The sequence below is a fragment of the Herbaspirillum rubrisubalbicans genome, from assembly GCF_003719195.1.
Lineage (GTDB): Bacteria > Pseudomonadota > Gammaproteobacteria > Burkholderiales > Burkholderiaceae_D > Herbaspirillum > Herbaspirillum rubrisubalbicans.
Genome location: NZ_CP024996.1, coordinates 3,390,108 through 3,447,778, shown reverse-complemented (window position 1 = coordinate 3,447,778; position 57,671 = coordinate 3,390,108). Strand labels below are relative to the sequence as shown.

Genomic DNA, 57,671 nt, shown 5'->3' with positions numbered 1-57,671 from the left:
GTGTTTGATGTCGGGGTGGATTACGCGCTCGATGCCAAGCTGCACCTGTTGGCCAGCGTCATCCATGATCGCGCCGACCTGGCCCGCAGCGGCAGCGGCGCCACCCGTGGCCATACCACCCAGTTCAATCTGGGCGTGGATTACTTCCTCAGCAAGCGCACCGATGTGTATGCCATGGCCAGCCGCCAGGCCGCCAGCGCGGTGATCAATCCGGGCGTCATCAGCGCGGCCTATTCGTCGGCACCAGCCGATGACAGCAGCCAGAACGTTTTGCGTATCGGCGTGCGTCACAAGTTCTGAGTCCATCAGTCGAGCCTAATCGATGCGCGCTTGTCTCCTGGCCTGCACGGCTGGGGGGGGAGGGTGGAGTGATATCGGCGGTGGCGCGTGGCACGAGGTAGACGGTTTTTGAAAACTGGACAGTTTCGTCTAGTTTATGGACATTTGGGATTCTTCTCCGGCTCCCTGTCCAGTTTCGGCAATGCGCATTGACGACGCTTGGCGGCGCTCTTCAGTAAACACGCAGGGCGCAAATGGCAGTGGACAGCGGCCTGGGCGAAGGGGGAGCGGCGTGCGCCATGGCGCACTATCCAGTTTCGGCAAGCGGGCACTTGCGGTGCTTGCGGCAGCCCCATTTTTGCCGCTTCAAATTTGCCAAAACGGGCTACGCCCCTGCTCGGCGGCCACGCAATAATCGGTCGCACAACCATTCTCAATCGCCTCGTTCGCCGATCATGAAACCACTCCTTCGTTCTTGCCTGCTTTCTGCACTGGCCGCTGCCGGCCTGTCCTCCGTCTTGCTGGTGGCCCCCCCAGTTGCCGCCCACGGCGCGGCGGCTCATATGTTGCCGCTGAAGAAGACCATGGAAGATTTCGGTGCCACGGTGCGCTGGGATGACTATGCGGGGTTGTGGACCATCACCCGCAACAGCGTGACCGTGCGCGTCAAGCCGCAGGCCAAGACCGCCCTGGTCAATGGCCAGAGCGTGGCCTTGCCGGTGCCGCTGGTGATGAAGGGCGGTCAGCCTTATGTCTCCGACGAATTCATCAATACCGTATTTGCCCCCAGCCTGGACAAGACCTTCCAGATCGAGGCCGTGCCGCATCCGTTGAACCCCTTGAGTGCCGACGAAATCAATGAGACGGTTGCCGTGCTCAAGGCCAGCGGACATTTCCAGCCCAATTACCGTTTCACCGAAATCACCCTGGCCGAGCCGCCCAAGGAACAGGTCTGGAAATTCGCCCTGGGTGATCGCAAGCAGGTCTTTGAGCGTCGTGCCGACTTCACCGTGCTCGATGGCAGCAAGGTCATCGAAGGGACGGTCGATCTCAAGCGACGCACCGTGGAGCGTTGGGAACCCAAGGCCGGCGTGCATGGCATGGTGCTGGTGGATGATTTCGCCACGGTGCAGAACGCCATGGAAGCCAGCCCGGAATATGCCCAGGCCCTCGCCAAGCGCGTCATCACCGACATCAAGAAGGTGGTGGCCACGCCCTTGACGGTGGGTTACTTCGGCGGCAAGGATGCCTTGCAGGAAGACGGTCGCCTGCTCAAGGTGGTCAGCTACCTGGACGTGGGTGATGGTAACTACTGGGCGCATCCCATCGAGAACCTGGTGGCGGTGGTTGACCTGGTGCAGAAGAAGGTCATCAAGATCGAAGACCATGGCGTCATCCCGGTGCCGATGAAGCCCACCGGCTACGATGGCAGCGGCCGCGCCCTGGTGCCGCCGCCCAAGCCGCTGGACATCAGCGAGCCCGAGGGCAAGAACTACACCATTACCGGCAACACCCTGCGCTGGCGCAACTGGGAGATGCATTTCAAGCTGGATTCGCGCGTGGGACTGATGTTCTCTACCGTGACCTATAACGACCATGGCAAGAAACGCCAGATCATGTACGAAGGTTCGCTGGGCGGCATGATCGTGCCCTATGGCGACCCTGACGTGGGTTGGTACTTCAAGGCTTACCTGGACTCCGGCGAATACGGCATGGGCACCCTGACTTCGCCCATCGAACGCGGCAAGGACGCGCCCGACAACGTCGTGCTGCTCGATGCCACCCTGGCTGACACCAGCGGCAAGCCGCGCACCATCCCGCGCGCCATTGGCGTGTTCGAACGCTATGCCGGCCCCGAATTCAAGCACCAGGAATATGGTCAGCCCAATCTCTCGGTGGAGCGGCGCGAACTGGTGATCCGCTGGATCAGCACGGTGGGCAACTATGACTACATCTTCGACTGGGTCTTTGCCGAAAACGGCACCATCGGCATCAATGCCGGCGCCACCGGCATCGAGGCGGTCAAGGGCGTGAAGTCTTCCACCATGCGCGACGCCAGCGCTGCCGAGGATACCCGCTACGGCACTCTGATCGACCACAACATCGTCGGCACCACGCACCAGCACATCTACAACTTCCGCCTCGACCTGGACATCGATGGCGAAAACAATTCGCTCATCGAAGTCGATCCGGTGGTCTTGCCCAACACCCGTGGCGGCCCGCGCAACAGCACCATGCAGACCGTGCAGCGCACCCCCGACACTGAGCAGCAGGCGGCGCAGAAGTTCGATGCCTCCACCATCCGTCTGTTGAGCAATCCCAACAAGTTCAACAAGGTCGGCAATCCGGTGTCTTACCAGCTCATTCCCTATGCAGGCGGCACGCATCCGATTGCCAAGGGCGCCAATTTCTCGCAGGACGAATGGCTCAACAAGCGCCTGAGCTTCATGGACCGCCAGTTGTGGGTGACCCGCTACGATCCGCAACAGCGCTTCCCCGAAGGCAAGTATCCGAACCGCTCGCATGAAGATACCGGCCTGGGGGCCTTCATCAAGGACAACCAGTCCATCGTCAACCACGACGACGTGGTCTGGCTGACCACCGGCACCACCCACGTGGCGCGCGCCGAAGAGTGGCCCATCATGCCCACCGAATGGGTCCATGTACTGTTGAAGCCCTGGAACTTCTTCGATGAGACCCCGACCCTGGGCTTGAACAAGAAAAAATAAGGCTGTTTCCATCGGCCAAACCTCGACCGCCTGCGACGTTCGCACGGCGGTCTTTTTCACCAGGAGACTCCATGCATATCGAGCACATCGCATCCAACATCATCGGCGGTCAGTTGCACCCAGGCAGCCGCCTGCTGGATTCCCATAACCCTGCCAACGGCCAGGTGATGGGCCGTTTTCCCCAATCCGATGCGAGCGAAGTGGCCGCCGCCGTGGCGGCAGCGCGCCGGGCGCAAGCCGCCTGGGCCGCACAAAGCCTGCAGCAGCGGCGTGAACACCTGCATCGGGTGGCCGATGCCATCGCCGCCAATGCCGAACGCCTGGCTACCCTGGTGACGCTGGAACAGGGCCGTCCGCTGGGGGGCGTGGGACCGGACCAGGTGCCCGGCTCGCGCTTCGAGCTGTGGGGCTGTGAAGCCTGGACGCGCGCCACCGCCAGCCTGGAACTGGCCAGCGAAGTGGTGTTCGAGGATGAGACCCGGCGCGATGAACTGCACCGCAAGCCCTATGGCGTGATTGCCGCCATCGCGCCTTGGAACTGGCCGCTGATGATCTCCATCTGGCAGGTGATCCCGGCCATCTATGCCGGCAATACCGTGGTGCTGAAACCCTCGGAATACACCAGCGTCTGCGGCCTGGAACTGGCCCGCGTGATCGCCCAGGCCTTGCCGCCGGGCGTGCTCAATACCGTCAGCGGCGATGGCAGCGTGGGCGCCATGCTGGTGGAACATAGCGACGTCAACAAGATCATGTTCACCGGCTCCGGGGCCACCGGGGCGCGCATCGTCGCTGCCGCCGCACGCAATCTCACACCGACCACCATGGAACTGGGCGGCAACGATGCGGCCATCGTGCTGGACGATGCCGATCCCAAGGCGATTGCGCCGGGTCTGTTCTGGGGCGCTTTCCTCAACATGGGCCAGACCTGCGCCTGTGCCAAGCGGCTCTATGTGCCCGATGCGCTGCACGACCAGATCGTTGCCGAACTCAAGGCCATCATCGCCGCTACGCCCATGGGCGACGGCCTGCAGCCGGGCATCGCCATGGGGCCGGTGCAGAATTCCATGCAATTGAAGAAGGTGGCCGCGCTGGTGGACAGTGCGCGGCAAGAGGGTGCCACCATCGTCTGTGGCGGCGTCTTGCCGGAAGGGCCGGGCAATTTCTATCCGCTCACGCTGGTGACCGACATCCGCGATGGCGCACGCCTGGTGGACGAGGAACAGTTCGGCCCGGTGTTGCCCATCATCCGCTATAGCACGCTGGACGAAGCCATCGCCAATGCCAACCGGCTCGATGTTGGGCTGGGAGCGTCGGTGTGGAGCCGTGACGCCCAGCGTGCAGCGCAGGTGGCCACACGCTTGCAGGCCGGCACGGTGTGGGTCAACCAGCACGGCATGGTGCATCCCATGGTGCCCTTCGGTGGCAACAAGCGCTCGGGCTGGGGGCTGGAGTTTGGCAATGAAGGCTTGAAGGGCGTGACCCAGCCGCAGGTGATCAGCCTGAAGAAGTAAATCGCACGGACCTGTACGAAAAAAGAGGATATCCGCGGATATCCTCTTTTGCATGGGACTGGTCAAACGCGTGCTATTGGCTGGCTTTCGCCTCCAGCTTGGCCTGCCCCCCTTTGCCATAGGCCAGCGGCCGCTCGGCGCGTCCATCCTGCAATTCCAGCGTGGTCAGCGCATCGCGCGCGCTGGCCTTGATGCGCCAATGGCGTCCCTCATCTTCGCTCACCAGCAGGGCGCCGGAGAGTGAACTGGCCACTACCTCATTGCCTTGGCTGCGCAGCGCCGTGATGGAGCCGCTGGTGGGCGAATCGATCGCTTGCCAGTGCTGCCCACCATCGTCGCTGCGCAGCAGCTTGCCGCCCAATCCACCCACCACGATGACACCGGAGGCCGTGACCACGCCGCTCCACAGCGAGGCCTTGCTGCCGGTAGACAGCGCGCTCCACTGCTGGCCACCATCCGTGGAACGGTACAGCACGCCTTGCTCGGCGGCCACGTAGAGCGCCCCATTCTGGCCCGGGAACAGATGCAACAGGTTCAGGTCGCCCCGCTTCTGGCGTTGTCCTTGATAGGTCTTGTTTTCAGAACAGTGGACGAAAGAGAATTTAGAAGGGGCGACCTTGCAACTGTTAGCCACTTTTAGCAAACCACGGTCCCTGTCCGTGCGTGGGGTGATCAAAAATGAAGCACGATACGTAATTTCCCCCATTCTTTAGGGGTTTTCAGGGGGGGGCTTGTAGGGCGTGAGGACGTTCGCGGCTCGCTGCAAGTCATCTAGGAGAGGAGGGGAGGTGCAGGAAATTTCTCCCGCGGCGAAGAGGAGATCGTTGACCAAAACGATATAAATCGACCAATTGGTCGAATTTATGGGGGCTTAAGCTCGTATTTGATGAAAACGCCGGGCGGTTCCCGCCAAACGGGATGGCCAGCGCAATGAAAGAAGGCGGGGAAACAGCAGGTGAACGTCGCAGCAACCGCACGCTTTTGCCAAAACCGGATAAGCCTGTGCCCTGTAATCGTTCAGGCGAGCAAGCCGCTGGTGCATTTGCAGATGGTAACGGATGATACCAATGCGTCCAGCACCCTGGTGTCAAGGTTCGGCGACCGCCTTGAGCACCGTCTCCGAAGGTAGCACGCCGAACATCTTCTTGTATTCGGAGGCGAAGCGGCTGGGATGATTGAAGCCGCACAGGGCCGCCAGGTTGCCGATGGTGGCCTGGCGGTCGTGGCTCCGATCCTGGTCGGTGCGGCGCTTGATCTCGCGGTGTGCGGCATTCAGGCGCAGGGCCTTGAGGTATTGCAGCGGCGAGATATCCAGCCGCTCTTCGAAACAGTATTGCAGGGTGCGGCGGCTCACGTGGGTGGCACGGCAGACGTCGAGGATGCCGATTTCCTCGCCCGCATGAAGGCGCATGTAATCGATGGCGTTCTGCACGATGCGTTCGCGCCGCTGGCGTGACGGCAGGGTCGATTCCAGTTCATGGCTGCCGTGGTTCAACGACAACGCCAGGGCGACGTTGCTGATGGCGGTAGAGGCCAGCGCGCGTGGGCTGATCGGACGCGCCGCCTTGCCGCTGGGAGCGTCGAGCAGTTCGAAGACCACCGAGAAGTAATGCCGCAACATGCCGGCCGTGGCCGCGTCCAGTTGCAGTACCGACAGGTCCAGCCACTTGCGCACGCTGGCTTCGTCCTGCTCATGCAGTTGCGACAGGAACAGATCGCGCTGCACCGACATGCCCACCAGTTCGATGGGGCCGGTGGTGCGGATGTGATGGGCGCGACTGCCGTCAAGCACCACCAACTGGTCTTGTGTGAGTGGCCGGCCATTGAGCAGGTGGCCGCACTGCTCGGTATTGCACAAACCGATCACCAATTGATCGGGCGGCGGCACGATGCGTTCGTGCAGGGCGGTATTGGTGCTTTCCCGGATGAAACAGAATTCCTCGGTCTGCACCATGGCCAGTGCGCCGACGAAACGGCCACTGCCCAATTGCTGGTACTCCTGCTCCCATCCGGTGAGCATACTGGCTTGTTCATCCACGTCCGAGAACTGCACGGCGTGGACCGAAAAATCGTCGCAAGACATGGCGCGGGCTCCTTATGTTCTGGGTAAATCCATGCAAATTCCGCGCCAGTCGATGGCGACCGGTGCAGCAGGCTGACCCTGAAAAAACACGTGGAAACGACAAGCAGACGCGCATCGACACCGCGGACCAGGTCCACGGAGGCGAGGGGCAGGCAGGTATGGTTTTCCGTCTCCGTTGTCTCGGAGCGCCTTCGTGAGCGTCTCTCGGACTATCGTTTTTTCCGCCAATCTACTGAAATGCACGATAAACCACAAGGGCTATTCGTCACATAGGGATTCGGGAGCATTGCGGTGGGAGGCCTATCTGTGCTAGGCCGTGGCGTCGGGTAGGGCAGTGATCGCCCAGTGGTGATCGTGTTGCGGAAAATCTATTCACCCAGCCAGGACGAAAGTCTTTTCGGGAGCCATTGCTATGCATGATTATTCATATAAATCATTTTCAGGCACTTGCCACAGTGATGCGTGCACAGCCACTCATTGCTGAAGAATAGTTCACATCATCAAGCAAATAGATGTTCTGTAAAGCAATTCCCCGCGTGCGCCAGCCAGCACCTAGGTGCGATTGTCGGCGTCCGCAAGCTTGGGTTGAATGGCATCGGGAAGAAATTTTACGAGTTTTGACACAAATAAATTCGAGGTGAGGCCAATGTTCTTCAGCAGGCGATGCCAGCGCCAGGAGGACGTCACGATGGCCCAAGAACAAGCCCGATCCGTGTCATTGCCAACGACTCACACTGCTCAGGGAAAAGTTCATGACCATCACCATTGCCCCCAATCGAATGACTGCGCTGGCCTCTGCGCCTTCGGCCAGGACCACATCGTCAAGCAGCACACGCAAGGCCGATGCAGCCAGCGTGACCAGCACCACCCGCGTGACCAGCACGTCAGCCGTGGCAGTGGATGGCATCACGTCCACCGATGCCTTTGACGGCGGCAAGTACTCCCTGGCCGAGGGCAGGGCCAGCAGTCTGGCACCTTCGCACCATGCACGTAGCCAGCGACGCGACCAGGCACAGCGCTCGCACCCGCAGCGCACCGAGGCCGGGAGCGGGCCGGCCCCGCAGCCGCCGCTGGTGATGGCCAGTCGCTCCGCCGACCTCGCCGATGCCGCCCAGCTATCCCAGGCGGTCGTGAGCCAGCACACCGCAGCACAAGACTTGCTTGCCGCCACCGTGAGCGAGCAAGCTGCGCGCGTGGATGTCCTTGCACCCATGGATCAGGGCGTGCTGCAGTTACTCTCCAGCGCGCCATCGGCTGCCGCGTCGGCATCCTCGGCGACAGTCACGCCTGGTCCGCAGCCGATATTGCCGGCACTGCCGAGCCTCACGCCTGCGGTTGCTGCCGCGCCGCCGCAGCCTGTGCCCTGTCCACCGTCGACACCCTCAGCGCCTGCGACATCCTGCCCATCCCCCACTCCGTACCAGGCGCCCTGCTGGACCACCGACCTGGTGCCGCTGGCCGAGGCCTTTCCACCTGACGTGCAAATCACCTTGTCGGATTGCGTACCGGTGCCGGTGTCTTCGCTGGTGCCATCCAAGGACGTGCCGGGCTTCGCTTCGGTGCCGGTACCGAAGCCGGCGCCTGCCGTGACGCCCGTTGTCCCACCCAAGCCTGCTCCCACTGCTGCTCCTGTGCCTGCCGTTGCTCCCGCCGTCTCCCCTGCGGTGACGCCGACCAGTTCGCCTGTGAGTGCCCCTCCTGTGGCGGCACCGTCGCTCTACGTCGCGCCGCCCGCTGCAGTCTATGTGCCGGCACCGGAGGAGCCAGCCATCCCGGACAGCCATTTCCGCAGCCTGCGCGACGACGACAACGCTTTTCATCTCAACGGCGGCCGCACGATCAACTTCGCCCCCAACCAGATCAAGGCGCTCAACAGCCAGCCGGGCTGCCTGATCGGCACCGATGGCAATGACCTGCTCGATCCCAACCTCGGCACCTCCAACTACAACGTCAACGTCCAGGCCGGGCCCTTCAGACAATTGGCCGGTGGCGGCGGTGACGATGTGATCAATGGCAGCAAGGGGGACGACATCCTCTGGGGTGGCGACGGCAAGGATCTCCTGTGGGGAAAGGAAGGGGATGACCAGCTTTATGGTGAGAACGGCGACGACCAGTTGGTAGGCGCAGAAGGTAACGATCTCCTCTCGGGTGGCGCCGGCGCCGACCGCATTTTTGCCGGTCTGGGCAATGACCGCATCTGGGGTGGCGATGGCGATGACGACCTGTACGGTAATGACCTGAAAGCCGGCGTGACCAAGGGGCTGGAACCGGGCCAGACCGATGATGACCAGATCGTCGGTGGCGCCGGCAATGACAGTATCTCCGGCGGACTGGGCAACGACCAGCTATGGGGTGGCATCGGCAACGACAGCCTCTATGGCGAGGAGGGCGACGACAAGCTCGATGGCGAGGCGGGTAATGACCGTCTCTACGGCGGCGCCGGTAACGATGTGCTGCAGGGCGGCGATGGCGATGACGTCCTCTATGGCGACTACATGCGCGCCTATGCCGCCGCGACCAACGATATCGGGGGTGACGACCTGATCTATGGCGGGGCCGGCAACGACTCGCTCTATGGCAGCGTGGGCAATGATTTGCTCGACGGTGGCAGCGGCAACGACTACCTGGAAGGCGGCAAGGGCGATGACACCTATCTGGTCGACTGTAGCGGCGACACCGTGGTCGAAAACGCCAATGAAGGCCACGACACGGTTGTTGCTTCTTGCAGTCTTACCCTTGCTACCCACGTCGAAGACCTGCACTTGGCCGAAGGCGGCAACTTCAACGGCAGCGGCAATACCCTTAACAACCTGATCACCGGCAACAGCCAGGACAACCTGCTCGACGGCGGCCAGGGTGCCGACACCTTGATCGGTGGCAAGGGCAACGATACCTATGTGGTCGATGACATCGGCGACAAGGTGGTAGAACAGGCCGGCGAAGGCATCGATAGCGTCCAGTCCAAGATCAGCTATACCCTGGGTGACAACCTGGAAAATCTGAGCCTGATGGATAGCACCAGCGCCCAAGCCCAGACCATCAACGGCAAGGCGGCACTGGTGTACGGGTTCCCGCACAACTATGACCTGGACTATTCGCAGGGTGACGAGGTGCCCGGTTACAAGGGCACCTGTGGCGAGACCAGCGTGGCCAACATCTGCATCATGTCGGGCCTGCAGGAGACCGAGGCCGATGTGGTCAAGCGCGCCATCGCCAATGGCTGGTGTCGTACGCAGGCCGCCACCGATGAGACGCGCGGGGGCTGCAATCAGTACGATCAGATGAACCTGCTCAAGAGCTTCGGTCTGCCCTCCGACTGCAGCTATGGCTACGATCAGGCCAAGCTGGCCGGCTTGCTCAAGGATGGCCGTGGGGTCCTCATCGCCGTCAACGCAGGCAAGCTGTGGGACGATCCAGATTATGTCCAGGGCGGTGTCCTCAACCACGTGGTTACCGTCACCGGAGTGGCGTGCGATGCCAGCGGCGGTGACGTGCTCGGCTTCTATATCGCCGACTCAGGACGCGGCCAGACTGCAGATGCCAACCGCTACCTGTCGGCTGACGACATGCGCAAGGTAGCCGACGCCTACGGCGCCAACATGGTCTACACCCTGGACCCGATCAAGATCCGCAACGAGAACATCGATGCCACCGGCAATGCGCTGGACAATGTCCTCACGGGAAACCGCGGCAACAACATCCTCACCGGCGGCCGCGGTGACGACACCTTGATCGGTGGCGCCGGCAACGATACCTACGTCTTCACCCGCGGCGATGGGCGCGACCAGATCATCGACAACGACACCACCCGCGGCAACCAGGACGTGCTGCAGTTCAAGGACGCCAAGCAGACCAATCTCTGGTTCAGCCAGGCCGGCCAGGATCTGCAGATCGACGTGCTGGGCAGCAGCGACCGCGTGACCGTCAAGGACTGGTACGTGGGCGGCAAGAGTGGCACCGACCATCATGTCGAGCGCATCAAGACCGCTGACGGTGCCACCCTCTACGACAGCGATGTGGAGCAACTGGTGCAGGCCATGGCCAGCTTCGCGCCGCCTGCGGCCTTACAGACCGAGTGGACCAGCGGCCAGACCAGCGCCGGCAAGGTCTTGCTGACCGTGACCCACTAAGGTCACGTAGCAGCGGGCGGACGCTGGCTTGCGGCATCCGCCCCATCGGCCTACGAGCGCCGCCTCTCATACCTCGGGCGCCTCCGACCATCGACGCATCACACCCTACAGAAAACCATGAACCAGACCGACAATGATCCCGATCAGACCGGGACCGACAGTGGCCTGCTATGCCTGATCATGTTGGCCAGGCTGCATGGCATCGCCGCCGATGCCCAGCAATTGCAGCATCGCTTCGGCCGCCAGCCCTTCGACGTACAGACCATCCTGCTGGGCGCACGAACGCTGGGCATGAAGGCCCGTTGCATCCGCCAGCGGCCCGGGCGGCTGGAACACACACCCTTGCCGGCCATCGGCATCGATCATGCCGGGCGCTTTTTCGTGCTGGCCAAGCTCGATGTGGCAACCGGCCAGGACAATGCCCCTGTGCGCATCCTGATCCAGCAGCCGGGGCAGCCGCCGCAGGTGATGTCGCGGGATGAATTTACCGCCTTCTGGTGTGGCCAGGTGATCCTGGTGACCAGCCAGGCCACCTACTCAGGAGAGTCGGCGCGCTTTGACTTCAGCTGGTTCATCCCGGCCGTGGTCAAGTACCGCAAGGTGCTGGGCGAGGTCTTGCTGATCTCGCTGGTGCTGCAGATCATCGGACTGGTGACGCCCTTGTTCTTCCAGGTGGTGATGGACAAGGTATTGGTCAATCACGCCATGATGACCTTGAACGTGATCGCCGTCGGCCTGATTGCGGCGACGCTGTTCGAAGCGCTGCTGGCCGGCATTCGTACCGCCATCTTCGCCAAGGCCAGCAGCAAGATCGACGTCGAACTGGGCGCGCGCCTGTTTTCCCATCTGTTGAGCCTGCCGCTGGCCTACTTCCAGGTGCGCCGTGCGGGCGATTCGATTGCCCGCGTGCGCGAGCTGGAAAACATCCGCAGCTTCCTCACCAGCAATGCCATGACGCTGGTGCTGGATTTGGTGTTTTCCTTCATCTTCCTGGCGGTGATGCTTTGGTACAGCGTTCCCTTGAGCCTGATCGTGCTGGCTTCCATCCCGGTCTATCTGCTGCTGTCGCTGATCTTCACACCCATGCTGCGCTCGCGCCTCAACGACAAGTTCAACAAGAGCGCCGAGAACCAGTCCTTCCTGGTCGAGACCCTGACCGGCATGGATACCGTCAAGGCCATGGCAGTGGAGCCGCACTGGCAGAAGAAGTGGGACCAGCAACTGGCCGGCTATGTGGCGGCGGGCCTGACCACCACCAACATCAGCCTGTTGGCCAGCGGCAGCGTGGGCCTGGTCAGCAAGCTGGTGGGGGTGGGCATCATGTGGATGGGAGCCATGCAGGTGGTGGACAACCAGCTCTCGGTGGGCGAGCTGGTGGCCTTCAACATGCTGGCCGGGCAGGTGGCCGCACCGATCCTGCGGCTGGCGCAATTGTGGAACGATTTCCAGCAGGTCGGCATTTCCATGAGTCGACTGGCCGATGTGCTCGATGCCCGCAGCGAGGTGGCTGGTCAACGCACGCGCTTGCCGCGGGTGAGCGGGGCGATTGCCTTTGAGCGGGTGAATTTCCGCTATCGTCCCGAAGCACCCGAGGTCATTCGCGCACTGTCGCTGCAGATCCAGCCGGGCGAGGTGATCGGCATCGTCGGTCGCTCCGGTTCCGGCAAGAGCACCCTGGCCAAGCTGGTGCAGCGGCTCTACGTGTGCGAGAGCGGGCGCATCAGCGTCGACGGGCAGGATATCGCCATCATCGATACCGCCTCGCTGCGCCAGCAGATCGGTGTGGTGCTGCAGGAAAATACGCTGTTCTCGCGCTCCATTCGCGACAACATCGCCCTGGTCGATCCAGCCGCACCCATCGAAGAAGTCATTGCCGCAGCCAAGCTGGCCGGCGCCCATGATTTCATCTGCGAGCTGCCCGAGGGATACGACACCCTGGTGGGCGAGCAGGGCTGCGGGCTCTCCGGTGGCCAGCGCCAGCGCATCGCCATCGCCCGCGCACTCATCACCAATCCGGGCATTCTGATCTTCGACGAAGCCACCAGCGCCCTGGACTATGAATCCGAAAAAATCATCCAGGACAACATGCGCCAGATCTGCGCCGGTCGCACCGTGCTCATCATCGCCCATCGCTTGACGGCGGTGCGCCAAGCCGACCGCATCCTGGTCATGGAGCGTGGCAACGTGGTCGAAAGTGGTCGCCATGAAGAACTGCTGCGCCTGCGCGGTGGTATCTACGCGCATCTGCACGCGCTGCAGGCGGGCCAGCCGGCAGCCGCTCAAGGGGGGAAATCATGAGCTTGCATCATCGTTCCCAGGCCTGGATGGCCTTGTTGCTACGTTACCGGCGTCGCTTCCTGCAGGCCTGGCGCGATCGCCACCTGCAACCCGAGGGTTTCTTCAACCAGCAGGAAGCCGAGTTCCTGCCGGCTGCGCTGTCGCTGCAGGAAGCGCCTGATTCGCCCAGCCTGCGCTGGACGGCGCGGCTGCTGGTAGCGATGGTGCTGCTGGCGCTGGCCTGGTCGCTGATCGGTCAGATCGACATCGTCGTCAGCGCCAATGGCAAGGTCATTCCCTCGGCGCGCACCAAGACCATCGCCTCGGTGGAAGTGGCCAGCGTGCGGGCCATCCTGGTGCGCGAGGGGCAATTTGTGCAGGCCGGCCAGGTCTTGCTGGAACTCGATGCCAGCAGCAGCGATGCCGAGCGCGACAAGGCCGCCGATGCCGTGGCCCAGGCGCGATTGCAGGCCGCGCGCGCCGCGGCCATGATGCAGGCGGTGCAGCAGTTGCGCGCACCGGAACTGCAAGACGTAGCCGATGTGAGCCTGGCGCAATGGGAATCGGTGCGGCGTCAGTTGCAGGGGCAGTACCAGGACTTTCGCGCCCGACTGGATCGCTTCGATGATGAGATCGTGCGCTACACCAAGGCGCTGCGCCTGGCCAGCCAGCGCGCCACCGACTACCAGGAACTGATGGCCGACCATACCGTGTCGCGTCATGCCTGGCTGGAAAAGGAGCAAGCCAGGGTGGACTTGCAAGGCCAACTGACGGATGCCCGCAACCAGCGCGCTGCCTTGCTGGCGCAGACCCAGAAGGAAGCCCACGACAGCCGCCTCGAAGCCGAGAAGATCATCGAAGCTGCGCAGCAGGACCAGCGCCGTGCCCAAGAGCGCAGCAAGCTGCTGCACCTGAGGGCGCCAGTTTCCGGCACGGTACAGCAGCTCAATGTCCACACCATCGGTGGCGTGGTGCCGGCGGCCCAGCCGCTCATGCAGATCGTGCCGGAGGATGGCGAGATCGAAGTCGAGGCCTGGCTGGACAACAAGGACGTGGGTTTCGTCGAGGTCGGCCAGGAAGTGGAAGTGAAGGTGGATGCCTTCGACTACACCAAGTACGGTACCGTGGCGGGCCGGGTGGTGCAGGTCTCGCGTGACGCCATCCAGGATGAAAAGAAAGGCCTGGTCTATTCCACCCGCATCCTGCTCTCGCGCCACACCCTGGGCGTGGATGGCCGGCTGCTGCCGCTGACGGCCGGGTTGGCGGTCAATGTCGGCATCAGAACCGGTAGCCGGCGTGTGATCGAATATGCCTTGTCGCCCCTGCTGCGCCATCAGAAGGAGGCCCTGCATGAACGTTGATGCCGTCTCCCGCAAGCTGCTGGCCGCCATCGCACTGAGCACGCCGGGATTGCTCGCAGTGCTGGTGGCGACCACGTCAGCCCCGGCCCAGGGCGCCGAGCCGCAACGCTTCGACCCCTTGCTGGCGCGCCCGCCCGAACTGGACAAGGGCAAGCTCTTACCGGGGGACGACCAGATGCTGGTCTGCCAGAGCACGTCCTTCCGGCCGGACAAGGTATTGAACCTGGCCGATGCAGTGGATCTGGCGCTGTGCTACCAGCCGCAGGTCCAGGCCAGTTGGGCCGCCATCAAACTGCAGGCGGCCCAGCTCGGTGAAGCGCGGGCCGCCTATCTGCCCAGCCTCTCGGCCGGCGCCAGTCAATATCGCGACAACAGCAGTTCGACCCAGGGCAGCAGCAAGCGCTCCATCGGTACGCTCTATGCCACGCTGACCTGGCGCCTGCTCGACTTCGGCGGTCGCACAGCCAACCAGCGTGCCGCCGATGTCTTGCTGCAAGCGGCCTTGGCCAGCCAGGATGCAGCCTTGCAGAAGGCCATGGCCAACGCGGTCGGGCTGTACTACGACGCGCACAGCGCGCGCGCCGCGCAGCAGGCGCGCGAGCGCAGTCTGGCACTGGCGCGCCAGGTGCTGGAGACGGCTATCAAGCGTGAGCAGCGCGGCGTCGGCGCCTTGCCGGAGACCTTGCAGGCGCGCACCTTCGTGGCCCGCGCCGAACTGGAACTGGCGCGTGCCATCGGCCAGCACAAGCGCGCGCTGGTGGCGCTGGCCGTTGGCCTGGGTCTGTTGGGCGAGTCCGAGGATGTTCCTGCGCTCACTCTGTCCTCCGAGGTCGAGGAAGATCCGCTGGGGCTGGAGCAGAACCTGCCGGCCTGGCTGCAATCGGCCAGGCAATATCATCCCGCCATCCTGGCCGCGCGAGCCCAGGTGGAAGCGGCCCGCGAAAAAGTGAAGGTGGCCCGCTCCGAAGGCTTGCCCACCCTGGACATGAGCGCCAGCCGTTTCGTCAATGGCCGTCCCAACCAGGGCGGCGGCAATCGGGGCGATCGCGAGACGGTGGTGGGCCTGAATCTGAACATTCCGGTGTTCGAAGGCTTTGCCCGCAACTACAAGGTCGATGGCGCGCACGCCCAGGTCGAACAGCGCGAGGCCGAGCTGCGGGATGTCCAGGCCCAGGTGCTGGGCGACCTGGCCATCACCTATGCCGAGGCCACCACGGCCTTGCGCAGTCTGGCCTCTTCGCGCAGCTTGCTGGAAGTGGCGCAGCGCGCGGTGGACTCGGTGCGGCGCAAATACGATGTGGGCGCAGCCGATATCGTCGAGATGCTCAATGCGCAATCGGCCTTGAACGATGCCGAGCTGGAACGTATCCGTTCGCTCTCGGACTGGCGCTCGGCGCGGCTGCGCTTGCTGGCCAATGCGGGGGAGATGGGGCGTGCCAGTTTGGCTGCTGCTGCGCGCCGTTGACGGGGCGCCGAAGGTCTGAATCCATCAGTCCATCGCCCTGAGACTGAGATGCGCCGCGCATCGTACTGCCGCGACGAATGACATGGCGCGGGAGGGCCCCAGGGCGACTTCTTGGTTTTCTCTTCATATAAAAAACATCTCGATATTTGTCGAGAAATTGATTCAATATCAAAAAGAAAATGCGCCATACTTTTGAATGATTGCAATATTCTTTTGATTGAAATACTTCATTTCAATCTTTTTACAAGAATTCCCCCTCTCGCCTTCCACTGCGCCATGCCGCGCAATCCATTGGCGTAAACCTTCATTTTCTCTGATGCGTCGCACAATCCAGGCATTGCCGGCCTGGGTTCCCCGGGCCATCAAACTGCCCTTTGGTGTTGGTTTCGCATTATTTCCATTCCCCTTAAATTTCCCGACGGTGGCGAGGACGTGTTTCGCGTGAGGCGATATTTTTCGCCCGAAGAATGCGGATCTGTTTTCGAGGGAGATATCCATGAATATCGGAACGTAACCGCGTAACCGAATTGATCCCTTAACAATTCAATCGTGAATGGAGTTCATTGTGCAACCATCCAGCAGCCATTTCTCCAATGGCCGTACCCAAAGCAGCAGAGCCACTTCCCCCAGCCGACCAGTCGTTACCGCGGGAGCTACTGGCCTGGCGCAAAGTTTTTCACGCGAATCCCTGGCACCGGCGGGTGCCTTTACCGAAAGCCGCTCGCCGGTGGTCGACCATACGCAGGTTCTTGCCGGCAAGACCTTGCGCATCTTCAATAGCGCCAACCAGGCAATGACCGCGAGCCAACTGGCCGCGCTCGACAAGAATGGTGACGGCAAGCTCAGCGGCGCCGAGTTGAATGGCTTGAATGCTTGGACCGATGCTAACGAGGACGGGCGCGGTGACATCGGCGAATTGACCACGCTGTCCGCGGCGCTGGCAAGGGCCGGTCTGTCCGGCATCCATTCCAGCGAATTCGCCTATTACGTCGCCGGCAATGCGGTCTATGGCGGTGCCGCTCCGGCCAGCAACTACCGTACCCTGCGGGATACGGACAATGTGTATCGGATCGCCAGCGGCCAGACCATCTCCTTCCAGCCCAATCAGATCAAGATCAACAATGGCAATCGCAGCTATCTGATCGGCACGGACGGTAACGACAGGTTCGATGCCAGCTATTACGCTGCTTTTCATGGCCGCTACTTCGACACCAATTTGCTGGTCAATTTCCTGGCGGGCGGCGGCGATGATCTGATGGGCGGCAGTAGCCGTAGCGATAACCTGTGGGGTGGTACCGGCAATGACACCCTGCTTGGCTACGAGGGCGACGACCGCTTATATGGCGAAGAAGGCAATGACCAGTTGCAAGGCGGCGCCGGGAGGGATTTGCTCGACGGTGGTCAAGGTGATGATCTGCTCATCGGCGGCGATGGCGATGATCAACTCTACGGTGAGAGCGGCAATGATCGCCTCTTCGGTGGGGCCGGCGATGACGTGCTCTACGGCGGCGCTGGAGACGATATCCTGGTCGGCGGTGTGGCTTCCGATCAGAGTGCGCTTGCCGCTGGCGCGGCCGACAACAATTTCTTGTATGGCGGTGCCGGTAACGACGTGCTCATCGGCGGCGTAGGCAACGATTATCTCGACGGTGGCAGTGGCGCCGATACCATGCAGGGCGGAAAAGGTGATGACATCTATGTGGTCAACAGTGCCGGCGATTCCATCCTGGAATTGAGCGGCGAAGGCTATGACCGGGTCAACGCAGCCGGCAGCTACGTTCTCAATGCCAACATCGAAGAACTGCGCCTGCTGGAGGGCGGCAATAGCAACGCTACCGGCAATAGTTTGAACAACCGCTTGATCGGCAATAGCGGTGACAATATTCTCGACGGCGTGACCGGGGCAGACGTGATGCTGGGCGGTCAGGGCAACGATACCTACTACGTGGACAATGCCGGTGACGTGGTCGTCGAGCTTGCCGGAGAAGGTGTGGACGTGGTCAATTCCCGTGTCAGTTGCACCCTCGCTGCCAATGTCGAGAATCTGACCCTGCTGGACTACTCCAAGGCCCAGAAGGGTTCGGTGGACGGTGTTGCCACCCTGGTCTACGGTTATCCCAAGGCCTATGAACTCGACTATCGCCAGGGCGATGCAGTGGCGCGCTACCAGGGTACCTGCGGCTTGACCAGTATCGCCAACCTGATTACCCAGTCGGATCGCTCGCTGACGGAGGCACAGGTAGTTCAGCGCGCCATCGATAACCGCTGGTGCATCACCGACAACTCGGTCGACGATGGTTCGCGCGGTGGTACCACCATCGTCGACCAGCGTGCCTTGCTCAACAGCTATGGCGTGCGTAACGGCGCCTTCGCTGGCTATGACGAGCAGATCTTGAGCAATCTGATCAAGGCCGGCCAGGGTGTGCTGCTGGCCGTCAACGCCGGCAAGCTGTGGAACGACAACCGCTATGTAGGCAGCGGTAGCGTCAATCATATGGTGACCTTGACGGGGGTTGCGTGCGACGCCTCCAGCGGCGCCATCAATGGCTTCTACATTGCCGATTCCGGCCGCGGGCTGGTCAGTGACATGACCCGCTATCTCTCGCTGGCAGACTTCAAGAACATGGCCAACGTCACCAACGCCTACAGCCTCTACACCGTCGATGCGATCAAGCTGCGCGAAGAGAACATCAATGCCACCGGCAATGCCTTGACCAACACCCTGGTGGGCAATCGCGGCAACAACATCATCAACGGCGGCTTGGGCAACGATACCCTGGTGGGACTGGCGGGTAATGATGTGTATCAGTTCGCACGAGGAGATGGCCAGGATCTGGTGGTCGACAATGACGCCACCGCCGGTAACCTCGATGTGCTGCAATTGAGCGGCATCAACCAGACCAACCTGTGGTTCAAGCATGTGGGTGACGACCTGCAGATCAATGTCATGGGGAGTACTGATCAGATCTCGATCAAGGACTGGTATCAGGGAGGCAGCAGCGGCAAGGACAACCGTATCGAGCGTATCAGGACCGCCGAGGGCTTCACGATGTACGACACCGATGTCGAGCGCCTGGTGCAAGCCATGGCGGCCTTTGCGCCGCCAGCGGCAACCCAGACCAGCTGGAGCTCGGGCCAGACCAGCAATGGAAAAGTGCTGATGACTGTCACGCACTGATTCCTTCACCTTAAGCGTTGAAGATGACCGGCTCGCAACCGGGCCGGTCATCACCGAGGGCGGTGGCTCGTCAGCAGAGATGGAGTCGCTTCGTATTGTTGGTCGTATCTTGTCGTAGAAGGAAAGCGTGAAGAGCGAGACTGTGAATGATGCAGCCGAGGATGTGGGCAGCGCTGCTGTTGATACCGGACTGCAGTGTCTGATGATGATGGCCAAGCTGCATGGCATAGCCGCCGATGCGCTGCAATTGCAGCATCAGTTCGGTCGCCAGCCGTTCCATCTGGATACCGTCTTGTTGGCGGCGAAGTCGCTGGGTATGAAGGCCCGCTGCGTGCGCACGGAAATGATGCGACTGGATCGTATTGCGCTGCCAGCCATGGGCATCGACCGCAGCGGTCGATTTTTTCTGATCGGCAAACTGGATCAGACGCAGACCCCCTGGCGAATACTGATTCAACAACCTGGTCAATCGTTACGGGTGATGACCAGCCCGGAGTTCGAGCAGTTCTGGTCAGGTCAGATGGTCTTGCTGACCAGCAAGGCCAGCTTTGCCGCCGAGATGGCGAAGTTCGATTTCACTTGGTTCATCCCTTCCATCGTCAAGTATCGCAAGATGATCGTCGAGGTGCTGCTGCTGTCCCTGGTACTGCAGATCATTGGGCTGGTGACGCCGATGTTTTTCCAGGTGGTGATGGACAAGGTGCTGGTCAACAACGCCATGACCACGCTCAATGTGATTGCCATCGGTCTTCTGGCGGCCACCGTGTTCGAGGCCGTGTTGACGGCAATTCGAACGGCAGTCTTTGCCAGGACCAGCAGCAAGATTGATGTCGAGCTGGGGGCCCGGCTGTTCAAGCATCTCTTGAGCCTGCCCATCAGTTATTTCCAGGCCAGGCGCGCAGGCGACTCCATCGCCCGTATCCGGGAACTGGAGAATATCCGTACTTTCCTCACCAGCAATGCCATGACGCTGGTATTGGATCTGGTCTTTTCCTTCATCTTCATTGCAGTGATGTTTTGGTATAGCGTGCCGCTGAGCCTGATCGTGCTGGCTTCCATCCCCATCTACTTGCTGCTGTCACTGATCTTCACGCCGATTCTGCGCGCGCGTCTGAACGAGAAATTCAACAAGGGAGCGGAAAACCAGGCTTTCCTGGTGGAGACATTGACGGGCATGGATACCGTCAAGGCCATGGCCGTTGAGCCCCGTTGGCAGCAGAAGTGGGACCAGCAACTGGCGGCCTACGTGGCAGCGGGGCTAACGACCACCAACATCGGACTGGTGGCCAGCGGCAGCGTCGGTTTGATCAGTAAGTTGGTGACGGTTGGCATCATGTGGCTCGGCGCCAAGCTGGTGGTGGAAAACCAGCTATCGGTGGGCGAGCTGGTGGCCTTTAATATGCTGGCCGGCCAGGTTTCTTCACCTATCCTGCGTCTGGCGCAGCTCTGGAATGATTTTCAGCAGGTCGGCATTTCCATGAGCCGCCTGGGGGATGTGCTGGATGCGCGCTCCGAGGTGGCTGGCCAGAAGACACGCATACCCAAGCTGGCCGGCGCGATCAGCTTTCATCAGGTTTGCTTCCGTTATCGCCCCGATGCGCAAGACGTCATTCGCGATGTTTCCTTGCAGGTGAAACCGGGCGAGGTGATCGGCATCGTTGGTCGCTCCGGTTCAGGAAAAAGCACGCTGACCAAGCTGGTGCAGCGGCTCTATGTGTGTGACAGAGGCAGAGTGAGCGTCGATGGGCAGGATATTGCCGTCATCGACACGGCTTCGCTGCGCCAACAGATCGGCGTCGTACTACAGGAAAATGTGCTTTTTTCGCGCTCCATTCGTGACAATATCGCGCTGGCCGATCCTTCACTGCCCATCGAAACCATCATCGCGGCCGCCCGCCTGGCCGGCGCCCATGATTTCATCTGTGAATTGCCCGAGGGGTATGACACGCTGGTGGGAGAGCATGGGAGCGGATTGTCGGGCGGGCAGCGACAGCGTATCGCGATCGCCCGCGCCCTGATCGGTAATCCGGGCATCCTCATCTTCGATGAGGCCACCAGTGCCCTGGACTATGAGTCGGAACGGGTCATCCAGGACAACATGCGCAAGATCTGCGCCGGGCGCACGGTCCTGATCATTGCGCATCGACTCTCTGCCGTGCGGGATGCGCATCGCATCATCGTGATGGAGCGTGGCCAGATTGCCGAAAGTGGACGGCATGAGGAATTGCTCAAGATACCCAATGGTATCTACGCGCATCTGTTCCAGCTCCAAGGCGATCCTCAGTCACAGGGCGTGGTGCCAGCGGCGGAGGCGCCATGAGCTTACGCCACCGCCTGCAAGCAAGCCATGCGCTTTGGCGACGCTATTACTCGGTGTTCCGGCATTTCTGGACTATCCGCCGCAGTCTGAAAAACGATTTCTTCAATCAGGATGAGGCTCAATTCCTGCCAGCCGCGTTGGCCCTGCAGGAAGCGCCGGACTCCAAGTCCTTGCGCTGGACTGGCCGCGCGCTCATGCTCATCGTGGTCTTTGCCCTGCTCTGGTCGATCTTTGGCCGGATGGACATCATCGTCAACGCCACCGGCAAGGTCATCCCGTCTGCGCGGACCAAGACCATTGCCTCGGTGGATGTGTCGAGCGTGAAAGCACTGCATGTGCGCGAAGGTCAGGCTGTACGTGCGGGGGATGTGCTGATCGAACTTGATTCCAGCAGCAGTGACGCCGAACACGACAAGGCCTCCGATACGGTAGCCCAGGCCCGCTTGCAAGCTGCGCGTGCCAGCGCGCTGATACTCGCGGTGCAGAACCGGCGCGCGCCAAACCTGCCTGCGATCGATGGCGTAGAACGGTATCAATGGGAGGCGGTCAGTCACCAACTGGATGGCCAGTATCAGGATTTCATGGCGCGCTTGCGGCGCATGGATGAGGAGATTGCACGCTATGGCGCGGCGCTGCCATTGGCCAGCCAGAGGGCTCTGGACTATCAGGCATTGGTGGCCGATCAGACCGTGTCGCGTCATGCATGGCTGGAACGAGAACAGGCCAGGATAGACCTCAAAGGCCAACTGGCCGAAGCGATTAGCCAACGTGCTTCACTGATCGCACAGACCCTCAAGGAGGCCCATGATGCCCGTATCGAAGCCACTCGCGTGATCGAATCAGCACAGCAGGATCAGCGGCGGGCAAGGGAGCACAGTCGCTTGCTCAAGTTGATCGCCCCAGTCAGCGGAACGGTGCAGCAGCTCAATGTGCATACGGTCGGTGGCGTCGTTGCTGCCGCACAGCCCTTGATGCAGATCGTGCCGGAAGACACGGAGGTGGAGGTGGAAGCTTTCCTGGAAAACCGTGATGTCGGTTTCTTGCAGGTCGGCCAGGAGGCACGCGTCAAGATCGATGCGTTTGATTACACCAAGTACGGCACGCTTGCGGCCAGGGTGCGTCACGTCTCACGAGATGCCATCCCGGATGAGAAGCGTGGTCTGCTCTACTCGACCAAGATCGTGCTGGACAAGAATACCTTGGTGGTGGATGGCAAGAGTTTGCCGGTATTGGCAGGCATGAGCGTGAGTGTCGAGATCAAGACCGGGACGCGGCGCGTGATCGAATATGTGCTCTCGCCACTGATGCGGCATCAACGGGAGGCGCTCAATGAGCGTTGAACGCATTGGAATGGCGGGCTGGGTGGCCCTGGTCTTCTGCCTGGCGGTCAAGCCAGCCTTGGCCGAATCGGCGCTGCATCTTGCCACGCCATGGGAAGACCCCTTGTTATCGCGACCGCCCGAGCTGGATCATGGCAAGATCCTGCCGGGCGATAGATCCACCTACGCGTGCAGTCCGTCCCAGCCAGCCGCAGGGATGGTGTTGCCCTTGGCTCAGGCGGTTGATTGGGCGCTGTGCCACAATGCCCAGGTCCAAATGGCTTGGGCCAATATCAAGATTCAGGCCGCCCAGGTGGGCGAGGCGCGAGCCGCCTATCTGCCGACGTTGAGTGCAGGCGTCAATCAATCCTCGACGCACGCCGAGTACGCCGACAACGCATTCCAGGTCAATCGCCGTCAGTCCAATCGTTCGCACTATTACACGCTGACCTGGCGCTTGCTCGACGCGGGCGCCAGAAGTGCCAAGCGCAGGGCTGCCGACGCCTTGCTGGATGCGGCCTCCGCCAGCCATGACGCAGCCATTCAGCGTCTTTTGACCAGCGTGATCAGTCTCTATTTTGAAGCGCAAACGGCCTCGGCCAACCTGGTGGCGCGTCAGCGCGGGGAATCCTTGGCGCGCGAGACGCTGGCCGTGGCACGGCGGCGCGAAGCGCGCGGGCTTGGCGCGAAAACAGACACATTGCAGGCACAGACGTCTTTGGCCAAGGCCGAATTGGAGCGTGCCCGGGCCATGGGCCAATACAAGAAAGCGCTGACTGCACTGATGGTGGTCATCGGTTTGCAAGCGCAGGATGTGCCAGGTATGGCGCTGGCCGCTGATATGGAAGATGAACAATCCACGCTTGAACAGGATCTTGCCGACTGGTTGGAAGCAGCCCGCCAGCAGCATCCCGCCATCCTCGCCGCACGCTCGCGGCTGGAAGCAGCGCGTAACAAGCTCGAAGCGACCCGCGCCGATGGCCTGCCTACGGTGGATCTGAGCGCGAGCCGCTATTTCAATGGCCGTCCCAATCAGGCCGGCACGCTCACGCAAGGCCGGGAGACCGTGGTCGGGGTCAGTCTCAATATTCCCCTGTTCGACGGTTTCTCCCACACCTACAAAGTACGCGGGGCGCAGGGACAGATCGAACTCAAAGAGGCGGAACTCAGAGAGACCCAGTCGCAAATCCTGGGCGATATTGCCGTTGCTCATGCCGAGGCAACGGCGGCACTGGCCAGCCTGGTGTCATCGCAAGCATTGCTGGATGCTGCACGACATGCCTTGGAGAACGTGCAACGCAGATACGACAGGGGAATCGCCGATATCGTGGAAATGCTCAATGTCCAGGCGGCGCTGGCAGATGCTGAACAGGAGCGCGTGCGCTCGTTGGCAGACTGGCGCTCTGCGCGTCTGCGTCTGCTGGCCAGTGCCGGTACGCTGGGTCGATCGGCGATTGCGCCGTTACGCCAACCCTGATGGTATTGCCGCATCCTGCGGCTTGCGGCTGCTGCGCCTAGACCACCGCCGGTCGCGCCAGTGGCGCCTCATTGAGCGCATCGCGGATCACTTCCAGCGCATGTTGGATGTCATGCCGGCTGGCAATGCCGCCGATGCATACCCTCACGGCCTGCTCGGGCGCGGCACTCACGGCAAAGGCGTCGCTGGCCACCACGCCGATGCCTGAGGAACGCATCTGCGCGGCAAAGCTGCTGGCCTGCCAGCCGCCGCGCAGCTTGATCCATAAATGAAATGCTTCCGGCTCCGAGGCATAGCTGTGCTCGGGCAGGATGCGGGCGGCGATCTTCTGGCGCGCCATCGATTCCTTGCGGATGTTGGCCAGCGCCAGGTCGGCCACGCCATCGCGGATCCAGTGTGTGGCGAGCGTGGAGGTGATGGGCGAAGCCATCACGGTGGTGGCGCGCAGGGATGCCGTCAGGCGTGCCGCCGAGCTGGCGTCTGGCGCCACCAGATAGGCGATGCGCAAGCCCGCTCCTACACTCTTGGCCAGACCCGTGACGTAGAAGGTCAGCTCGCTGCCCAGGCTGGCGATGGCCGGGGGAGCAGTGCGCGGCAGGAAGCCGTAGGCATCATCCTCGATGATGGCCACTTCATAATGACGGGCAATTTCCACCAGGGCCTGGCGGCGCGAGAGCGAGGTGGTGCAGGTGGTCGGGTTGAGCAGGGTAGGGTTGCAGTACAAGGCCTTGGGCGCGTACTGCGCGCAGGCGCCGGCAAAGGCCACGGCGTCGATGCCTTCATTGTCCATCGGCAAGCCGACCAGCTTGATGCCCAGTTGCCCGGCCAGAGCGCGCAGACCGGGATAGGTCACATCCTCGCAGCACAGCACGCCGCCCGGTCCTACCAGCATGGTGAGAATGGCCAGCAGCGCGCACTGTGCGCCGGGCGTAACCAGCAGCCGTTGCGGTTCCACCACCAGTCCACGCCGGCGCAGCCACAGTGCCCCGGCTTCGCGGTCTTCCGCTGAACCGCCGAAATCCTGGTAGCGCATCAGCTCGCGCAGCTTGCCGTTGACTTTGTTCCAGCCCGCCTGCATCAGGGCCACCAGTTCGCTCGATTCCGGTTCGGGCGGCATGTTCATCGACATATCGACATTGGGCCGGCCTTCGGTCACGCGCGGGATGCGCGGGCGGCGCTTGCCGCAGACGAAGGTGCCGCGTCCCACCACCGAATCCACCAGGCCGCGTCGATGTGCTTCGGTATAGGCCCGCGCCACGGTGGTGAAGTCCAGTGCCAGCAGCTCGGCCAGCTTGCGCTGCGGGGGCAGGCGCTGTTCCGGTTGCAGTTGGCCGGTGGCGACATCCTCGGCAATCGCATTGGCAATGGCCAGGTAGAGCGGGCCGCTGCCTTTCTTCAATTTGGGAACCCACAGGGTGCTGTTCTTGGGCATGGTGCTTTCCTCGCTGGGCTTGCCTGTACTCAATATTGACTGCATCGCATTTCTTCATTGAATGCAATTTGCATTCCATCCAATGGCGCTCTGACAGGGCTGCCTCTGCACTGCCTTGCATCATGCTTCCGGGTTTGTCTGCACCAGCCTAAAACACGCCGCTGTATCAGGGTGCGCAAGGGTTTGCGCGATTGTATGGAGGGATTGAATGGATTGCTTCGCGGGGCGCAAAAAGCTTCCCATACAGTGTGTTTCTGCAAGCCGCGAGGGTGCTGGAGAGGTTCTCGGAAAACCGCGATTGTATGGATATTGATGCAGTCAATTGCAGCATTGATGGCGTCTTGCTGGCACACCTGATGCATTCAATGCCAGCGTCACGGCAAGGTCGCCGGACCACTTCCCCAAGTGCAGACCAACAGCAATCGAGAGGAGTATCACCATGCCCGCAGTCACTCAAGCCGCCCACGCCCCCGGCGATTTCCTGGTGGATTATGAAGAGAAGGTGTTCGAAGACGTCAAAGCCCAGCCGGGTGAAAAAGCACTGGTGACCTTCCATACCGTGGCCTTCGAAGGCTCGATCGGTTTCGTCAACCTGCTGCAGGCCACGCGCTTGAAGCGCAAGGGTTTCGAGACCTCCATCCTGCTCTATGGCCCGGGCGTGACCCTGGGCGTGCAGCGCGGTTTTCCGACACTGGGCGACGAAGCCTTCCCCGGCCACCAGAACTTCAACAAGCAGATCGTCAAGTTCATGGAAGAGGGCGGCAAGGTCTATGCCTGCCGCTTCGCCCTGCAGGCGCTGTACGGTCATGGCGAGCCTTCGCTGATCCCGGGCATCCGTCCCATCAATCCGCTGGACGTACTGGATCTGGTGTTGCTGCATCGTCGCGACAACGCCTTCATTCTCGACACCTGGACCCTGTAAGCGAAAGGGTGGCCCATGAGTATCAACAAGAGAACGGTACGGGCAGCAGCGGTACAGATCGCGCCCGACCTCGACAGCGCAGACGGCACCGTGGCCAAGGTATGCGAGGCCATCGCACAGGCTGCCGCACAAGGAGCGGAACTGGTGGTGTTTCCCGAAACCTTCGTTCCCTACTATCCGTACTTCTCGTTCGTGCGGCCACCCTTCGCTGCGGGGCCGGAGCATCTACTGCTCTATGAGCGCGCGGTGGAGCTGCCCGGCCCGGTCACCCAGGCCGTCTCTGCCGCGGCTCGGCAGCACGGCACGGTGGTCGTGCTGGGCGTCAATGAGCGCGACCACGGCACGCTCTACAACACGCAACTGGTGTTCGATGCCGATGGCGAGCTGGTGTTGAAGCGTCGCAAGATCACGCCGACCTATCACGAACGCATGATCTGGGGGCAGGGCGATGCCAGTGGCCTGAAGGTGGTGCCTACTGCAGTGGGACGGCTGGGCGCGCTGGCCTGCTGGGAACACTACAACCCGCTGGCGCGCTACAGCCTCATGGCGCAGCACGAGGAAATCCACTGCGCGCAATTCCCTGGTTCCATGGTGGGACAGATCTTTGCCGATCAGATGGAAGTCACTCTGCGTCACCATGCGCTGGAATCGGGCTGTTTCGTGGTCAATGCCACTGGCTGGCTCACCGATGCCCAGATCGCTGCCATCGAACCCGATCCCAAGGCGCAAAAGGCGCTGCGCGGCGGCTGCTGTACTGCCATCGTCTCGCCCGAGGGCAAGCTCTTGGCCGAGCCGCTGCGCAGTGGCGAGGGCATCCTGGTGGCCGACCTGGAGATGGAACTGGTCACCAAGCGCAAGCGCATGATGGATTCGGTGGGCCACTATGCGCGCCCCGAACTGCTGCACCTGGTGATCGATGATCGCCCCGCTGCGCCCATGGCGTCGCTGTTCCCGCAACCAGTCGCTTCTCCTGTCACTTCTTCTTTCGCGAGGTCTCATCATGCAGACAACCGTCATCCAGTTGCATCCCCCGCTGGCGAGCCGCAAGGCTCCCATGGAGCTGATCTCGGAACTGCAATCCTTAGGGCTGCGTCTTGACGATCCCACTGCCGGCGCACAAAGCCGGCGCGGCGGGGCCGGTCCCTCGGACCACAAGGCGGTAACCGTCGATGGTCATACCGTGATGATTCCGGTGCATACCGCCGGGGCCTGGTCCTCGCCCTACGTGGCGACCCAGCCGGGCGCCGATGGTGCTGCGCGCATCCTGCGTGACGGGGTGGAGGTGGGCGTGGTGTCCTTCCCGCGGCAGCCGCGTTTCTACAAGATGCAGACCTTCGATGGCATCCCCTACGGCAAGATCGCCACCCTGCACGGGGCCGATGTGCTGGCCACCACCATCCTGCAAAGCTGCATCCGCTACGAGAGCCGCCGCAAGTCCTGCCAGTTCTGCGCCATCGGCCAGTCGCTGGCAGCCGGTCGCACCATCCTGCGCAAGACCCCCGAGCAACTGGGCGAGGTGGCGCGGGCAGCGGTGCTGCTGGATGGCGTCAAGCACATGGTCATGACCACCGGCACCCCCAACGCCACCGACCGCGGCGCGCAACTGCTGTGCGAGAGTGCCTTCGGCGTGAAGTCGGCCGTGAACCTGCCGATCCAGGGCCAGTGCGAGCCCCCGGACGACAACGCCTGGTTCCGGCGCATGTCCGATGCCGGCATCGATACCCTGGGGATGCATCTGGAAGCGGTCACCCCCGAGGTGCGCAAGCGCATCATGCCGGGCAAGGCCACGGTCCCGGTCGAACGTTACCTGGAAGCCTTCGCCGCTGCCGTCGAGGTGTTCGGCCGCGGGCAGGTCAGCACCTACATCCTGGCCGGCCTGGGCGACAGCGACGACGCCATCCTGCGCATGAGCGAACAGTTGATTGCGCTGGGTGTGTATCCCTTCGTGGTGCCTTTCGTGCCGATCTCCGGCACGCCCCTGGAAGATCATCCTGCACCGGATGGCGCGGCCATGCGCCGTCTGCTGGCGCCGCTGGCCGCCATGCTGGACAGTGCCGGGATGCGCGCCGCAGATGCCAAGGCCGGTTGCGGCAAATGCGGGGCTTGCTCTTCGCTGTCTTCCTTCGAAAGGAAATGATCATGAGTGACGTGATCGAGAGCACGACAGCACTGGTGCAGAAAACGCCAGCGCCGCTGGCGCCGGCCCAGGGCGTGCGCATCAAGCTGGCGCTGGAGCCCTGGGAGCGCGAATCCGCGCGTCGTTTGCGGCGTGACGTTTTCTGCACCGAGCAGGGCGTGTTCCAGGATGATGATGCCGATGCCATCGACGCCATCGCGATGCCCATCGTGGCGGTGATGGAGGGCGGCGATGGTAGCCGTATGGTGGTCGGCACCGTGCGCATCCATGAATCGGCGCCGGGTGTGTGGCATGGCTCGCGGCTGGCCGTGGCGCAACATGCGCGGCGCATCGGTGCGGTGGGCAGCGGCTTGATCAAGCTGGCCGTCTGCACGGCCCATGCCCATGGCTGCCACACCTTCCTGGCCCAGGTGCAGAGCCAGAATGCGCCGTTGTTCCAGCGTCTGCACTGGCATACCCTGTCTGAAATCGAGGTGCATGGCTTGCCTCATCATCTGATGCAGGCCGAGCTGGATTTCTATCCGCCCATCAGCGACGGCGAGCAGGGTTTCCTGGTGCAGCCACGCCAGGAGCCACAGCCATGAACGCCCGTGACCCGGCGCCCACGCTGGCGCAGATCGTCGAGCACTTGCGCAGCGCACGCGGCATCGCCCACAAGCGCGATATCGACGGGGTGATGCAGACGCTGGACATGGCGCTACCGATCCGGCACCAGGGCCATACCCTGGCCGTGGGCGACGATTGCGCGGCCATCCCCGATGGCGATGGCTACCTGCTCTTTGCCATCGAGGGCTTCATCAACGAATTCGTGGAGCAGCAGCCGTGGTTTGCCGGTTATTGCGGGGTGATGGTCAACGTCAGCGACATCTATGCCATGGGGGGCCGTCCGCTGGCCGTGGTGGATGCCCTGTGGAGCCGGGGCGGTGAGGCCGCACGGCCGGTGCTGGAAGGGCTGGCCGAGGCGGCGCGGGTGTATGGCGTGCCGCTGGTGGGCGGTCACAGCAATGCCCGCAATGACCGCGAGCAATTGTCGGTGGCCATCATGGGCCGTGCCAGGCGGCTGTTGACCAGCTTTGATGCGCGCAGTGGTGAACATCTGGTGGCGGCCATCGATCTGCGCGGGCGCTACCAGCATCCTTATGCCTACTGGAACGCCAGCACCGGGGCGGGCGCCGAGCGCTTGCGTGCCGATCTGGAATTGCTGCCCTCGCTGGCCGAAGAAGGCCTGGTCAGTGCCGCCAAGGACATCAGCATGGCCGGCGTCATCGGCACCGCGTTGATGTTGCTGGAGTGCTCCGACAAGGGCGCGTGCATCGAGCTCGATGCCATCCCGCGTCCGCCGGAATCTGACGCCGACTTGCTGCGCTGGCTGACGGCCTTCCCCAGCTATGGCTTCCTGTTGAGCGTGGCCGATGCGCATCTGCCGGAGGTACTGGCGCGCTTTACCCGGCGCGGCATTGCGGCGGCCTCCATCGGTCGCATCGACGACAGCCGCCAGTTGACGCTGGCGCGGCAGGGGCAGCAATGGCCGTTCTGGAACCTGGATCAAGAAGCGCTGATCGGCTGCGGCCCGCGCAAGGTGACCTGACATGAGCGCATTAAGACAGAGCTTGAAGATTGCCATGCTGACCCACTCGGTCAATCCGCGCGGCGGCGTGGTGCACGCCTTGCAGCTGGCCGAAGGCTTGCAGGCGCTGGGCCATGAAACCACGCTATTGGCGCCTGATGCCGCTGGTAAGGGCTTGTTCCGGCGCGCGGCCTGCCACTTCCATCCAGTACCGGGGGCGTTACATAGCGCGGATATCGCCGACATGGTGCGCTTGCGCATCGAGGACTACCTGCGCTGCTTCGCTCAGCCTGGCATGACGGACTTCGACCTCTATCACGCCCAGGACTCCATCAGTGCCAATGCACTGGCCACGCTCACCGAGCGCGGGATGATCGCCGGCTATGTGCGCACCGTGCATCACCTCGACCAGTTCGAGGATAGCCGTCTGCATCGCTGGCAGGAGCGCGGCTATCGCGCCGCTGACCGCGTGCTGTGCGTGAGCCGTACCTGGCAGGAGATCCTGCGACGCGAACATGGTGTGCAGGCCGAGCTGGTTTCCAATGGCGTCGATACGCAGCGCTATACGCCGCAAGGCAGCCACCGTGACGCCGTCCTGCGCGCGCAACTGGGCCTGGACGGCACACCGTTGCTGCTGGCTGTGGGCGGGGTGGAGCCACGCAAGAATACGCTGGGCATCCTGCGTGCCTTTGTGCGACTGCGCCGGGTCTATCCGCAGGCGCAACTGGTCATCGCGGGTGGGGCCAGCGTGCTGGATCACGCCGCCTATCAGCAGCAGTTCCAGCTGGAGTGGCAGGCTGCTGGCTTGCCGGCGGGCGCGCTGCGCATCCTGGGGCAGGTGGCCGATGTCGACATGCCGGCGTTGTTCCGTTGCGCCGATGCGCTGGTGTTTCCTTCGCTCAAGGAAGGTTTCGGATTGGTGGTGCTGGAAGCCATGGCCAGTGGCGTGCCGGTGGTGGTCTCGCGCCGTGCGCCCTTTACCGAATACCTCGATGGCGACTGCTGCGCCTGGGTCGATCCCCAGGACCCGGCCGCCATTGCCGCCGGGATCGCCCACGCTCTCAACCCTACCGTGCGCGCCAGCATGATCGCCGCCGGCAGTCGGGTGTGCGCGGACTTTTCCTGGATGCGCTCGGCTCAGCGCCATGTGAATCTTTATAACGACTATCTCGGCTGCCGCGCCCCGGCAGCCTCATTTTGCGAGGAACACCATGCCTGAAATGCACTTTCGTGTCCGCTGGCCGGACGACACCGTCAGCGATTGCTATTCGCCCTCGCTGGTGGTCAAGGAACACCTGGAGGCCGGGCGCAGCTATGCGCTGGCCGACTTCGTCGAACGCAGTGCCACGGCCTTGAACATCGGTAGCGAGCGCGTGCGCCAGAAGTATGGCTTTGCCTGCTCCTCGGCCATGGACCAGTTGCGCCGCATCGAAGAGACCGCGGCCCGCTTCGAGGGGGCCGCCGATGCCCGGGTGGTGGTCGAATCCTTCCTGCCCTGAACGCTCCATCGGCCCATCTTATCGGCCTATCTCATCAGACTTCATCCCAAGAGGAACATCATGCATACCCAAGAGCAAGGCGCCGTGCGCCACCATAGCGTCATCATCATCGGCGGCGGCCAGGCCGGCCTGTCCATGAGCTGGTATCTGAAGCGCTCTGGCGTCGATCACCTGGTGCTGGAAAAACACCAGGTCGGCCATGCCTGGCGCAACGAGCGCTGGGATACTTTTTGCCTGGTCACCCCCAACTGGCAGTGCAATCTGCCGGGTTATCCGTATCGCGGCGACGACCCCTATGGTTTCATGAAGAAGGATGAAATCGTCGACTACCTGGATGGTTTCGTCGCCAGCTTCGATCCCCCCGTGCGCGAGGGCGTGACGGTCAACAAGCTCTGGCGCGACGGCGCGCGGTGGCGCATCAGTGCCAGCGATGGCCAGTATGCCGCCGACCAGGTGGTGGTGGCCGTGGGCGGCTATCACATCCCGGTGGTGCCGCGTGCGGCCGAGCGTCTGCCGCAGCACATCGTGCAGCTCCACTCCAGCCAATACCTCAACCCGCAATCGCTGCCCGCGGGCGAGGTACTGGTGGTGGGCACCGGTCAATCCGGTTGCCAGATCGCCGAAGACCTGCACCTGGCTGGCCGCCGCGTGCACCTGGGCGTGGGCGATGCACCGCGTGTGGCGCGCAGCTATCGCGGCAAGGATGTGGTGGAGTGGCTGGACAAGATGAAGTACTACGATCTGCCGGTGGACCAGCATCCGCTGGGTACCGGTGTGCGCGAGAAGACCAATCACTACGTCACCGGCCGCGATGGCGGGCATGACATCGACCTGCGCAAGTTCGCCCTGGAAGGAATGCAGCTCTATGGCAAGTTCGAGGCGCTGGAAGGAGAGGTGGCACGTTTCGGGGGCGGCCTCAAGGCTTACCTGGATGATGCTGATGCGGTTTCCGAAAGCATCAAGGACAGCATCGACAAATTCATCGCCGCCAACCAGATCGATGCCCCCAGCGAGGCGCGCTACGTGCCGCTCTGGCAACCCGAGTCGGACGCGCCACGCACGCTGGACCTGCGCGCGGCAGGCATTTCGGCGGTGGTGTGGTGCATTGGTTTTCGTACCGATTTCAGCTGGATCAATGAACCGATCTTCGATGGTCGCGGCTATCCCGGCCACGAGCGTGGTGTCACGGCAGCGTCGGGCCTGTATTTTCTCGGGCTGCCGTGGCAATACACCTGGGGCTCGGGACGTTTCTCGGGCATCGACCGCGATGCGCGCTATCTGTTCGAGCACATCAGTGCCATACGGGCACAGGCCGGCCAGTCGGTGCTGTCGCAGGCGGCCTGATCCGAGGCGCCGCACATGTCCTCACTACCACACGGGTATCTTGAGTGTGGCTGAGTGGGGCGGCAGACATCAACGGCTTGCGATTTCCCGTGAGGACGGATAGGGTGATGCCCTCGGCATCGTCACACCAGGGAAGGAAAGAACATGCACCACATCGGCTATTTGCTGACCGACGGTTTCCAGATCATGGGCCTGGCCACGCAGAGCGTCTTCGAATATGCCAACAAGGTCGCCGGCGAGGATTTCTATGCCTTGCACAATTTCTCGGTGGCCGGTGGCAGTGTGTTTTCCTCGCTGGGCATGTCCATCACCACCACTCCGGCGTCGCAAGCCGATCATATGGACAGCTGGATGATCTGCGGCGTGGCCGACCCGCTGGCCTCACCCGCCAGCCCGGATGAACGCAGCTTCCTGCAGCGCACCGGCAAGAGTGCCCGGCGCATCGCCGCTATCTGCACCGGTGGCTTCGTGCTGGCCGAAGCGGGCCTGCTGGCCAAGCGCCGTGCCACCACGCACTGGTTCTTTGCACGCGAGATGCAGGCGCGGTTTCCCGAGATCCAGGTCGAGCACGACCGTATCTATATCGTCGATGGTCCCATCTGGACTTCGGCCGGCATGACCGCTGGCCTGGACATGGCCCTGGCCATGGTGGCCAAGGACCTGGGCGAGGAGGTGGCGCGCGGCGTGGCGCACAAGCTGGTGATGCACCAGCACCGCACCGGCGGCCAGACCCAGCATTCGGAAATGCTGGCGCTGGCGCCCAAGACCGATCGCATCCAGAACGCCTTGAACTATGCCCGCAAGAACCTGATGCGCCCGCTGACGGTGGAAGAATTGGCCGAGGAAGCCAACTTGAGTCCGCGCCAGTTCAGCCGCGTCTTTTCGGCCGAGACCGGCTTGTCACCTTCCAAGGCCATCGAGGGACTGCGGCTGGAGGCGGCGCGTTTGATGATCGAGCAGAGCCGGCATTCGCTGGAAGTGATCGCCCGCGAAACCGGGTTCCGGGATCGGCGCCACATGCGCGAAGTGTTCATACGGGGGTATGGGGTGGCGCCGCAGATGATGAGACGGGAAGGGCGCGCCTGACGGGAAATTCATCTCTTGATGGAATCGTCGCACCCCTGCCATGTGATGCAGCCAGTGCCGTGTCCAGCCCGTTGCCGGTCATGCTCCGACGCGATCGCCGACCCTGATCTGCAGCAAGTCGCGGCGAAAGGCCCCCGGACTTTTCCCGGTCCATTTCCTGAAGGCCCGGTGGAAGGCACTGGGTTCGGTGAAACCCAGTTGGGTGGAAATCTGCGCCACGCTCAACTCATTCTTGCCCAGCAGCGCCTGCGCCAGGCCACTGCGTATTTCATCCTTGAGCGAGGCATAGCTCTGTCCTTCATCACGCAGTCGCCGTCGCAGCGTTGCCGGCGACACCTCGAACCGTTCGGCAATCACGTCGAAGTCCGGCCAGTCGGTGGGGGAGGATTGCTTCAGGCAGTCGCGCAGCCGGGTCACCCATCCGGTGTCGTGGCGATAGCGCACCAACAGGTTGGCCGGGACATCGCGCAGGAAGGGCTTCAGGGCGATGTCGGAGCGGATCACCGGAAGGTCCAGGTAGACGGCATCGAAGCTCAGGCAGCAGCGCGGCTTGTTGAAGTTGACGGGCACCCCGAAGAATTCCAGGTAATCCGGCCGTCCTTCCGGCAGCGCGCAAGAAAAGTCGATGCGCTGCAAGGGAATGCGCCGGCCCACCAGCCAGCAGGCCAGTCCCAGCAGCAGTAGCAGAAACGTCCGATAGGCGAAGGCGGGATAGGGCGATCTGTTCTTGATCAGGATGATGTGCGCCTTGCCGTCCTCGACGTGCAGTTCGCCATAGGGCTCATCGAGCACGATGCGCAGGAAGCGCAATGCCCGGCGCAAGGCCTGCCCCAGCGACTGCGAATGCAGCACGGCATGGCAGAGCAAGGTGAAGCTGCCCTGGCGCATGGGACGGGCCGACAGGCCGAAGAATTCATCGTCCGTGATGCGTGCAATCGCCAGCCACAACGCCCCATATTGCTCGGCGGTGACGGGGCCGAGCTCATCTTCATTGCTGACCAGCCCGGCTTGCTGGAGCACCGGTGCCGTCTCGTATCCCTGCCTGAGCAGGCAGCCCAGGGCATCTTCAACGAAAGCGAAAGGGATGGAAGGCGTGTCGCTGGCCTTTTTCAACATGGTAAATCCGATCAAGGAATCAGCAGGTATTTGTCATTGCTTGCAATGTTCTGCCCGCCTAGTATCTATTGCCATACACAGCGAAGTCACCGAAGTTACCAGTGTAAGCGCAAAAAATACAAAGTGGAGACGACACCATGCCTGCCCCTATCCCCGTTCCGCGCAAGCCGGACTATGCCGACGTCTATGCAGCATTTCGTATCGAAGCGCTGCGAGAGCAATTCCAAGGAGACTTCGAGACTGGCATCAACGCCTGTGTCGAGTGCTGCGACCGGCATATCCAGGCAGATAATATCGCCCTGGATTTTGTCTCCATACATGGCCAGCATCACCCATACAGTTTTGCGCAGATCCGTTCGATGGCCTCGCGGGTAGCCAATCTGCTCAAGCAGCAAGGCATACAACCGGGCCAGATCGTGGCCGGAATGCTGCCGCGCACGCCGGAACTATTGGCCACGGTACTCGGTACGCTGCGCGCCGGTGCGGTCTACCAGCCGCTGTTTACGGCCTTCGGGCCCAAGGCGATCGAGCATCGGCTGGTACTGAGCGGGGCTCGTCTGATCGTCACCAATGTGGCCAACCGGGCCAAGCTCGATGAGATTGCCCATTGTCCGCAAGTCTGCACGGTCAGGGAGAGCAGCGACCCCTTGCGCGCTGGTGATATCGATTTTCGCGCGGCCGTGGACGCCCAGTCCGATGACTTCGCGCCGGTCATGCGAAGCGGTAGCGACCTGATGTTCATGATGTCCACCTCCGGCACCACAGGTGCGGCCAAGGGCGTGCCGGTGCCGCTGTCGGCCTTGCAGGCGTTCGCGGTCTACATGCGCCAGGCAGTAGGCTTGCTGCCGCAGGACAAATTCTGGAACATGGCCGATCCGGGCTGGGCCTATGGTCTCTATTACGCCATCATCGGCCCCTTGGCCATCGGGCAGGGCATTACCTTCAACGAAGCCGCATTCACCGTCCAGGGAAGCTACGAGCTCATCCGCCGCCTGGGCATCACCAGCCTGGCCGGTGCTCCCACCGCCTATCGCATGATGATGGCCGCCGGCGAAGAAGCGGCCGCCAGCGTCAAGGGCCAACTGCGCGCCGTCAGCAGTGCCGGCGAACCCTTGAATGCCGAGGTGGTGCGCTGGTTCGCCAGCGCCCTGGATGTCCCCATCCATGACCATTACGGACAGACCGAACTGGGCATGGTGGTCAACAACCACCATGCCTTGCAGCATGAGGTCGTGCCAGGGTCGGCCGGCTTTGCCATGCCAGGGTATCGGGTGGTGGTGCTGGACGATAATCTGCAGGAACTCGGTGCCAACCAGCCCGGCGAACTGGCCATCGACATTGCGCGCTCGCCGCTGTTCTGGTTTTCCGGTTACTGGAAGCAGGAGACGCCTGCCATTGCCGGCGGTTATTACGCCACCGGCGACAACGTCGAGCTGGAGAAAAACGGTAGCATCAGCTTCATCGGTCGCTCCGACGACGTCATTACCTCGGCTGGCTACCGGATCGGGCCCTTCGATGTCGAAAGCGCGCTGCTGGAGCATCCTGCGGTGGCCGATGTGGCCGTCATCGGCTTGCCCGACCCGGAGCGCACCGAGATCGTCAAGGCCTTCGTGGTGCTCTCGGACAAGTTCAAGGCCAGCGACGAATTGGCGGAACAATTGGCGCAACATGTCAAACGGCGTCTTTCCGCCCATGCCTATCCTCGCGCCATCGAGTTTGTCGATGCGCTGCCCAAGACGCCCAGCGGCAAGCTACAGCGTTTCGTGCTGCGCAAGATGGAAGCGGACCGGCGGGCTGAGCATCCCTGAAACGCGTTGATCGCGTTCAATGCAATCCAGAATAATCGAGGAGAAACAATGGCTATCAAACAAGGTGTCTATGTCGTCACCGGCGCAGCTTCCGGGTTGGGTGCGGCCACTGCCGAGCAGCTCATCAGAGCCGGCGCGCAGGTGGTGCTGGCGGACGTCAACCCGGTGGCTGGTGAAAAGATGCAGGCCACGCTCGGCGCCCACGCCAGATTCGTCTTGACTGATGTCACCAGCGAGGCCAGCGCGCAGGAGGTCTTTGAGGTCGCCGGCACCATGGGACCGGTGGTCGGCCTGGTCAACTGCGCCGGCATTGCGCCGGGCGAAAAGCTGCTGGGCAAGAACGGTGTGCATCGATTGGACAGCTTCATGCGTGCCCTCAACATCAACCTGGTGGGATCGTTCAACATGGCGCGGCTGGCGGCACAGCACATCAGCGCTGGCCAAGCCGACACAGAGGGCGAGCGTGGCGTCATCATCAACACGGCCTCGATTGCCGCCTTTGAGGGGCAGATGGGGCAGGTGGCCTATGCCGCCTCCAAGGGCGGAGTGGTGTCGATGACCTTGCCGATGGCACGCGAGCTGGCGCGTCATGGCATACGCGTCATGACGATTGCGCCCGGCATCATCGAAACGCCCATGATGCTGGGAATGTCCGAGGAGGTGCGGGAATCCCTGAGCCGCAACGTACCTTTCCCGCCTCGGCTGGGCAAGCCGTCCGAATTCGCCAGCCTGGTCATGTACATCCTGGAAAACCGCTATATGAACGGCGAGGTCATCCGCATGGATGGCGCACTTCGCATGAGCGCCAAGTAGCGGTATCCAGGGAGAGTCGTCAACGAACAAGACGCGTGAATATGAATGAAGTTACAAAGAGGAAAACCATGTCTGCAGACCCGGTGGTGATTGTGTCGGCGGCCCGTACCGTGATGGGCAGCTTTCAGGGTGCATTGGCTGATCTGCCGGCGCCACAGTTGGGGGCGCTGGCGATAGCGGCGGCCCTGCAACGGGCCCGCTTATCCGCACAGCAGATCGCGCAGATCGAACAGGTATGGATGGGCTGCGTGCTGCAGGCTGGCCTGGGCCAGTCCCCGGCACGCCAGGCCGCCTTGCGTGCCGGCTTGCCGCAGTCGGTCGCCTGCGCCACCTTGAACAAGGTCTGCGGCTCGGCCATGCAGGCCGTCATGCTGGCGCATGACAGCATCCTGGCCGGGTCGGCGTCGCTGGTGGTGGCTGGCGGCATGGAGTCGATGTCCAATGCCCCCTATCTGCTGCCCAAGGCGAGACGCGGTTACCGGCTGGGGCATGACAGGTTGCTGGATCACATGTTCCTCGATGGACTGGAAGACGCGTATTCGGACCAGTATCGCGGCCGCCTGATGGGAACCTTCGCCGAGGATTGCGCCAGCGACTTCGGCTTCACCCGCGACCAGCAGGATGCCTACGCGGTGCAGTCCACCTTGCGCGCGCGCCAGGCGATCAGCAGTGGCGGTTTCGACTGGGAAGTGGTTCCGGTCGAGGTAGCGGGAAAGAAGGGCAGCGTCGTGATCGCTGAGGATGAGGGACCGATGGCGGTGAACCTGGAGCGCATCGCTACGCTCAAGCCAGCCTTCCGTGGCGATGGCACCGTCACTGCGGCCAATTCCTCTTCCATCTCTGACGGCGCGGCGGCCTTGGTGTTGATGCGCGAATCGGAAGCTCTTCGGCAGGGCCTGACGCCCCTGGCGAGGTTCCTCGGCCATGCCTCGTATGCGGGTGCCCCCGAGAAATTCCCCACCGCACCCATCGGCGTGCTGCGCAAGATATTCGCCAAGACCGGGCTGGATGCCGTCAGCACCGACCTGTTCGAAATCAACGAGGCGTTTGCGGTAGTGCCCATGGCGGCCAGCCGGGAACTGAACATCGACATGGAGAAGATCAATGTTCATGGCGGTGCTTGTGCGCTAGGACACCCTATCGGTGCTTCCGGGGCGCGCATCATCGTGAGCTTGTTGGGCGCGCTCAAGGCGCGCGGGCTCAAGACCGGCATCGCCAGTCTGTGCATCGGTGGCGGTGAAGCGACTGCGATCGCCCTGGCGCTGTCGTGACGGTCGAATGCCGTTTGTAGGGAGAAAGAGATGGACATGTTGTTGAGCCCTGAGCACGAGATGATTCGTGATGCCATGCGGCAGTTTGCCCAGGAACGCCTGTTACCTTTTGCCGCGGACTGGGACAAAAATCACACCTTTCCTGCCGAGGCCTTGAAGGAACTGGCCGCATTGGGCGCGATGGGCATGTGCGTGCCGGAGCAGTGGGGTGGCGCCGGAATGGATTACATGAGTCTGGTGCTGGCCTTGGAAGAGATTGCCGCGGGCGACGGCGCCACCTCTACCATCGTGTCGGTCCAGAATTCCCTGGCCTGTGGCATCACCGAGAAATACGGTAGCCCGGCCCAGAAGGAGCAATGGCTCAAGCCGCTGGCACGCGGCGAGATGTTGGGCTGCTTTTGCCTGACCGAGCCACACACCGGATCGGATGCGGCCGCCATCAGGACCAGAGCCGAGCGCGATGGTGAGTATTTCATCCTCAACGGGACCAAGCAATTCATCACCAGTGGCAAGCACGCTGGGGTAGCCATCGTCTTTGCCGTCACCGACAGGTCCGCTGGCAAGAAGGGGATTTCCTGCTTCCTGGTACCGTGCGATACGGCCGGGTTCGTGGTCGGGCGTAGCGAAGAAAAGATGGGGCAACACGCTTCGGATACGGTCCAGATCATCCTCGAAAACTGCCGCGTGCCGGCCACGGCCTTGCTTGGCAAGGAAGGCGATGGCTACCGCATCGCCCTGTCCAATCTCGAAGCCGGCCGCATCGGTATCGCCGCGCAGAGCGTGGGCATGGCACGTGCCGCCTTCGAGGCCGCCGTCAGTTATGCCCGGCAGCGGGAATCGTTCGGAGTACCCATCATCGACCACCAGGCCGTCAATTTCCGCCTGGCCGACATGAACACCTTGCTGGATGCGGCCAGGCTCATGGTGTGGCGCGCCGCCCAGTTGAAGGATCAGGGGCGTCCTTGCCTCAAGGAGGCATCGATGGCCAAGATGTTTGCCTCCGAGGCCGCCGAGAAAATTGCCTCCGATGCGATCCAGATCCATGGTGGCGTCGGCTATACCAGCGACTTTCCGGTCGAGCGCATTTACCGTGACGTGCGCATCTGTCAGATCTATGAAGGGGCCAACGATATCCAGCGACTGGTCATCGGGCGGGCCATTGCCAGCGATCAGGTGCATTCGTGAAACTGACCTAGGTGGAACGAAACAATAAAGGCTGCCAATCGGCAGCCTTTATTGTTTATGGAACCAGACCCTAGTGCGACAACAAACTCTGCGGCGTACAGCCAAAGGTGGCCCGGAATACCCGGCTGAAGTGGGATAGATCGGAGAATCCGGCGTCCAGTGCCGCCGTGGTGACATTGCCGGCATTGCCTTCGGTGAGGGCACGATAGCTGGCTTGCAGTCGCACCCGGCGTAGCACGTCCATGGGTGTCTGGTTGTGCTGGGCAAAGGCGCGTGTCAGTGTTCGTTCTGAGACGTGGTGAGCTGCGGCCAGGACGTGGAGATTGAGTTGCGGATCGGTATAGTTCTCACGCAGATAGGCGAGCACACGTTTGTAGAGATCATTCTTTTCTGCCGCAGTTGTCCTGGCACCGGGCGCGGCCAGGCTCAAGGCGAGCACGTCCAGCAAGGCGGCGCTGTAGCGTACCGCCGATTCGGCATCGTTGAATTCGCAGGTGCTTGCCTCTTCCAGCATCGAGCGCAGCGCCATCACACCGGGCCGGCGCACATCGATCAACTGCGCGGTCATGTGTTCGGCCTCCGGGCAGCGGCTCAACAGGGACTTGCGCGGCAAGCGTGTCAGATAGATTTTCTCCGGGCCCAAGGCAAACTCGAACGGCCGGGCGCCATCATACAAGGCCATGTCGCCCGATTGCAGGCGTGTCTGCCGGCCATCCTGTGCCAGATAAGCTTGACCGCTGACCATGAAGGCCAGCCACAGGTCGTCGTCGGGATTTGAACGAATATGGTGCGCATCACGTCGCCAATGGTGCAAGGGCGAACTCATGATGGCCATGTCGAGCATCCCGATGGAATTGACGGACATGGCGCCGTCGAAGACGGGTTCTCCCGATAACTTGCTGTCCGCCTGGAGGCAATGACGACAGACGACATCATTCCAATACTCGAAGCGCCGTGGCGCTTCGACGATCGCAGTGGTGTATTGAGCCTTCATGAGGGGCACTCCTGATGTATCGAGTCGATGCAGACATGGTGACTGATTACCGGGCTGGCCAACGCTTGACTGGCTGGTTTCGTGCAGCGTTGTGGCTGCTGGAGGACCGATCCCTGGTAGCAAAGTATCTGTCAGATGAACGCACAAGGGCAATAGAATTTCATGCATCGCTGCCAACGACGCTACATGTTTTTTGCAAAATTTATGCCTGCCTTCGGATATCCGGGCAAGCTCCGCTCATGGAGCAACTTCATCGATGGATTAAGCGCACGTCGCCACCGTCGATTGGCGGGAAAGCGTTGAGGGGAGAGGGTTTTCGGCGCAGCGCAGCAAATGCTGGCAGTCGAGGTCGGTGTCGTTCCAGGCAGTGCCCAGGATGTTGCGCAGGGCGAAAAAAAACCACTGGGGCGATTGCCCAGTGGTCTTGCCAATGACCTGTCAGTTGACTGGCCGAGGAGTGTTTCTGCTCAGGAAGTCCGGGCGTCGCGCAACATGCCGGTGGTCGGATGGCAGTTGATGTATTCCAGCCATTGCGTGGCGCCGTCGGAGACCGACACTTCGTGATAAAGCCTGAGTTTTTTCAAGCCGGTGACGACCTTGAAGAAGGTGGTGAAGATGCGCAGGTGGGTGGGATGTGATTCGGCCCAGCGTTCCAGCAGATCCAGCGAGCGCCAGTGGCCGATGTCGTAGGCGATATCGAGCAGCTTGCCATCCAGGTCCACGTTGCGCACGAAGCGATTGCTGTAACAGCCGATCTCTTTTCCCTGGTCGCGCAGAAAGTCCATGCCATCCTGCAGCGGTGGCAGCATCTCGTTGAAATAGAGCGCACGCTCATCCGGGTCGGCATCAGCCCAGTCCTGGCCGGAGCGAATCAGGGCGATGTTGTCGTGGCCCTTGATCACCACCCGGCCGCCTTTGGTGGGGTCGCCGGAGATCACTTCAAGCTGGCCGCGAGGGCGCATCCGGTCCACTTGCGAGGCGGGGATACGGTCACGCATCGATCCCCAATAGCCGTGTTCCTCGATGTCGTCGCTGATGCGATCCATGACGGCGCCCACCCCTGGCAGCTCTTCCTTGAAGGCATACAGGGTCTCGAATTGTTCGGCGCGGGGCGAGAATACTTCCCTGAAGTAGCCGATGCCGTCGGCGAGGCGGGCTTCGCTGTCCCACCATCCGGCCACTTCGGGGGAGCGCATCCAGCGGCAATAGCGACCTGCATCACGCCAATATCCGACGACGATGAAGTTGCCATATCCTGCATTGTCGAGGTGATAGCTCATGTCGTGATTGCCCGGGCCATCGGGCAGGGCGAAGCTGGCGACGATATGGCGCATGGCCTGCAGTGCCGCCGCCCGTTGTTCTTCCTTGAACTGGATGCCGAGGTAGGCCATCGTCACCTGGGTCAGGCTGTCGTCAGCGCGACCGACCCACATCGGGAAGGGGGGCTGGTAATCGTCGCCCACCCGGCGCGAAAGAGTACGAGGGCATTTGAGATGTTGGTCGATTGCGGATTCCATACGGGATCTCCTTCTTTTTGAAAATATCAATGCAACGTGGTGCTGGCCTGTTGCTCGAACGCGGCAGCACCAGGTAGCTGGGCCCAGGCATCGGGGCCGGCTTCGATTTCGGTGGTACTCAGCAAACAGGCATCGAGTTCCTCGGTCAGTCGGTCCCAATAGATGCCCTGGCCGATGAAGACTAGTTCCTGCCGGCAGTCGCCGACCAGGGCGTCCCACTTTTCCTGGATGCCTTGCCGACGATAGCTGTCCTGTGGCCATTGGTCTTGCTCGATGAAACGCCACCAGCGCCCCACGAAGCCCCACTGGAATTGGCCTCCGGTCTGCACCAGCATGGCGATGTCGGGGTATTTGCTGGACATCCAGAGATAGCCCTTGCAGCGCAGCAGACGACCATTGGACCAGGGACGTCCGAGCCAATCCAGCAGGCGGCCGGGATGAAAGGGTAGTCTGGCGCGATAGACGCTGGAGGAAATGCCGTAGGTATCGGCCTCCGAAGCAGGGTGAGCGCCATCCATGGTCTGCATCCATCCTGGCATTCTGGCCAAGCTGGGCAGATCGAACAGTTTGGTATCGAGTACCTTGTCCAGATCGATCTGTCCATGCGTCATCGGCAGAATCCGTGCAGTCGGGTTGAGCTTTTGCAGCACTGCCTTGAGGGCGTCGAAGGCACTTGCACCGATCAGGTCGACGCGGCTGACCAGGATCACGTTGGCGTACTCGACCTGTTCGATGAGCAGATCGGAAAGCCGGCGAGTGCTGCTGCCATCGGCCTGCGTGATGGCGACGTGCTCAGACAATTGCTGTTCGAATGTTTCGCCGTTGACCACCGTGACCAGCGTGTCCAGACGTGCCAGTTCGCTCAGGCTGAAGCCGTCGCTGTCGAGAAAGGCAAAGGTCTCCGCCACCGGAATGGGTTCGGAAATGCCGGTCGATTCGATCAGCAGATAATCGAAACGGCCCGACCTTGCCAGCGCGCTGACCTGCTCCAGCAGGTCGGCGCGCAAGGTACAGCAGATGCAGCCATTGCTCATCTCCACCAGCTCATCGTTGCCGCGGTACAGTTCGGTGTTGCGCCTGACGTCGTCGCCATCCATGTTGACTTCGCTCATGTCATTGACGATCACCGCCACTTTCATCCCGGCCCGGTTGCGCAGGATATGGTTGAGCAAGGTGGTCTTGCCAGATCCGAGAAATCCCGATAACACCGTCACCGGGATTCTCTGCGCCTGAGCATTCAACAACACCTCGGGCGCCGGTTTGTTCATGCGCGCCCACCTTGTTGCGGTACCTTGTCCAGATAGCCTTCGAACAGATCCACCACCACGAAGCCATCATCGCAAGCATCGCCCCACACATCACGGTTCCTGAACTGGACGTGATAGGTCGGCTGCATCACGGCACTCTTGTCGCCGTGGCCGATGGTGTCGGGGAAGGGCCACTGTTCGGTGGTACGGTGGAGCACCACGCCTTCTTTGCCGCGCACATAGCCTGGGCAGCGGATGTGGCCGGTGACACGTTCGTCGCGCACCAGCACGCGGTCGCCGACTTCGAAGGGCGGGCGGCCGGTGATGGCGGGGCGGCCCTTGGACTGCGCGGGGCTGGCCAGTTTGAAGTGGGAGCCCAGCGCTTCATCGAGTTCTTGTTGGGTCAGCACGCCTTGCTCGACCAGCAGTGATGCGGTGGCGATGACATAGCGCTCGTAGTACTGGGTGTTGGCCTGCTGGCGGAATTCGATGCGTTCCACCGCGTGACGCACTTCGTCCACGCTGTAGAGCTTCATGTGATCGGCGCCCAGGAACATCAGGGTATAGGCCAGATGTTCCCAGTCCTGCTTGAAGACCTTCTTGTAATCGAGGCTGTTGATGGTATGCGGAATACGGCCGAAGCCTTGAACACCGCCGAGGTCGTGAAAGCCATCCATGTTTGAATCTCCGTTAATTGAATGTGAAAGAGAAGTGCTCGGGGATCGGGGCCGCGATTAGCCCACCTTGGGCAGGGCCACGCCGATGAGCACATCCTTGGTGACGAGCTTGCTGAGTGCCTCTTCGCTCCAGCCTTCGGTGCCGGCCGGGCGCATCGGCAGCACCAGGTAACGGGTCTCGGCGCTGGTGTCCCAGACTTTCACGGCCATGTCCTTGGGTAGTTCGGTGCCGAGTTCGGCGAGCACCGTGCGTCCTTCGCGCACCAGGCGGGCGCGGAATTCGAAGCCCTTGTACCACTCCGGTGGCAGGCCCAGTACCGGCCAGTTGGTGCAGGAGCACAGGCTGCAGACGATCACGTTCTTGAGGGTGGGCGTGTCTTCCAGCGCCACGATATATTCGCCCTGGGGGCCGGTATAGCCGAACTGTTCGCAGGCGGCGGTGCCGTCACGCAGCAGCAATTCGCGGTATTGCGGGTCGCTCCAGGCCTTGGCCACCACGCGGGCGCCATTGGCCGGGGAGAACTTGTTGGCCAGCAGATCGGTCAGGCCTTCGATATAGCCTTCCGGGATCAGCTTCTTGTCGTTGAGCACCTTGAAGAGCGCCCAGGCCCGTTCACCCGGGGTGGAAGTTTGTACGGAAGAGGATGGATTGCTCATGATTTTTTGACTCCTGGCTTGAACATGCGGGGTGGTAAAAAATGCTGTTAAGAACTTCACGAAAGAAACATCAGTGCTGCTGCCAATCCATGCTGGCCTCGAAGGCCGCCGCGGCCTGATAGAGCGTGGCTTCGGCGTAGTGTTTGCCGACCAGCATCAATCCAACGGGCAGGCCTTCCACCGTGCCACAGGGAATGGACATGGCCGGGTGGCCGGTGATGTCCAATGGCGCGGTGTTGCCGATCATCTCGAACGCGCGCGCGACATAGTCGGACAAGGGGCAGCCTGCGGCGGGCAATGGCTGCGCGATGATGGGGACGGTGGGCATGACCAGCAGATCGAAATCGGCTAGCGCCTTGTCGTAGCCGGCGCGAGCACGGCGGGCGATGTTCTGGGCCTTGGCGTAGAAGCGACCTTGATACCGGGTCAGCCCGTATTGGCCGACGAACATGCACAGCTTGAGCGTGGCCGACAGATCGTCGGCATGGTCGCGCCAGTGGGCGTGACGGTCCAGCAGACCAAGGTCGTAGAGACCCTTCCAGTTGAAGCCCATGCCGTTGCCATGCATCATCTGCATGGTCAGGCCTTCGCAGCCGATGGGCTGCCAGAGGGCGCCGGCCAGCACATGTTCCTCGACCGATACGGTGGCCACTGAGGCCCCCAGTTTTTCCAGTTGGGCAATCGCCTCCTGCACCTTGTCGGCCACCCGCTTATCCATATTGCCCAGGGCAAAACCTTCGGTGAGAATGCCGATCTTCAGACCACGCACGCCACGATCAAGCGCTGCGGTATAGGGCTGCACCTGGGGCGCGTATTGACGCGGATCGAGGCCATCGGCGCCGGCGATGACTTCCAGCATCAGCGCGTTGTCGCGCACGTTGGCGGTGATCGGTCCCACATGATCGACCGTCGCTTCAATGGGCATGACACCGGTATAGGGAACCAGGCCATGCGTGGCCTTCATGCCATAAGTGCCGCAGAAGGCCGAGGGAATGCGGATCGAGCCGCCCTGATCGCCACCGATGGCCATGTCCGCTTCGCCTGCCGCCACCAGCGCAGCACTACCCGATGAGGAACCACCGGAAGCATAGCCGTGGCGACGCGGGTTGTGGACCGGCGCGGGATCGGAGGTATGGCTGCCGCCCGACAGGCAGAAATGCTCGCAGGTGGCCTTGCCCAGAATGGTGGCACCGGCATCGAGCAGGCGGGTCACGACGCTGGCGTCGTAGCTCGGCACGAAGCCTTCCAGAGTGGAAGAACCATTCATCATGGGCACACCCGCTAGCGCCACATTGTCCTTGAGCACCACGGTGCGGCCCGCCAGCTTGCCCGCGGCGGCGCCCTTGACGGTGCTTTTGCAGGCCCAGGCGTTGAGGGGATTGTCCTTGGCGGCGGGACGTGCGCCTGCCGAGCGCGGGTATTTGATGGCAGGAATTTCATCGGGCAAGCCATCGATGACATCGTAGGCATCGAAGCTGGCCTGCATCAAGTCCAGATATTGACTGGCCTGCTCCGTGGTGAGCTGGATGTGCAGGGAACTGGCGAGCTCTTTGAGTTGCTCAGGGGTGGGTCGGACGATAGACATGAAATTCGCGCTCCTGTATTTCGAATGCACTGCCAGGGTGCATTGCACTGCAATGGGAAGGTCAGCAGCGGCGGTCCGCAAGCTCGGGACGGCCACCGCGCATCGCTATCATTGGCGAGCGTCACTATTGCTGCTTGTCCGTACAGGTCATTCGTTTGTCATTTGCGGACAAGTCCGCCAAGCGGCGAGCCTGTGAGGAAAATAAGAAATCATTTACGCATTGTTGGATTTCCATTCTGCAAGCCAGCAAGGGCGCGACCGTTGCGTCATCCATGTCAAGGCGGACGTGGAAAATATCGGCTCTCAAAATGTCTTGTTATGGCAAGTACCTTGGCCTGATTTGACGAGTCAGGCGGGCCTCGCCTCTTTATCTTTTCATCACCGTCGGATCGGTGCGGGCGTGTGACAACGCCGGCCCGGAACACGGCGATTCCATCCATATGAAAAGAGAGGACAAGATGAACATGAACCAAAAAGCAGGGCGCCGTTTCGCCTCGTTGCGAGCGGTCTTATTCTCCATTGCCGTTGCCTTGGCGATGGGCGTGATGGCCGACGCGTGTGCCATCGATGTGGACCCGGCAGATTATGTGCCGGCGCCGGCTGGCACCACCGCCGGCCTGCTGTACCAGCAACATGCCGAACGCGACGCCAGCTATACCAACGGTAACCGCAATCCTGGCAATCCTTTGTTGACCTCCGATGTGACCATCCTGCGTCTGGTGCATTACATGAACATCGGTGGCTATACCGTGGGCCCCCAGGTGCTGCTTCCCTTCGCCAGTCTGCGCAGTGGTCGCGACATCAAGGCGCTGGGCAATGAGAACGCCTTGGGTGACCTGATCCTGGCCGCACCCGTCTGGCTCATCAACGATCCAGCGAAATCAACCTTCTTCGCTGTGGCTCCCTATCTCTACCTGCCCACTGGATCGTATTCCGACAGTCGCGCGCTCAATGTCGGCGAGAACCGCTGGAAGTTCGACCTGCAAGCCGGTCTGGTCCAGCAGATATCCGGCCCCTTGTATCTCGACCTGACCGGGGATGTGATGGTCTATGGCAAGAACAACGATTATGGAAGTGGTCGAGGCAGTATGCGCCAAGCACCGCTTTATCAATTGCAGTCCTATCTGCGCTACCAGTTTTCTGCCACCACCAACGCCAGCGCGGGGCTGTCGCGCACCTGGGGCGGCGAGACCACTGTCAATGGGGTGGACAGCCACGATCAACCCAATCAGTTGAAGATTTCCTTCGGTGGCAGCACCTTCGTGGGACCCAAGACGCAGATCATGGGCAGTATCGGCCGCGACTTGTCGGTGGACAACGGCTTCAAGGAGAACTTCCGTCTGAACCTGCGATTGCTGCAGATCTTCTGAGCGAGCGGGAAGCCATCGTGGTGCGCGCTTGAGCAGCCCGATGGCTCACGGCTTGAGTGCAGGCCGCAGGGCGGATGTGGAATTGATGATCACGCATATCTCGGCACAGTTGCGTCATACCATGCTCAATGCCAGGCCGCCGCAGGCCGTGGCCGAGATGCAGGCGGCCATGCGCAGCAGCTCGTGCACGCCGTTGCAGTCTTTGATCTGGAGGCAGACCTAGCGGTGTAGTAGCTGGCTCTGGGGGTATCGAAGCAGCGTTTGCCTAACCTGTGTGGGACATGAAATTGATGATCAATTGGTGATCGATCACCAATTGATCAAGTTTCGTACAAGCAGAGAATCAATGTTTGGGCCAGGTGATGCCCACGCTTTTCATTCCCTTGGCCACATCCATTTCTGGATGGGCCAGCACCACGTCGCGGTAGGATGGGCTGCCGATGACAGCCGGTTTGAACTTGGTGAGAAAGGCCGTGACTTCTTCCCGGATATCGGTAGGTACCGCGAAGTTGTCGTAGCACTCGTCCATGCATTCCATTACCGCTTGCCAGTGAACCTCGGTGAGGCCCATTCCGCGGTGTGCCGTCACCATGTCGCGCCCTCTGTACTGCGCATTTCCGCCCCAGTGAACCGACAGAAAATCGACAAAATTGATGTGCTCCTTCTGGAAGGTGGATTCCGACATATGGCTCCAGATATGGCCTATGTCCGGGTGCTTCATACAGGTTCGCAGTACTTCTCCTGCGAACTTGTAGATCGCGTCATAGCCTCCCAGACGTTCATAGAGGGATGGCTTTTGCAGCTCGGATGCTTGAGTTTCATTCATGTTACGCATTCTCCATTTTTGATGTGATTCAGATATGTCGGGTGGTAGGGAGTCGCCGCCATACCGTAGCGAGACACGCGCAAGCGGGAACGTTGCAATTGAATCCCACGAACTAGCTTGCGGTGATCAAGGTAGCGAGGATGGTTCATTGCAGCTTGCTTCTGAGGGTCAATCGACTTGACGAAAATGGACAGCGATTGTTGCGTCTTGAACAGCCCCTGGTGGAGGTCTGAGATATCCGCACTGTCCTGGGCCAGTTCCTTGATCAACTGCGTCACCGTTCGGCACGCCAGGCTCAGTTCGCCATGCGGGGATATGGCCAGTGCGATGTGGCGCGTGATCTCGGGCGCGATGAAGCGCGTTTTTTTGGTTTGGGGGAAAGGGTAATGACCTACTTGTTTGCTGCTTGGATGAATTTATAAAGCCGAAGAAGGTGATTGAGTGGCTTAGGAGCATGTGACCCAAATTGTTCAATCAGGCCAAGGCGTTCATTTTCCTTCCTATATTCTCTCGCAAGAGACACTTTAGACGCGACTTTGATTCTGCCTTTGTTTAGAGTGATCTTTCCAGAGTCAAAGTATTTTTGAGGAAGATAACCTTCGATCGTATAAGCATCACTAATCCAGCATTTTCCGTGGCCTAAATGGCTGAGGACGCGAAACTTGGCGCCGTCTTGGTTAACGCAACTTGGGGCAGCCGAGGATCTAATTAGCGTGTTTGTTGCTGCACAAAAAGAAAAGTCAAAATCCCTATCTGAGTCGCTTCTCGGACCCGTAGACCGTGATGGAGGCAAATCAGTGGAATCCAGTATCGTGCTGCCAAGTCCCACTTCATACGCCCGCGCATCTTTTCCGAGTCAGGGTCATACCACTCAGATGCAAAGATAGTGTTCAGTTTCTCGTCTGTGAATGGATAGCGAGGCTTCCGCCGTTTCTTTTCATCTTCGGCGGAAATTTGGGGCATAGCACGGAGCGCACTGGCGGGATTCTCATTGGTAATGCCGTGCGCATCAGCCAAGGAAAACACGAAAATGAATTCTCGTTTGACCTTGCTGTTCGTATCCATCGTCCAATTGTCATCGCCTGAAGCCTTGAGGCGGGTTTCGAAGAAAGCGTAGATATCTGTTTTAGTGACTTCCTGGATAGGCTTGTCGTCACAGAAATCGACAAGCCGGCGCCACCACGAAAGACGCGTTGTACGTGTTTTGCGTTGGACGATACTCAGATGCTTCTCGTACAAAGGGATAACGTCAGATAGCTTTGGCGAACGGGGCTGCGAGGAGAGAGGCGCCACATATACTTCCTTGGGTTCCCAGACGGGGCGCAAGAGAGGGCCTTCAGGAAGGATTACCTCAAATTCAACATCCTCACCCTGTTGCCTTAAGGCCAGCACTTCATAAGCCTTCTTCAACAACCGAAGATATTCGATGGTAAGCGTTTGTACTTGCGCTTCCGTAGCGTCAAGGTAGTACCCTTTTCCTGCCAACCACAGTTCAATTTGCGAGCGCCATGGCTTTACTTTCCCGGTGGCGAGGGCTTTGTTGATGATGGGGACATTTGTTTCGATTTGCTTATTAACATCCTCATAGTCATCAAACGTCCCTTCACGGCGGGCTTGCATTTCAGCCGCCATTGCATCCATCGTCCATTTAGCAATGCTCGCTCCCAAATTGGGAGTATCGCCCTTGATGCGGACCGGCTGGCGCTGGGAGCGGGGCTTTTGCAAATGAGCTTCAAAGTTTTTCTCGCTCTCGGCCTGCTGACGCGCGCTCTCTATTTTCTGGCCAATTTCTGCCTCGATGCGATGGTAGGCAAGCATAGCCTGCTCCCTGTTGTCGCCAAGGGAGCGTTTGATTTCGGATTTGTTTTCGAAGACGTGCCGGACGTCGGCAGGTAGGACTTTGCGGTAAGTGTAGATACCGGTCTTACTTTTCTTAAGATTCGGCGGCATCGGGGCCCTTTCGGTGTGAAGGGCCTCTAACTGCTTCCTATGCTTTGTGCCTGCCATTTGTACCAACGCAATTAAAAAAGTACCTTATATTACGTTAAAACAATGACTTGCGGCAACTTGGCGGAGGCTGTGAGATTCGAACTCACGGACGGGTCACCCCGTCGGCAGTTTTCAAGACTGCTGGTTTAAACCACTCACCCAAACCTCCTTGCGATGCAGCCGGGCCAGTTGCCCGTCGCATGAGGGCCGCATTATACATCACATCACTGGTTTTGCAGCCAGCGCTTGCCAAACTGCAACGAGTCCGCGCCCCACCGCCACGCTCGCGGCTCCAGGCCGATCAGAACGTGCCCGGATAGGCCCCGCCATCCATCAACAGATTCTGCCCGGTGATGAAGCCGGCCTGCGCACTGCACAGGTAAGCGCAGGCATCACCAAATTCGGCCGGGTCGCCAAACCGTCCGGCCGGATTGAGCTTGCGCCGGTCCGCCAGCACTTCGTCGACCGTGCGCCCACTCTGCTGGGCTGCGCCGGTGGCGGTGGAGCGCAGGCGGTCGGTTTCGAACGGGCCCGGCAGGAGATTGTTGATGGTCACGTTATGCGCCACCGTCTTGCGCGCCAGACCGGCGACAAAGCCGGTCAGCCCGGAGCGGGCGCCGTTGGAAAGGCCCAGGATGTCGATCGGGGCGCGCACCGCGCTGGAGGTGATGTTGACGATGCGCCCGAAACCGCGCGCGATCATGCCATCGACGGTGGCCTTGATGAGCTCGATGGGAGTGAGCATGTTGGCGTCCACCGCTGCGATCCAGTCATCTCGCGTCCACTCGCGAAAATCGCCCGGCTTGGGGCCGCCGGCATTGGTCACCAGAATGTCCGGGGCCGGGCAGGCGGCCAGGGCCAGGGCGCGGCCTTCCGGGGTGGTGATGTCGCATACCACGGTGCGCACGCTGGCGCCGGTGGCGGCCACTTCCTGGCGGATCGCCGTGGCCGCCGCTTCCAGCGCTTCGGCACCACGCGCCAGCATGGTCACGTGGACGCCTTCGCGTGCCAGCGAGAGCGCGCAGGCGCGGCCCAGGCCCTTGCTCGATGCACAGACGAGGGCGGTCTTGCCCTTGATTCCCAGATCCATTCGGTTTTCCTTTGCTAAAGAGGGCGCGCTGCGGCCGCCAGGACGGCGATGGCAGGCTGCGCTACACTGTCGGGCCTGACCAGCGGCGGGCCGGGGCTACTTCTTCATCACCATGTAGATGGCCAGCGCAATGAGGGCGATCACGCCCATCTCCAGCGCAAAGACGATGACGCCGCTCATGTCAGTCTCCTTTTTTATCCTTCGATGTTGCCGCTGCAGGACCCTGCCCGGCGGCAGAGGCAACACTTTACACCGATGACGGCTTCCTTGTTTTTCTCTGGCATAGTCAATTTTCTGCTCGGCGCTGCACTGGGCGCCATGGGCGGCTTGTTTGGCATCGGCGGTGGGCTCATCGCCATTCCTGTGCTGGGTTACCTCTACGGCATGGACCAGCAACTGGCCCAGGGTACGGCGCTGGTGATGATCGTGCCCAACGTGGTGATTGCCTTCTGGCGCTACAAGCAGCGTAACCGGATCGAGTGGCGTACGGCGGCCATGATGTGCGTGCCGGCCGTCTTCACCACCTATGCTGCCGCACGCGTGGCCACTGCCATGAATGCGCGCAGCCTGCATGTCTGCTTCGCCGCCTTCATGGGGCTCCTGGCGCTGTACTACTTGTGGACGCTGCTACGTCGCAAGCGCAGCGTGCAGTCTTCCTTGCTGCTGGGGCCTGCCTATATTCCGCTGGTGGGCGTGGCGGCGGGGGCCTCGGCGGGGTTCTTCAGCGTGGGTGGGGCGATCGTCGCAGTGCCCTTGCTGACGGCCTTCTTCGGTGCCACGCAGACTGCGGCGCAAGGGCTGGGGCTGGCGATGGTCACCCCAGGGGCATTGGTGGCGCTATGGACCTATGCCCAGGCCGGGCATGTCGATTGGGCAGTGGGCCTTCCCATGGCCTTGGGTGGGGTGCTCAGTATTTCCTGGGGCGTGGCCCTGGCGCACCATCTGCCGGAGCGGCGCCTGCGCATCCTGTTTTGCGCGGCGCTGCTGGCGCTGTCGGTGTGGATGATGATGGGCGGCTGAATTTGCTAAGGCGCCTTGTCAGGTGCCGGTCATGGCGTTGAGGAGCAGGGCTTTGTCGTCATCGCTGGGCTGGGCTGTCTGTTCTCGGATGAATTCGACCAGGTTGCGGGCATGGGGCGAAAGCGTTTCCATGTTCTGGACCACCATGCTGCGCTCGCGCACGCTCCACGGGTCGCTCAATTCCACCACCGCCAATTGCATGGTCTGTTGATGCCGTAGTGCCGCCGAGCGCGGGACGATGCCGATGCCGACATTGGTTTCTATCATGCGGCACATGGCTTCGAAGCTGCGCACCTGGATGCGCAGCTTGAGCCTTTGTCCATGCTCGGAGACGATCCGGTTGAGGAAGTGGTGCAGGGTGCTGCCCTCGTGCAGACCGATGTGTTCGTACTCCAGCGTGTCGAGGAAGGCAATGCTGCCGGTGCCGGCCAGCGGGTGTTCCAGGGCAGTGGCCAGGACCAGGCGGTCGGTGGAGAAGTTCAGGATCTGCAGGCCATCGCCTTGCACCGGACCGGCGACGATGCCGATGTCGGCCGTGCCTTCCTGGATGCCACGCAGGATGTCGTGGTTCAGGCGTTCTTCGAGCGCGACGTTGACCTGCGGATGGCGGGCCAGGAACTTGCCCAGGATCTCGGGCATGAATTCGGTCACCGCCGTGGTGTTGGCGAAGATGCGAATGTAACCCTTGATACCATTGTTGTACTGTTGCATGTCGCTCTTGAGGTGCTCTACCTGCTGCATGAAGAGCTGGGCATGGTGCAGCAGCGTGTGGCCGGCGGGTGTCAGTTGTACGCCTTTACTCTCGCGGTAGAGCAGGCGCGTGCCCAGGCGGGCTTCCAGTTCCTTGATGCGGTTGCTGGTGGCCGCCAGCGAGAGGTTCATGCGTTCGGCGCTGCGCGTCAAGCTGTTGAGTTCGGCGATCAGGATAAACAGGCGCAGGTCGGTCAGGTCGAACAGCATGGCAGCTCCCGCAGAGGATGTTGGAGAGTGCAATGGTACGCCGAATGATGAACGATGCGGCAAGGTAGCTGTGCTGCAGCGCCAGATGGATCGCCCGCCCTGATCCTGACCTGACTTCAGTTCTGCCAAAGCCCCCCTTCCAAAAATACAGATTGTCTGCACGAGGCGGTCACGCCAGACTGGCGCCCAACATTGAATTTGAACAATGAGGCGAGCAGACATGGCCCACCCTGATCTCGACCTGACCCTGCTGCGGCAGTGGCTGGGCAAGACCGAAACCCGACAGGACCAGATCAGCCCGGCGCTGGCCGCAGCGCTGGCCGCTACGCTGGATGGACCACGCCAGCCCGGGGTAGGCGCCAGCCTGCCGCCGCTGTGGCACTGGATCTATTTCTGGAACGTGTGCCGCCAGTCCGAGGTGGGAGCCGATGGGCATCCGCGGCGTGGCGGTTTCCTGCCGCCGGTGCCCTTGCCGCGTCGCATGTGGGCCGGTGGTCGCTTGCGCTTCGAGGCGCCGTTGCCGATCGGCGTCGAAGCCGAAAAAATCTCGCGCATCGCCAGTGTCGACGTCAAGCAGGGGCGCACCGGCGCGCTGGCCTTCGTCACCGTGCATCACACCATCCGTCACCAGGGGCAGGTCTGCCTGACCGAGGAGCACGACATCGTCTATCGCGACCTGCCACCACCAGGCGCGGCGCCGGTACCGCCCAAGGCCGCCCCCACCGGGGCGCAGTGGTCGCGCCGGGTGCTGCCTGATCCGGTGCTGCTGTTTCGCTATTCGGCGCTGACCTTCAATGGGCATCGCATCCATTACGACCGTAGCTACGTCACCGGCGTGGAAGGGTATCCGGGCCTGATCGTGCATGGGCCGCTGATTGCCACTTTGCTGGCCGACCTGCTGGCGCGCGAGATGCCGCAGGCGGTCTTGCGCGAGTTCAATTTCCGGGCCGTGGGCAGCCTGTTCGATATCGACGCCTTCACGCTGTGCGGGCAACCCGCCGCCGATGGCCGCAGCGTGGCGCTGTGGGCGCAGAACGAGCGTGGCGAACTGGCCATGCAGGCCGAGGCCATCCTGGCTTGAAACGATATAAATCATTTTGGAGTTGCCTTCATGTTGCACCAGTCCGTCCCCGATACCCATGCCGACCTGCGCGATGCCGTGCGCGACCTGTGCCATACCTTCCCCCCGGAATACTGGCGCAAGGTCGATGAGGCGCGTGGCTATCCCGAGCAATTCGTCGATGCGCTCACCAAGGCCGGCTGGCTGGCTGCGCTGATCCCGCAGGAGTATGGCGGTTCTGGCCTGGGGCTGACCGAGGCGTCGGTCATCATGGAAGAGATCAATCGCACCGGTGGCAATTCCGGTGCCTGCCACGGCCAGATGTACAACATGGGCACGCTGTTGCGGCATGGTTCGCCCCAGCAGAAGCAGCACTACCTGCCCCGGATCGCCAGTGGCGAGCTGCGCCTGCAATCGATGGGTGTGACCGAGCCGACCACCGGCACCGATACCACCCGCATCAAGACGGTGGCGCTCAGGCGGGGTGATCGCTACGTGGTCAACGGCCAGAAGGTCTGGATCTCGCGGGTACAGCACTCGGACCTGATGATCCTGCTCGCTCGCACCACGCCACTGGATCAAGTGAAGAAAAAGTCAGAGGGCATGTCGATCTTCATCGTCGACCTGAAACAGGCCATCGGGCGCGGCCTGGAGGTGCGGCCCATCGCCAATATGCTCAATCACGAGACCAATGAACTTTTCTTCGACCATCTCGAGATCCCGGCCGAGAACCTGATCGGTGAGGAAGGGCAGGGCTTCAGGTACATCCTCGATGGCCTCAATGCCGAGCGCACCCTGATTGCCGCCGAGTGCATCGGCGATGGTTACTGGTTCATCGACAAGGCTGCGCAGTACGCCAAGCAGCGTGTGGTGTTCGATCGTCCCATCGGCATGAACCAGGGCGTGCAGTTCCCGATTGCCGAGGCCTATATCGAACTGGAGGCGGCCAACCTGATGCGCTATCGGGCCTGTGCCTTGTTCGATGCCGGCCAGGCTTGCGGCGCCCAGGCCAATATGGCCAAGTACCTGGCGGCCAAGGCGTCGTGGGAAGCCGCCAATGTCTGCCTGCAGACCCATGGCGGCTTCGGCTTTGCCTGCGAATACGACGTCGAGCGCAAGTTCCGCGAGACGCGCTTGTACCAGGTGGCGCCGATCTCGACCAACCTGATCTTTTCCTACGTGGCCGAGCACATTCTCGGCTTGCCACGTTCCTTCTGAAGCGGATCGTCCCAACCGGAGCCCTCATGTCGTACGCCACTGGCCCGCTCGCGGGCATTACCGTCATCAGCCTGGAACATGCCATCGCCGCACCGTTCTGCACGCGCCAACTGGCCGACCTGGGCGCGCGCGTCATCAAGATCGAGCGCCCCGGCGTGGGAGATTTTGCGCGAGGTTACGATGCGCGGGTCGATGGTCTTTCCTCGCACTTCGTCTGGACCAATCGTTCCAAGGAAAGCCTGACTCTGAACCTCAAGGATGAAGCCGGCAAGCGCATCATCGACCAGTTGCTGCAACAGGCCGATGTGCTGGTGCAGAACCTGGCCCCGGGCGCTGCTGCTGCGCTGGGCCTGTCGGCCCAGGTGCTGCATGAAAGGCATCCGCGCCTGATCGTCTGCGACATTTCCGGGTATGGCGAGGATGGTCCTTATCGCGACAAGAAAGCCTATGACCTGTTGATCCAGAGCGAGGCCGGTTTCCTGTCGGTGACCGGCACCCGCGATGATGTGGCCAAGGCCGGTTGCTCGATTGCCGACATCGCTGCCGGCATGTATGCCTATTCCAATATCCTGGCTGCGCTCATCCAGCGTGGGCGCGATGGACGGGGTAGTCACATCGACCTGTCCATGCTGGAGGCGCTGGCCGAGTGGATGAGTTTTCCGCTGTACTACGCCTACCAGGGCGCCAGCGCCCCGCAGCGTTCCGGGGCCGAGCACGCCACCATCTATCCGTATGGCCCGTTCACGGCGGGCGATGGCAAGACCGTGATGCTGGGTTTGCAGAACGAGCGCGAATGGAAAGTGTTTTGCGAAGTGGTACTGGAGGATGCGGCGCTGGCCAGCGATGCGCGTTTTTCCAGCAATGCGCTTCGGCACGAACATCGCGAGACTTTGCGCCAGTTGATCCTGACCATGTTCGCCGACATGACCGCCGAGCAGGTAGTGGCGCGGCTTGATCAGGCGCAGATTGCCAATGCCCGCGTCAATACCATGCATGACCTGTGGCAACACCCGCAACTGGCTGCACGCCAGCGTTGGACCGAGGTCGATACGCCGGTGGGCAAGGTGGCGGCCATGTTGCCACCGGGCGCCAATGATCGCTACGACTACCGCATGGAAGCCATTCCTGCGCTGGGCCAGCATACCGAGGCCA

46 protein-coding genes and 1 tRNA gene (2 of these 47 cut by a window edge) are annotated in these 57,671 nt (G+C 61.7%); 30 read left to right on the top strand and 17 right to left on the bottom strand.

The features are described 5' to 3' along the window. The 3 genes from RC54_RS15405 to RC54_RS15395 form a co-directional block, all read left to right on the top strand. Window positions 1-300 carry the 3' end of a porin gene (locus RC54_RS15405; protein ID WP_058895990.1) on the top strand. Its footprint begins 822 nt before the window's first position, so the window shows 300 of its 1,122 coding nt (coding positions 823-1,122); the start codon falls outside the window, past its left edge; it ends in the stop codon at window positions 298-300. A gap of 434 nt (window positions 301-734) precedes the next feature. Continuing rightward, a complete protein-coding gene (gene tynA, locus RC54_RS15400; RefSeq protein ID WP_082803121.1) occupies window positions 735-3,008 on the top strand; it encodes a primary-amine oxidase in 2,274 nt (757 codons plus the stop codon). A 71-nt stretch (window positions 3,009-3,079) separates the two neighbouring features. After that, a complete protein-coding gene (locus RC54_RS15395; RefSeq protein WP_061789709.1) occupies window positions 3,080-4,519 on the top strand; it encodes an aldehyde dehydrogenase family protein in 1,440 nt (479 codons plus the stop codon). A gap of 73 nt (window positions 4,520-4,592) precedes the next feature. Here the strand turns inward: RC54_RS15395 and RC54_RS15390 are convergent, their stop codons facing one another. Together RC54_RS15390 and RC54_RS15385 are read right to left on the bottom strand one after the other, a co-directional pair. Further along, window positions 4,593-5,048 (bottom strand): WD40/YVTN/BNR-like repeat-containing protein, encoded by a 456-nt coding sequence (locus RC54_RS15390; protein ID WP_244216353.1) that lies wholly within the window; start codon window positions 5,046-5,048, stop codon window positions 4,593-4,595. Between the two features lie 558 nt (window positions 5,049-5,606). Next, a complete protein-coding gene (locus RC54_RS15385) occupies window positions 5,607-6,602 on the bottom strand; it encodes a helix-turn-helix domain-containing protein (RefSeq protein ID WP_061789710.1) in 996 nt (331 codons plus the stop codon). Between the two features lie 752 nt (window positions 6,603-7,354). On the opposite strand from RC54_RS15385, the gene RC54_RS25895 reads away from it, so the two are divergent. The 4 genes from RC54_RS25895 to RC54_RS15355 all read left to right on the top strand — a co-directional run bounded on the left by RC54_RS25895 (window position 7,355) and on the right by RC54_RS15355 (window position 15,835). Continuing rightward, window positions 7,355-10,732, top strand: a complete 3,378-nt coding sequence (locus RC54_RS25895; RefSeq protein WP_279635686.1) for a calcium-binding protein — start codon at window positions 7,355-7,357, stop codon at window positions 10,730-10,732. A gap of 117 nt (window positions 10,733-10,849) precedes the next feature. Next, a complete protein-coding gene (locus tag RC54_RS15365; protein WP_061789712.1) occupies window positions 10,850-13,030 on the top strand; it encodes a type I secretion system permease/ATPase in 2,181 nt (726 codons plus the stop codon). Further along, entirely contained in the window at window positions 13,027-14,370 is a 1,344-nt protein-coding gene (locus RC54_RS15360) for an HlyD family type I secretion periplasmic adaptor subunit (protein ID WP_061789713.1), read from the top strand. Before RC54_RS15365 ends, RC54_RS15360 begins: the two co-directional genes overlap by 4 nt. Then, complete coding sequence (locus RC54_RS15355) at window positions 14,360-15,835, top strand: TolC family protein (protein WP_061789714.1); 1,476 nt, start codon at window positions 14,360-14,362, stop codon at window positions 15,833-15,835. Before RC54_RS15360 ends, RC54_RS15355 begins: the two co-directional genes overlap by 11 nt. Window positions 15,836-16,003: 168 nt before the next feature. Here the strand turns inward: RC54_RS15355 and RC54_RS25325 are convergent, their stop codons facing one another. Next, window positions 16,004-16,333, bottom strand: coding sequence for a hypothetical protein (locus RC54_RS25325; protein WP_156425852.1), 330 nt, complete (start codon window positions 16,331-16,333; stop codon window positions 16,004-16,006). Between the two features lie 67 nt (window positions 16,334-16,400). Between RC54_RS25325 and RC54_RS15350 the strand changes: the two genes are divergently transcribed. The 4 genes from RC54_RS15350 to RC54_RS15335 all read left to right on the top strand — a co-directional run bounded on the left by RC54_RS15350 (window position 16,401) and on the right by RC54_RS15335 (window position 24,129). After that, window positions 16,401-19,013 carry a calcium-binding protein gene (locus tag RC54_RS15350; protein WP_244216352.1) on the top strand — a complete coding sequence of 871 codons (2,613 nt, stop codon included), beginning with the start codon at window positions 16,401-16,403 and terminating at the stop codon, window positions 19,011-19,013. A gap of 127 nt (window positions 19,014-19,140) precedes the next feature. Next, window positions 19,141-21,333, top strand: coding sequence for a type I secretion system permease/ATPase (locus tag RC54_RS15345; RefSeq protein ID WP_279635685.1), 2,193 nt, complete (start codon window positions 19,141-19,143; stop codon window positions 21,331-21,333). After that, complete coding sequence (locus RC54_RS15340; RefSeq protein WP_061789716.1) at window positions 21,330-22,673, top strand: HlyD family type I secretion periplasmic adaptor subunit; 1,344 nt, start codon at window positions 21,330-21,332, stop codon at window positions 22,671-22,673. The genes RC54_RS15345 and RC54_RS15340 overlap by 4 nt, the downstream gene beginning before the upstream one ends. Continuing rightward, complete coding sequence (locus RC54_RS15335; protein ID WP_058895977.1) at window positions 22,663-24,129, top strand: TolC family protein; 1,467 nt, start codon at window positions 22,663-22,665, stop codon at window positions 24,127-24,129. The genes RC54_RS15340 and RC54_RS15335 overlap by 11 nt, the downstream gene beginning before the upstream one ends. A 37-nt stretch (window positions 24,130-24,166) precedes the next feature. Here the strand turns inward: RC54_RS15335 and RC54_RS15330 are convergent, their stop codons facing one another. Continuing rightward, a complete protein-coding gene (locus RC54_RS15330; RefSeq protein ID WP_061789717.1) occupies window positions 24,167-25,561 on the bottom strand; it encodes an aminotransferase-like domain-containing protein in 1,395 nt (464 codons plus the stop codon). A 439-nt stretch (window positions 25,562-26,000) separates the two neighbouring features. Here RC54_RS15330 and RC54_RS15325 point away from each other — a divergent pair, with 439 nt between their 5' ends. From RC54_RS15325 to RC54_RS15285, 9 genes are all read left to right on the top strand, one after another. Continuing rightward, window positions 26,001-26,483, top strand: a complete 483-nt coding sequence (locus tag RC54_RS15325; RefSeq protein WP_017450192.1) for an MSMEG_0572/Sll0783 family nitrogen starvation response protein — start codon at window positions 26,001-26,003, stop codon at window positions 26,481-26,483. Window positions 26,484-26,498: 15 nt separating this feature from the next. After that, the gene (locus tag RC54_RS15320; protein ID WP_058895975.1) at window positions 26,499-27,581 is read left to right on the top strand and encodes a Nit6803 family nitrilase; all 1,083 of its coding nucleotides are present in this window, start codon (window positions 26,499-26,501) and stop codon (window positions 27,579-27,581) included. Next, window positions 27,538-28,620, top strand: a complete 1,083-nt coding sequence (locus RC54_RS15315) for an MSMEG_0568 family radical SAM protein (RefSeq protein ID WP_017450194.1) — start codon at window positions 27,538-27,540, stop codon at window positions 28,618-28,620. Before RC54_RS15320 ends, RC54_RS15315 begins: the two co-directional genes overlap by 44 nt. A gap of 2 nt (window positions 28,621-28,622) precedes the next feature. Then, window positions 28,623-29,204, top strand: a complete 582-nt coding sequence (locus RC54_RS15310) for an MSMEG_0567/Sll0786 family nitrogen starvation N-acetyltransferase (protein WP_171938766.1) — start codon at window positions 28,623-28,625, stop codon at window positions 29,202-29,204. Beyond that, on the top strand, window positions 29,201-30,208 hold the full coding sequence (locus RC54_RS15305) for a sll0787 family AIR synthase-like protein (RefSeq protein ID WP_061789718.1): 1,008 nt from the start codon (window positions 29,201-29,203) through the stop codon (window positions 30,206-30,208). The genes RC54_RS15310 and RC54_RS15305 overlap by 4 nt, the downstream gene beginning before the upstream one ends. A 1-nt stretch (window position 30,209) precedes the next feature. Then, window positions 30,210-31,406, top strand: coding sequence for an MSMEG_0565 family glycosyltransferase (locus tag RC54_RS15300; protein WP_061789719.1), 1,197 nt, complete (start codon window positions 30,210-30,212; stop codon window positions 31,404-31,406). Then, window positions 31,399-31,686 (top strand): MSMEG_0570 family nitrogen starvation response protein, encoded by a 288-nt coding sequence (locus RC54_RS15295; RefSeq protein ID WP_058895972.1) that lies wholly within the window; start codon window positions 31,399-31,401, stop codon window positions 31,684-31,686. The genes RC54_RS15300 and RC54_RS15295 overlap by 8 nt, the downstream gene beginning before the upstream one ends. Window positions 31,687-31,746: 60 nt before the next feature. Further along, window positions 31,747-33,030 carry an MSMEG_0569 family flavin-dependent oxidoreductase gene (locus RC54_RS15290; RefSeq protein ID WP_061789720.1) on the top strand — a complete coding sequence of 428 codons (1,284 nt, stop codon included), beginning with the start codon at window positions 31,747-31,749 and terminating at the stop codon, window positions 33,028-33,030. Between the two features lie 144 nt (window positions 33,031-33,174). Further along, entirely contained in the window at window positions 33,175-34,116 is a 942-nt protein-coding gene (locus tag RC54_RS15285; RefSeq protein WP_061789721.1) for a GlxA family transcriptional regulator, read from the top strand. A 78-nt stretch (window positions 34,117-34,194) separates the two neighbouring features. On the opposite strand, the gene RC54_RS15280 is transcribed toward RC54_RS15285, so the two are convergent. Continuing rightward, window positions 34,195-35,232, bottom strand: a complete 1,038-nt coding sequence (locus tag RC54_RS15280; protein ID WP_017450201.1) for an AraC family transcriptional regulator — start codon at window positions 35,230-35,232, stop codon at window positions 34,195-34,197. A 137-nt stretch (window positions 35,233-35,369) separates the two neighbouring features. Between RC54_RS15280 and RC54_RS15275 the strand changes: the two genes are divergently transcribed. The 4 genes from RC54_RS15275 to RC54_RS15260 all read left to right on the top strand — a co-directional run bounded on the left by RC54_RS15275 (window position 35,370) and on the right by RC54_RS15260 (window position 40,309). Continuing rightward, window positions 35,370-37,040, top strand: coding sequence for an AMP-binding protein (locus tag RC54_RS15275; RefSeq protein ID WP_061789722.1), 1,671 nt, complete (start codon window positions 35,370-35,372; stop codon window positions 37,038-37,040). 48 nt (window positions 37,041-37,088) lie between these two features. After that, on the top strand, window positions 37,089-37,853 hold the full coding sequence (locus tag RC54_RS15270; protein WP_061789723.1) for an SDR family NAD(P)-dependent oxidoreductase: 765 nt from the start codon (window positions 37,089-37,091) through the stop codon (window positions 37,851-37,853). Between the two features lie 68 nt (window positions 37,854-37,921). Next, complete coding sequence (locus RC54_RS15265) at window positions 37,922-39,124, top strand: acetyl-CoA C-acyltransferase (RefSeq protein ID WP_061789724.1); 1,203 nt, start codon at window positions 37,922-37,924, stop codon at window positions 39,122-39,124. Window positions 39,125-39,160: 36 nt separating this feature from the next. Beyond that, window positions 39,161-40,309, top strand: coding sequence for an acyl-CoA dehydrogenase family protein (locus RC54_RS15260; protein WP_061789749.1), 1,149 nt, complete (start codon window positions 39,161-39,163; stop codon window positions 40,307-40,309). Window positions 40,310-40,379: 70 nt separating this feature from the next. On the opposite strand, the gene RC54_RS15255 is transcribed toward RC54_RS15260, so the two are convergent. The 6 genes from RC54_RS15255 to RC54_RS15230 all read right to left on the bottom strand — a co-directional run bounded on the left by RC54_RS15255 (window position 40,380) and on the right by RC54_RS15230 (window position 46,986). Next, entirely contained in the window at window positions 40,380-41,303 is a 924-nt protein-coding gene (locus RC54_RS15255) for a helix-turn-helix domain-containing protein (RefSeq protein WP_061789725.1), read from the bottom strand. Window positions 41,304-41,770: 467 nt separating this feature from the next. Then, window positions 41,771-42,820: an aliphatic aldoxime dehydratase gene (gene oxdA / locus RC54_RS15250; protein ID WP_061789726.1), complete on the bottom strand. Its 1,050-nt coding sequence runs from the start codon at window positions 42,818-42,820 to the stop codon at window positions 41,771-41,773. Window positions 42,821-42,846: 26 nt separating this feature from the next. After that, window positions 42,847-44,088 carry a GTP-binding protein gene (locus tag RC54_RS15245; protein ID WP_061789727.1) on the bottom strand — a complete coding sequence of 414 codons (1,242 nt, stop codon included), beginning with the start codon at window positions 44,086-44,088 and terminating at the stop codon, window positions 42,847-42,849. Beyond that, window positions 44,085-44,744 (bottom strand): nitrile hydratase subunit beta, encoded by a 660-nt coding sequence (nthB, locus tag RC54_RS15240; RefSeq protein ID WP_061789728.1) that lies wholly within the window; start codon window positions 44,742-44,744, stop codon window positions 44,085-44,087. Before nthB ends, RC54_RS15245 begins: the two co-directional genes overlap by 4 nt. Window positions 44,745-44,801: 57 nt before the next feature. Next, entirely contained in the window at window positions 44,802-45,401 is a 600-nt protein-coding gene (nthA, locus tag RC54_RS15235; RefSeq protein WP_058895962.1) for a nitrile hydratase subunit alpha, read from the bottom strand. A gap of 70 nt (window positions 45,402-45,471) precedes the next feature. After that, the gene (locus RC54_RS15230) at window positions 45,472-46,986 is read right to left on the bottom strand and encodes an amidase (protein ID WP_061789729.1); all 1,515 of its coding nucleotides are present in this window, start codon (window positions 46,984-46,986) and stop codon (window positions 45,472-45,474) included. Window positions 46,987-47,450: 464 nt separating this feature from the next. On the opposite strand from RC54_RS15230, the gene RC54_RS15225 reads away from it, so the two are divergent. Together RC54_RS15225 and RC54_RS15220 are read left to right on the top strand one after the other, a co-directional pair. After that, window positions 47,451-48,356: a transporter gene (locus tag RC54_RS15225; RefSeq protein WP_231738667.1), complete on the top strand. Its 906-nt coding sequence runs from the start codon at window positions 47,451-47,453 to the stop codon at window positions 48,354-48,356. Window positions 48,357-48,441: 85 nt separating this feature from the next. Further along, complete coding sequence (locus RC54_RS15220; protein ID WP_164471178.1) at window positions 48,442-48,579, top strand: hypothetical protein; 138 nt, start codon at window positions 48,442-48,444, stop codon at window positions 48,577-48,579. Window positions 48,580-48,699: 120 nt separating this feature from the next. Here RC54_RS15220 and RC54_RS15215 read toward each other — a convergent pair whose 3' ends face one another. The 5 genes from RC54_RS15215 to RC54_RS15195 all read right to left on the bottom strand — a co-directional run bounded on the left by RC54_RS15215 (window position 48,700) and on the right by RC54_RS15195 (window position 52,261). Continuing rightward, window positions 48,700-49,182, bottom strand: coding sequence for a group I truncated hemoglobin (locus RC54_RS15215; RefSeq protein ID WP_044529112.1), 483 nt, complete (start codon window positions 49,180-49,182; stop codon window positions 48,700-48,702). Beyond that, entirely contained in the window at window positions 49,179-49,451 is a 273-nt protein-coding gene (locus RC54_RS25630; RefSeq protein ID WP_174526106.1) for a hypothetical protein, read from the bottom strand. Before RC54_RS25630 ends, RC54_RS15215 begins: the two co-directional genes overlap by 4 nt. Window positions 49,452-49,890: 439 nt before the next feature. Then, window positions 49,891-51,132 (bottom strand): DUF6538 domain-containing protein, encoded by a 1,242-nt coding sequence (locus RC54_RS15205; protein ID WP_156481306.1) that lies wholly within the window; start codon window positions 51,130-51,132, stop codon window positions 49,891-49,893. Window positions 51,133-51,250: 118 nt separating this feature from the next. Beyond that, window positions 51,251-51,340: transfer RNA gene (locus RC54_RS15200), tRNA-Ser, on the bottom strand. A gap of 132 nt (window positions 51,341-51,472) precedes the next feature. Beyond that, complete coding sequence (locus tag RC54_RS15195; protein WP_058895941.1) at window positions 51,473-52,261, bottom strand: SDR family oxidoreductase; 789 nt, start codon at window positions 52,259-52,261, stop codon at window positions 51,473-51,475. Between the two features lie 255 nt (window positions 52,262-52,516). Here RC54_RS15195 and RC54_RS15190 point away from each other — a divergent pair, with 255 nt between their 5' ends. After that, the gene (locus RC54_RS15190; RefSeq protein WP_058895940.1) at window positions 52,517-53,281 is read left to right on the top strand and encodes a sulfite exporter TauE/SafE family protein; all 765 of its coding nucleotides are present in this window, start codon (window positions 52,517-52,519) and stop codon (window positions 53,279-53,281) included. Window positions 53,282-53,299: 18 nt separating this feature from the next. On the opposite strand, the gene RC54_RS15185 is transcribed toward RC54_RS15190, so the two are convergent. Next, on the bottom strand, window positions 53,300-54,241 hold the full coding sequence (locus RC54_RS15185) for a LysR family transcriptional regulator (RefSeq protein ID WP_061789732.1): 942 nt from the start codon (window positions 54,239-54,241) through the stop codon (window positions 53,300-53,302). A gap of 220 nt (window positions 54,242-54,461) precedes the next feature. On the opposite strand from RC54_RS15185, the gene RC54_RS15180 reads away from it, so the two are divergent. The 3 genes in view from RC54_RS15180 to RC54_RS15170 are tightly spaced (at most 30 nt apart) and all read left to right on the top strand, a layout consistent with a single transcriptional unit that may run on beyond the window. Then, on the top strand, window positions 54,462-55,322 hold the full coding sequence (locus RC54_RS15180; RefSeq protein WP_061789733.1) for an HTD2 family dehydratase: 861 nt from the start codon (window positions 54,462-54,464) through the stop codon (window positions 55,320-55,322). A gap of 30 nt (window positions 55,323-55,352) precedes the next feature. Continuing rightward, window positions 55,353-56,519 (top strand): acyl-CoA dehydrogenase family protein, encoded by a 1,167-nt coding sequence (locus tag RC54_RS15175; protein WP_061789734.1) that lies wholly within the window; start codon window positions 55,353-55,355, stop codon window positions 56,517-56,519. Between the two features lie 26 nt (window positions 56,520-56,545). Beyond that, window positions 56,546-57,671: the 5' portion of a CaiB/BaiF CoA transferase family protein gene (locus RC54_RS15170; protein WP_061789735.1), read on the top strand. Its footprint extends 65 nt past the window's final position; only the first 1,126 of its 1,191 coding nucleotides appear in the window; it begins with the start codon at window positions 56,546-56,548; its stop codon lies beyond the right edge, outside the window.

Excerpts from the sequence above, each read along its gene's own strand:
- RC54_RS15245 (WP_061789727.1), bottom strand. The coding sequence starts at position 44,088 with ATGAACAAACCGGCGCCCGAGGTGTTGTTGAATGCTCAGGCGCAGAGA.
- RC54_RS15195 (WP_058895941.1), bottom strand. The coding sequence starts at position 52,261 with ATGGATCTGGGAATCAAGGGCAAGACCGCCCTCGTCTGTGCATCGAGC.
- RC54_RS15190 (WP_058895940.1), top strand. The coding sequence starts at position 52,517 with ATGACGGCTTCCTTGTTTTTCTCTGGCATAGTCAATTTTCTGCTCGGC.
- RC54_RS15360 (WP_061789713.1), top strand. The coding sequence starts at position 13,027 with ATGAGCTTGCATCATCGTTCCCAGGCCTGGATGGCCTTGTTGCTACGT.
- RC54_RS15395 (WP_061789709.1), top strand. The coding sequence starts at position 3,080 with ATGCATATCGAGCACATCGCATCCAACATCATCGGCGGTCAGTTGCAC.
- RC54_RS15325 (WP_017450192.1), top strand. The coding sequence starts at position 26,001 with ATGCCCGCAGTCACTCAAGCCGCCCACGCCCCCGGCGATTTCCTGGTG.
- RC54_RS15285 (WP_061789721.1), top strand. The coding sequence starts at position 33,175 with ATGCACCACATCGGCTATTTGCTGACCGACGGTTTCCAGATCATGGGC.
- RC54_RS15185 (WP_061789732.1), bottom strand. The coding sequence starts at position 54,241 with ATGCTGTTCGACCTGACCGACCTGCGCCTGTTTATCCTGATCGCCGAA.
- RC54_RS15340 (WP_061789716.1), top strand. The coding sequence starts at position 21,330 with ATGAGCTTACGCCACCGCCTGCAAGCAAGCCATGCGCTTTGGCGACGC.
- RC54_RS15275 (WP_061789722.1), top strand. The coding sequence starts at position 35,370 with ATGCCTGCCCCTATCCCCGTTCCGCGCAAGCCGGACTATGCCGACGTC.
- RC54_RS15215 (WP_044529112.1), bottom strand. The coding sequence starts at position 49,182 with ATGAATGAAACTCAAGCATCCGAGCTGCAAAAGCCATCCCTCTATGAA.
- nthA (WP_058895962.1), bottom strand. The coding sequence starts at position 45,401 with ATGAGCAATCCATCCTCTTCCGTACAAACTTCCACCCCGGGTGAACGG.
- RC54_RS15335 (WP_058895977.1), top strand. The coding sequence starts at position 22,663 with ATGAGCGTTGAACGCATTGGAATGGCGGGCTGGGTGGCCCTGGTCTTC.
- tynA (WP_082803121.1), top strand. The coding sequence starts at position 735 with ATGAAACCACTCCTTCGTTCTTGCCTGCTTTCTGCACTGGCCGCTGCC.
- RC54_RS15205 (WP_156481306.1), bottom strand. The coding sequence starts at position 51,132 with ATGCCGCCGAATCTTAAGAAAAGTAAGACCGGTATCTACACTTACCGC.
- RC54_RS15255 (WP_061789725.1), bottom strand. The coding sequence starts at position 41,303 with ATGAAGGCTCAATACACCACTGCGATCGTCGAAGCGCCACGGCGCTTC.
- RC54_RS15230 (WP_061789729.1), bottom strand. The coding sequence starts at position 46,986 with ATGTCTATCGTCCGACCCACCCCTGAGCAACTCAAAGAGCTCGCCAGT.
- RC54_RS15270 (WP_061789723.1), top strand. The coding sequence starts at position 37,089 with ATGGCTATCAAACAAGGTGTCTATGTCGTCACCGGCGCAGCTTCCGGG.
- RC54_RS15315 (WP_017450194.1), top strand. The coding sequence starts at position 27,538 with ATGGAGCTGATCTCGGAACTGCAATCCTTAGGGCTGCGTCTTGACGAT.
- RC54_RS15225 (WP_231738667.1), top strand. The coding sequence starts at position 47,451 with ATGAACCAAAAAGCAGGGCGCCGTTTCGCCTCGTTGCGAGCGGTCTTA.
- RC54_RS15305 (WP_061789718.1), top strand. The coding sequence starts at position 29,201 with ATGAACGCCCGTGACCCGGCGCCCACGCTGGCGCAGATCGTCGAGCAC.
- RC54_RS15355 (WP_061789714.1), top strand. The coding sequence starts at position 14,360 with ATGAACGTTGATGCCGTCTCCCGCAAGCTGCTGGCCGCCATCGCACTG.
- RC54_RS15300 (WP_061789719.1), top strand. The coding sequence starts at position 30,210 with ATGAGCGCATTAAGACAGAGCTTGAAGATTGCCATGCTGACCCACTCG.
- RC54_RS15265 (WP_061789724.1), top strand. The coding sequence starts at position 37,922 with ATGTCTGCAGACCCGGTGGTGATTGTGTCGGCGGCCCGTACCGTGATG.
- RC54_RS25325 (WP_156425852.1), bottom strand. The coding sequence starts at position 16,333 with ATGGATATCTCCCTCGAAAACAGATCCGCATTCTTCGGGCGAAAAATA.
- RC54_RS15260 (WP_061789749.1), top strand. The coding sequence starts at position 39,161 with ATGTTGTTGAGCCCTGAGCACGAGATGATTCGTGATGCCATGCGGCAG.
- RC54_RS25895 (WP_279635686.1), top strand. The coding sequence starts at position 7,355 with ATGACCATCACCATTGCCCCCAATCGAATGACTGCGCTGGCCTCTGCG.
- RC54_RS15385 (WP_061789710.1), bottom strand. The coding sequence starts at position 6,602 with ATGTCTTGCGACGATTTTTCGGTCCACGCCGTGCAGTTCTCGGACGTG.
- oxdA (WP_061789726.1), bottom strand. The coding sequence starts at position 42,820 with ATGGAATCCGCAATCGACCAACATCTCAAATGCCCTCGTACTCTTTCG.
- RC54_RS15295 (WP_058895972.1), top strand. The coding sequence starts at position 31,399 with ATGCCTGAAATGCACTTTCGTGTCCGCTGGCCGGACGACACCGTCAGC.
- RC54_RS15175 (WP_061789734.1), top strand. The coding sequence starts at position 55,353 with ATGTTGCACCAGTCCGTCCCCGATACCCATGCCGACCTGCGCGATGCC.
- RC54_RS15365 (WP_061789712.1), top strand. The coding sequence starts at position 10,850 with ATGAACCAGACCGACAATGATCCCGATCAGACCGGGACCGACAGTGGC.
- nthB (WP_061789728.1), bottom strand. The coding sequence starts at position 44,744 with ATGGATGGCTTTCACGACCTCGGCGGTGTTCAAGGCTTCGGCCGTATT.
- RC54_RS15320 (WP_058895975.1), top strand. The coding sequence starts at position 26,499 with ATGAGTATCAACAAGAGAACGGTACGGGCAGCAGCGGTACAGATCGCG.
- RC54_RS15180 (WP_061789733.1), top strand. The coding sequence starts at position 54,462 with ATGGCCCACCCTGATCTCGACCTGACCCTGCTGCGGCAGTGGCTGGGC.
- RC54_RS15310 (WP_171938766.1), top strand. The coding sequence starts at position 28,623 with ATGAGTGACGTGATCGAGAGCACGACAGCACTGGTGCAGAAAACGCCA.
- RC54_RS15280 (WP_017450201.1), bottom strand. The coding sequence starts at position 35,232 with ATGTTGAAAAAGGCCAGCGACACGCCTTCCATCCCTTTCGCTTTCGTT.
- RC54_RS15220 (WP_164471178.1), top strand. The coding sequence starts at position 48,442 with ATGATCACGCATATCTCGGCACAGTTGCGTCATACCATGCTCAATGCC.
- RC54_RS15330 (WP_061789717.1), bottom strand. The coding sequence starts at position 25,561 with ATGCCCAAGAACAGCACCCTGTGGGTTCCCAAATTGAAGAAAGGCAGC.
- RC54_RS15290 (WP_061789720.1), top strand. The coding sequence starts at position 31,747 with ATGCATACCCAAGAGCAAGGCGCCGTGCGCCACCATAGCGTCATCATC.